Below are 54,354 nucleotides of genomic sequence, written 5' to 3' on the forward strand. Positions count from 1 at the left end.
ATCCGCACCGGCGGTGAGCAGCGCATTTCCAATTTCCTGATCTGGCAGATGGCGTACGCGGAGTTCTACTTCACGGACCGCTACTGGCCGGATTTCGGCGCCAATGAACTCATGGCCGCCTTTGATTGGTACCGCACGCGCGAGCGCCGTTTCGGCCGCACCAGCGCACAAGTCAGCGAAGCGGCTGCAAAGTAAGCTGAACGCGACGCGCGCGTCTTTCCAGGCTGCACAAGAGGAGACCGTCACATGCTGGGCCAGCGTATCGTTACCGCCGTCGTTTTGTTGGCCATTCTGGCCGCCGCCATGGCGAGCGCCAATCCCTGGTGGTTCGTCGCGCTGCTGGCCCTTGCGGCCGCGTGCGCCAACTGGGAGTGGCTGCGCCTGACGCTGCCGCAACCTCCTTCCCCCCTGATCTCCATCGGTGTCGCCGTCCTGCTGTTCGCTGGCATGCTGGTGCTGACGTCCGCCTGGCTGGCGGGTGACCGGACCGGCGCGGGCGATCCCGGCTGGGTGCTGCGCTACCTGGTGCCGGCCGTGTCGGCCGTCTGGCTGTTTGCCGGCGTGGCCGCCGTGGTGCGCGGGCGCGCCGACGCGCCGCCGGCCAGTCTGGCGTGGTCGGTCTTCTCCGTCCCGGCCGCGTTTGCCGCCTGGGCGGTGCTGGCGCAGATGTACGTGGCGCGCGGCGCCGTGTTCGTCGTGTCGCTGCTGGCCCTCGTCTGGGTGGCCGATATTGCCGCTTACTTTGCCGGCCGGGCCTTCGGCAAGCGTAAACTGGCTCCGCGAGTGAGTCCGGGCAAGACCATCGAAGGCGCCATTGCCGGCGTCCTGGGCGCGGTGGTGTGGATCGGGCTGTCCAGCTTGTGGGACGGCACCTTCGGTCACGCCCTGGTGGAACGCTGGACTTTCTGGATCGCCCTGCCGATCGCCGCGGTGCTGGGCGTGCTGTCCATTGTGGGAGACCTGTTCGAGTCGCTGCTCAAGCGCCGCGCGGGCCGCAAGGATTCCAGCACACTCTTGCCTGGCCATGGCGGCGTCTATGACCGGATCGATGCGATTCTTCCCGTCGCGCCGTTCGCGCTACTTTTGTCTGGAGTCTTGTTTTGACGGCTTTTCAACGTGTCGTCGTGCTGGGATCGACCGGTTCGATTGGTGAAAGCACGCTGGACGTGATTGCCCGCCACCCGCAGCGGATGGCAGTTTACGCGCTTTCGGCCCACAGCCGGATGCAACGGCTGGCCGAGCAGGCGCTGGCCAGCCGCGCCGCGGTCGTCGTGGTGCCCGACGCCGCTGCCCGCCAGAAATTCATCGATGCCTGGACGGGCGGGCAAACCATGCCCGAAATCCGCGTGGGCGCACAGGCGCTGGCCGACACCGCCGCAGACTCGCAGTGCGACACCGTGATGGCTGCCATCGTGGGTGCCGCGGGCCTGCCTTCGGCGCTTGCCGCCGCGCGCGCCGGCAAGCGCGTGCTGCTCGCCAACAAAGAGGCGCTGGTCGCCGCCGGCACGCTTTTCATGCAGGCCATCCGCGACAACGGCGCCGAATTGCTGCCCATCGACAGCGAACACAACGCCATCTTCCAATGTCTGCCGCACCAAGGCCGTGCCGATGCGCCGCAGCAGCCGGCCAAGGGCGTGCGCCGTTTGCTGCTGACTGCGTCGGGTGGGCCTTTCCGCGGCCGCGACCTGGAAGACCTGCACGACATCACCCCCGAGCAGGCCTGCGCCCACCCCAACTGGACCATGGGCCGCAAGATCTCCGTCGATTCGGCCACGATGCTGAACAAGGGGCTTGAGGTCATCGAAGCGCACTGGTTGTTCGCGATGCCGGCCGATCGGATCGACGTGGTCGTGCACCCGCAGAGCGTCGTGCATTCGATGGTCGAGTACGACGACGGTTCTGTGCTCGCGCAGCTGGGTCAGCCCGACATGCGCACGCCCATCGCGTACGGCCTTGGCTTTCCCGACCGCATCGAGAGCGGCGTAAGCCCGCTGGATTTGACCCGGCATGGCCGCTTGGACTTCGAAAAGCCGGATCTGACCCGCTTTCCGTGCCTGGCGCATTCCTTTGCCGCGATGCGGGCGGGGCAGGGCGCCTGCGTGGTGCTCAATGCGGCCAACGAGGTGGCGGTTGACGCATTTCTGGACGGGCGGCTGGCCTACACCTGGATTCCGCGGGTCATCGAGGCTGCGCTCGAGTGGCAGGCGCGGCAAGCATCTGTTACGCTCAGCAGTCTTGACGACGTACTTGCGCTTGACGCCGAGGCGCGCGCCTTTGCGGGCAACCTCGGACTGGCCTGATGGCGGGCCGCGATTGCCTCTGCGTTTGCCTCTGATTTCCTAGATTCCGACCCCATGCTTTTCACCTTGCTGGCCTTTGCGGTAGCGCTCGGCTCACTGATCATTTTCCATGAGCTCGGGCACTATTGGGTCGCCCGCCTTTGCGGTGTGAAGGTCCTGCGTTTCTCGGTGGGCTTTGGCAAGGTCATCCTGCGCCGCACCGACCGGCACGGCACCGAATGGGCGGTATCCGCGCTGCCGCTGGGCGGCTACGTCAAGATGCTGGACGATGCGCCGCCAGGGGCCTCGCCGGCCGTGGCGGCTTCCGCATTCAACACCAAGCCCGTGGGCCAGCGCATCGCCATCGTGGCCGCTGGCCCCATCTTCAATCTGATCCTCGCGGTGTTCCTGTATGCGTGCCTGAACATGGCCGGCACCGAGGAACCCGTCGCCATCATCGCGCCTCCCGCGGCCGAGACCCCCGCAGCGCGGGCTGGCCTGTTGGCCGGCGACCGGATCCTGGCCATCGATGGCCAGGAAGTTGCCTCGTGGTCCGACGCCCGTTGGCGCCTGATGGACGTCATGTCCACCGGCGGGCGGGCCAGCATCGAGGTCAGCACGCCGTCCGGCGCCGTCCAGCGGCGCGAACTCGATCTTCCCCCCAACACGATGGACCCGGCCGAAGGCGACCCGCTTGCCGCGGCCGGCGTGCGTCTGGCCCAGCCCAAGCCCGCGGTACGCGCGGTGATCGACGGCGGAGAAGGTCAGGCCGCCGGCCTGCGCGCGGGCGACCTGGTCGTGGCCGTCAATGGCCAGCCGGCGCCCGACACCGGCGCGCTCGTCAAGCAGATCCAGGAAAGCGCCGGCAAGCCGCTCGCCCTGACCGTGGTCCGCGATGGCGCCAACGTCACCCTGAACGTCACGCCGCGCCCTGAAGTCGTCAACGGCCAGGAAATCGGCCGATTGGGCGTGCAACTGGGCGGCAACGTGCCGATGGTGACCGTGCGCTATGGCGTCTTCGACAGCCTCTGGCGCGGCGCCGTCCGCACCTGGGATACCGCCTGGTTTTCGCTGCGCATGATGGGCCGCATGGTGACGGGCGACGTGTCGTGGCGCAATGTGAGCGGTCCGGTCACCATTGCGGACTACGCCGGCCAGACCGCCCGAATCGGGATTGTTGCGTATATCGCCTATATCGCATTGATCAGTATCAGCCTGGGCGTTTTAAATTTGCTGCCTATTCCTATGCTGGATGGTGGCCATCTGCTGTACTATCTCGTCGAAATTGTGCGGGGCAGCCCCCCGCCCGCAAGATGGATCGACATCGGACAACGCGCCGGCATAGGCATATTGGCAAGCCTGATGGGGCTTGCGCTGTTCAACGATTTCACGCGTTTGTTCACTTGAACGCCATTTAGCATAAAATCCCCCGCCATTTGCACGACCGAGGATACTCAAGGATGTCTTTTCGCCGGATGTTTCAACACAAAAAGGGTGTACTGCCGGGTCTCGTAGCCGCGCTGATGTTGCCGGCCTTGGCCCACGCCTTCGAACCCTTTGTCGTGCGGGATATCCGCGTAGAGGGTATTCAACGAACCGACGCCGGCACCGTCTTTGGTTATCTTCCTGTCAAGGTCGGCGAGAAATTCACCGAAGAAGAAGCCACCGAAGCCATCCGCCGTTTGTATGGCACGGGCTTTTTCACCGACGTTCAGATCCAGACGGACAATAATGTCGTCGTCGTGGTCGTTCAAGAGCGTCCCACCATCGCGTCCGTTAATTTCAACGGCATGCGCGAATTCGATTCCAAGGCCATCACCACCTCGCTGGCGCAAGTCGGTTTTGCGGAAGGCCGCATTTTCGACCGCTCCATGCTCGAGCGCGCCGAATACGAATTGAAGCAGCAGTATCTGTCCAAGGGCAAATACGGCGTCGAAGTCACGTCCACCGTCACGCCGCTGCCGCGTAACCGCGTCGGCGTCAGCTTCGACGTGTTCGAAGGCTCGGTTGCCCGCATCCAGGAAATCCGTTTCGTCGGCAACAAGGCCTTTTCCGAAAGCGACCTGCTGGACGAATTCAAGCTGACCACCCCCGGCTGGCTGACCTGGTACACCGATACCGATAAATACTCGCGCGAAAAGCTCGAGGGCGACCTCGAACGCCTGCGCTCGTTCTACCTGGACAAGGGTTACCTTGAGTTCTCGGTCGAGCCGCCGCAGGTCACCATTTCGCCGGATCGCCAGGACATCCGCATCACGATCACCGTCCACGAAGGCGAGCCCTACAAGGTGCGCAGCGTCAAGCTGGCCGGCAACCTGCTGGGCCTGGACAAGGAAATCAACGACCTGGTGCAGATCAAGGCAGGCGAAACCTTCTCGGCCGCCAAGACCAACGATTCCGCCAAGGCGATCACCGACTACCTGGGTGAGCTGGGCTACGCGTTCGCCAACGTCAACCCGAACCCGCAACTGGACCGCGCCAAACACGAAGCCGATCTGACGTTCTACGTTGATCCGAGCCGCCGCGTTTACGTGCGCCGCATCCAGATCGGCGGCAACACCCGTACCCGCGACGAAGTCGTGCGCCGCGAAATGCGCCAGCAGGAAGCCGCCTGGTACGACGCCGCCGACATCAAGACCTCCCGCGATCGCGTGGACCGTCTGGGCTATTTCAGCGACGTCAATGTCAAGACCGATCCGGTCCCGGGCTCCCCTGACCAGGTCGACGTCAACGTCGACGTGAAGGAAAAGCCCACCGGCATGATCAACCTGGGCGTGGGCTACGGCTCGTCCGAAAAGGCGATTCTGTCGGCCGGTATCAGCGAAGACAACGTCTTCGGCAGCGGCACCAACCTGACGCTGCAACTGAACACCAGCAAGACGAACCGCGCGGTGGTGCTGTCGCATACCGATCCGTACTGGACCAAGGACGGCATCAGCCGCACCACGTCGGCGTACTACCGCGTGACCGAGCCCTGGAACAACAACGACGGTGACTACCGCGTCAAGGCCCTGGGCCTGGGCATGAACTTCGGTATCCCGATTTCGGAGTACGACCGCATCTTCCTGGGCGGCAACTTCGAACGCAACCAGATCGACCTGTACAACAACTCGCCGGCGGCCTACGAGAATTTCGTCGATCAATATGGCGATTCGACGAACTCGGTGATCCTGAGCGCCGGCTGGTCCAAGGATACGCGCGACAGCGCGCTGGCGCCGACCAAGGGTTCGTACACGCGCCTGAAGGCCGACGTGTCGACCATCGATCTGCAATACACGATGCTGACGGCGCAACAGCAGTATTACGTGCCGCTGGGCGGCTCGTACACCCTGGCGCTGAACGGCATGGTCGATTGGGGCCAGAGCTACGGCAGCAAGGATTACCCGGTCATCAAGAACGTCTATGCCGGCGGTATCGGCACCGTCCGCGGCTACGAAGGCTCGTCGCTGGGTCCGCGCGACGTCAAGACGGGCGATTACCTGGGCGGCACGCGCCGCATCGTGGCCAACGCCCAGCTGTACCTGCCGTTCCCGGGCGCCTCGAAGGATCGCACCCTGCGCTGGTTCATCTTCAGCGACGCCGGTCAGGTGTCGGCGGGCAGCGGCCTGTCCTGCACCCGCGGCCGCGACAACACCGAGGTCGAGGATCCGTGCGGCTGGCGTTTCTCGGCCGGTATCGGCCTGTCTTGGCAATCGCCGATGGGCCCGCTGCAGCTGTCGTATGCGCGGCCGCTCAATTCCAAGCCGGGCGACGACAAGCAAAGCTTCCAGTTCCAGATCGGGACGGGATTCTAAGCGAGGCGTTACTCTTGAAAACAAGGGCGCGGCCCCCTGGTCCAGCGTCCTTGCTGTTTAGTGGCACAATACACACTTTGGCTTTGCCTTACTGGAAGGTGAGATTTTCATGATGTCTGATTTCGCACTTAAATCATCGAAGACGCTGGGCGCCAAGCGCCGTGGCAAGCTGGGCGGCTCCATTGCCCTGGTGGGTGCGCTCATTCTCGGTTCGGCTGCCGCGATCCCCGCGCAAGCGCAAGGCACCAAGATCGGTTTCGTCAATACCGAACGCATCCTGCGCGAATCGGGTCCGGCCAAGACTGCCCAAAGCAAGATCGAAGCCGAATTCAAGAAGCGCGACGACGAACTCCAGCGCCTGAACAACAGCCTGCGCTCGCAAGCCGAGAAGTTCGACAAGGACGCCCCTGTCCTGTCGGAATCCGACCGCGTCAAGCGCCAGCGCGAACTGGCCAACCTGGACACCGACCTGCAGCGCAAGCGCCGCGAGTTCCAGGAAGACTTCAACCGCCGCCGCAACGAAGAATTCTCGGGCATCGTGTCCAAGGCCAATGACGCCATCAAGCGCATTGCCGAACAGGAAAACTACGACCTGATCATCCAGGACGCGGTGACGGTCAACCCGCGCATCGACATCACCGACAAGGTGATCCAGAGCCTGGGCAAGTAAAGCGATACCCGTCTAGTCATGCCGGTTTTACTGGATCTTGCCCGCGCGCCGACACTCGAAGCACTGTTGAGCGCCGCCAATACCCAGGGTATGGACTGGCGTATCAGTGCGGTTCCCGGCGCAGACCCCATGCGGGTCTGCGGCATCGGGACCCTGTCTTCGGCCGGCCCCCAGGAAATCACTTTCCTGTCCAATCCCCGTTACCAAAGCCAGCTTGGCGCAACCGGAGCGGGGGCGGTCATCGTCTCCACCGACGTCGCCGAGGCGCTCGAAGCCCAGGGCAGCGACCGCCCGCCATTCGCGCTGGTCGTCTGCAAGCATCCCTATCTGCTCTACGCGCGCGTCGCGCAGTGGTTCGACACTGCCCGCAGACCCGCCTTGCCCGCTGAAACCCATCCCTCCGCCGTGGTTGCGCCCGACGCGATCATCGAAGACGGCGTGCGTATCGGCCCGAACTGCGTCGTCGAACCCGGCGCGCGCATCGGACGGGGCACGGTGCTGGGTCCGGGTTGCGTCATCGGCGCCGGATCGTCCATCGGGCCCGACGGCCGGCTGCATGCCAACGTCACGCTGTATGAAGGCGTCAAGATCGGCGCCCGGGTCATCCTGCACAGCGGTTCAGTGCTGGGGGCCGATGGTTTCGGCTTCGCGCCGGATCCTTCGCTGGGCAAGGGCGCCTGGGGCAAGATCCCGCAGTTCGGCGGCGTTTCGCTGGGCGATGACGTCGAAATCGGCGCCAACACCACCGTCGACCGCGGCGCCCTTGAAGACACCGTCCTGGCGGACGGCGTGAAGCTCGACAACCAGATCATGATCGGCCACAACTGCCGCATCGGCGCACATACCGCGATGGCGGCCTGCGTGGGTGTGGCGGGCTCGACCACCATCGGCGAGCGCTGCACCATCGGCGGCGCCGCGATGCTCTCGGGGCATCTGGTGCTGGGCGACGACGTGCATATCTCGGGCGGCACGGCAGTGACGTCCAATATTTCCAAGCCTGGCCGCTACACCGGGGTCTTCCCGTACGCGGAGCATGGCGAATGGCAGCGCAACGCCGCCGTGATACAACAGTTGGCGCAATTGCGCCGCCGCGTGCGCACGCTGGAAAAGGACTAGGGCGCGTTCGCCGCCCTGGCGCGCCCGCGCCGCCACATTATTTAATTTCGCAGGAACGCATAGAAAAATGGAACTCGACATCAAGGGGATCATGGAGAGGCTGCCGCATCGCTACCCGATGCTGCTGATTGACCGTGTCGTGGAAATGGTGCCTGGCAAGTCCATCGTCGCCATCAAGAACGTCTCGATCAACGAGCCGTTTTTCAACGGTCACTTTCCTCACCATCCGGTGATGCCGGGCGTGCTCATCGTCGAAGCCATGGCCCAGGCCTCGGCGCTGTTCTCGTTCACGGACGAGAACGGCGGCCTCAAGTGCGAAGGCGCCAAGACCGCCTATTACCTGGTCGGCATCGACGGCGCGCGCTTTCGCCGCCCCGTCGTCCCGGGTGACCAACTGCGCATCGAGGTCGAAGCGGAACGCCTGAGCCGCAGCATCTGTAAGTATCAAGCACGCGCGACGGTCGACGGCCAGGAAGTGGCTTCCGCCAAGCTGATGTGCGCGATTCGCAGCCTGGAAGAGTAAATGGCAGGAAACATCCATCCCACCGCTGTTGTCGATCCGGCGGCAAAAATCGACCCGACCGTCGTCATCGGCCCGTTCGCAGTGGTGGGGCCTGATGTGACCATCGGTGCGGGGACCGAAATCGGCCCGTACTGCATGATCGACGGTGTGACCACCATCGGTCGCGACAACCGCTTCTATCGCTATTGCTCCATCGGCGGCATGCCGCAGGACAAGAAGTACGCGGGCGAGCCGACGCGCCTGACGATCGGCGACCGCAACACGGTGCGCGAATTCGTCACGCTCAATACCGGCACGACGCAGGATGGCGGTGAAACAACGTTGGGCAACGACAACTGGATCATGGCCTACGTTCACGTGGCCCATGACTGCCATATCGGCAGCAACACGATCCTGGCCAATTCGGTGCAGCTTGGCGGCCACGTGCACGTGGGCGACTGGGCGATCATCGGCGGCCTGACCGGGGTGCACCAGTTCTCGCGCGTGGGTGCGCACACCATGACGGGCGGCAACAGCTCCCTCATGCAGGACACCCCGCCTTTTGTGCTGGCGGCCGGCAACCCGTGCCGTCCGGTGGGCATCAACGTCGAAGGCCTGAAACGCCGCGGTTTTTCCGCGGCCTCGATTTCGGCCCTGCGCGAAGCCTACAAGATCATCTACCGCCGGGGCCTGCCCCTGGACGCGGCGCGCGCCGAACTGCGTGAACGCCAGCAGTCTATCCCTGAAGCCGCGGAGCATCTGCAGACGCTGCTGGACTTCCTGGACGTCGCCTCCCGCGGCATCATCCGCCCATGAGCACTCGGATCGGCATGGTGGCCGGCGAGCCTTCGGGCGACCTGCTGGCCGGACGCATCATTGCCGGTCTGCAAGCGCGCGACAGCGGCGTGCGCTGCGAGGGCATCGGCGGACCGCAGATGCAGGCGCGAGACTTCGACGCCTGGCATCCGATGCACGCGCTGACCGTGTTTGGCTACGTGGACGCGCTCAAGCGCCTGCCCAGCCTGCTGGCCACCTACCGCGACGTCAAGCGCCGCTGGCTTGCCGAGCCGCCGTCCGTCTTCGTGGGCATCGACGCACCCGACTTCAATCTGCGGCTGGAGCACCAGCTTCGCCAGGCGGGCACGCCGACGGTGCATTTCGTCGGCCCCTCGATCTGGGCCTGGCGCTACGAGCGCATTCACAAGATCCGCGAATCGGTCTCGCACATGCTGGTGCTGTTTCCGTTCGAGGAAGAGATCTACCGCAAGGAACGCATACCGGTGACGTACGTGGGCCATCCGCTGGCAGGTGCGGTGCCGATGCAGCCGGACCGCTCGGCGGCCCGCGCGCGCCTGGGCATCGATCAAGACGCCCGTGTGCTGGCCATCCTGCCCGGCAGCCGGTCCTCCGAGATCCGTCTGCTCGCGCCGCGCTTTCTGCAGGCGGCCCAGCAACTGCTGAAGAAGGATCCGGCCCTGCAGTGCATCGTGCCCATGGTCAATGACCAGCGGCGGGCCGAGTTCCTGGAAATCCTGGCCCAGTATCCGGTGCCCGGTCTGCGCTGCGTCACCGCACACGATCTGCACGGCGAGGGCGGGGACCGCAAGGCGCCGGTGGCCTGGTCCGTCATGGAAGCCGCCACGGCCGTCCTGGTCGCAAGTGGCACCGCCACGCTGGAGACGGCGCTGTTCAAACGGCCCATGGTCATCTCCTACGTCCTGTCGCCCTGGATGCGGCGGATCATGGCGTGGAAGTCTGGTCAGCAGCGCCCGTACCTGCCCTGGGTGGGCCTGCCCAACGTGTTGCTTCGCGACTTCGTCGTTCCCGAGCTTTTGCAGGACGACGCGACGCCCGATAAACTGGCCGAAGCGACCTGGCAGGCGTTGACCGACGACGCCCTGATCGCCCGCGTGGAGGCCCGTTTTACCGCCATGCACCAAGACCTGTTGCGCGATACGCCGGCGCTGGCCGCGCAGGCGATCCTGGAGGTGGCCGATGGAGCAGCCTGAGCTTTTCGTGGCGCCGGAGCAGCCCGCGCTGCTGACCGCCGGCGTCGACGAGGCGGGCCGTGGCCCGCTTGCCGGCGAGGTCTACGCGGCGGCGGTCATTCTGGATCCGTCACGCTTCATTGACGGCCTGGCCGACTCCAAGGTCCTCACCGCCGTGCGCCGCGAGGAACTGGCGCTGCAGATCAAGGAACAGGCGCTTGCCTGGTGCATCGCCAGCGCCACGGTAGCGGAAATCGACAGCCTGAACATCCTGCGCGCCACCATGCTGGCGATGCAGCGCGCGGTGCAGGGCCTGGCCACCGTGCCGCAACTGGCGCTGGTCGACGGCAATCAGGCGCCCAAACTGCGCTGCACCGTGCAGACCGTCATCAAGGGCGATGCGCTGGTGCCGGCAATCTCGGCCGCCTCCATCCTTGCCAAGACTGCGCGCGACGCCGACCTGCTTCGCCTGCACGCCCTGTATCCGCAATACGCGTTCGACCAGCACAAGGGTTACGGCACGGCGCTGCATCTGCAACGGCTGCGCGAGCACGGTCCGTGCGCCGAACACCGGCGCAGCTTCGCGCCCATCAAGGCCTTCGGCCTGGTTTCATGAAGCACATCAGTTCCCGGGACAACCCGGCGGTCAAGGCGCTGGTCAAGTTGGCCGGCACCGCGGGCAAGCGTGGCGCCCCGGTGCTGCTGGATGGCGTGCACCTTTGCCAGGCATGGTTGCAGCACCACGGCGCGCCGGATCGGGCGATTTTCGACGTGGACCGCCTTTCCCAGCCGGACATCGCGGCGCTTGCCGCGGCCGTGCCGGACAACGTCAGCCTCGCGCTGGACGCGCGCCTGATGCACGCCGTGGCCGCCGTCGAAAGCGGGCAGGGCGTCGCCTTCCTGGTCACGCCGCCGGTGCCCGCGCTGCCTGAACAGGTGGATGAAACCTGCGTGCTGTTCGACCGCATCCAGGACCCTGGCAATGTGGGCACTTTGCTGCGCACGTGCGCCGCGGCCGGCATCAAGCGGGTGTTTCTTGCCACGGGCTCGGCGGCAGCCTGGTCTCCCAAAGTGCTTCGCAGCGGCCAGGGCGCGCATTTTGCCCTGCATATCCACGAGCATGTCGATCTCCAGGCCTTGCTGCCGCGCTTGCGTGTGCCACTGGTGGCGACGGCGCTGGACGGCTCGCGCGACCTTTACGCGGACCGCCTGCCTGAGCGGTGCGCGTGGGTGTTCGGGCATGAGGGCCAGGGTGTGGCGCCCGCGCTGCTGGCCGCTGCCAGCCTGAAAGTGCGCATAGATCACGACGCCGCCGCCGTCGAGTCGCTGAATGTCGGCGCCGCCGCAGCGATCTGCCTGTTCGAGCAACGCCGCCAGGCGACCCAGCGCCATCCCGCCTGAGCCGGCGCGGGATCCCCCCGTTTTTCCACCGATTGATCGGCGAATCTGCCCCCTATACTGCCGCGCTTGTGCAACGTGGGCGGCGCACTGACGCGGCCCGCATTTCGAGCCCGGGGAGGGGACACGTGAAACACTGGATCAAACTGAGCCTGGCCGCGCTGGGTGCCGCAACCGTGCTGGCGGGCTGCGCAGGCCCCCGGTATGGCGACGTGGCGGCCAAGATCTCCGCACTGGAGCCGGGCGAAGGGCGGATCTATTTCTACCAGCCCAAGACGTCAAATGGCGACAAGGTGCCGCATCCGGCCATCCTGGTCGACAACGCCCGCGTCGGCAAATCCAAGGCAGGCCACTTCTTTTTCGTGGACCGGTCGGCCGGGACGCTCGAAGTGATCACGGCAACGGACCGCAAGGAACGCAAGGACCCGCTGGTCGTGCCGCTAGCAGCAGGGCAGACCCAATACGTCCGGGTGGACGTCGCGGGGGGCAAGCAAGTGCTGCGCCTGGAGCAGTCGCCCGACGCCGCGCAGCAAGCGCTGGCCGACTTGCGATATTGGGGCGCGGGCCGACGCGAGCGCGAAGTGCTGCGCTATTGAGCGCGGATACGTTTTGTAGATTTCTGACGCACCCCTATACTTACGCACTTCATTCGTTGCCGGGGTATCCATGGTGTCGTCGGAAGTTTCAAAAATCGCGGGCGCGGCCCGCCTGAGCAAGTTTGCCGTGTTGGCCGTCGCAGGCATGCTTTCCTTGAGCGCGTGCATGTCCGTGTCGACACAGCGGGCGAACCTGGTGCCCGTGGCGCCGGCGGACCCGGTCAACGTGATCCAGCTGTCGCGCTTGGTCACCGCCCAGCTTCCCAATGACAGCATCGCGAATCTGCCGGCGGCGTCGCAATGGCAGCGCGTGGGCGCCTTGCCGCAAGGCGACGTCTACCGGTCGCTTGGCGGCCTGTTCACGGTTCAGACGCGGCGCCAGGGAGAGGCCTATCTCGTGGCGTCCTCGGGAAAGCTCGTTGGCTTTTACCTGCCTGGTGAAATGGCCTATCTGCCATTGAACCGTCCTGTCACCCTGCCTGTGGAAATGCGTCAATGAAGATCTGGCTGAAATTGGCGGCGACGGCCGCGACCGTGGTTGCGCTGGCCGGGTGCGCTGGTCCGCAGTACCAATCCTTGCAGGGGCGCATCCCGCCAATCGCGCAAGGCGATGGGCGCATCTACTTCTACCAGCCGCAGGCGCAGGCGTCGGCCGCCGCAGTGGCGCAGCAAAAGCTGCGCGTGAACGGCGATGTCGTAGGGCGCAACAAGCCGGGCAGCTTCTTTTTCGTGGACCGCCCGGCAGGCAGTTATGTCGTGACCAACCTGTATTGGACGGGTGACGGCGTGAGTTTCAAGCTTGATCCCGGTCAGACGCGCTATGTGCGCATCAAGGCCGAATCGCTGGGCAGCACGGGCACGGTGGGCAAGCTGTCCATGGAAATGGTCGATCCGCCCGAACTCGCTGAAACCGAGCTCCTGAAGATGCGCTATTGGGGCGCGGCTTCGCCCGAGCAGGTTCCTGGCTTGCGTTAGACCCGAACCTGAAGAGAAATCCATGCAGAGCAGTTTGAAGTTGATGGCCGCCGCCGCGCTGGGCGCCGCCTTGTTGGCCGGTTGTGGCGGTCCCCGCTACAAGGACGTGGCGGGCACCATTCCCGTCATGGTCCCGGATACGGGCCGCATCTATTTCTACCAGCCGCCGGCGCCGATTGGCGTGGTGTCGAATCAACCGTATCTGCGCGTCAATGGCGTGAAGGTCGGCCGGTCCAAGCCGGGCAGCTTCTTCTACGTTAACCGTCCGGCGGGCAAGTACGAGATCGATACGCTGCGCGATGGCGAGACCCTGACGTTCGACCTGGCGCCCGGCCAGACGCGGTACGTGCGCCTGAGCATCGAGGGCGCAACCGGAAATGCCGCCAGCGTGGGGCGGCAGGACATGCGCCTGGAGGAATCCGAAAAGATTGCCCAACAGGAGATGTCGCCGCTGAAGTACTGGGGCGCGGGATCGCGAGAGCGCGTCAAGCTGCGTCCCTGAATATAAGCAGTGAACATTCGCCGGCTGACATCGCCGGCCAATCAAGGGCGCGCCTGAACGCGCCCTTTTTCTTTATCCGCGATCCAGGCCGACTTCCTGCAAGACGGTGGTCGCGATCTCTTCGATCGATTTCGTCGTGCTGGACAGCCAAGAAATGCCTTCGCGGCGCATCATGCGTTCGGCTTCCGCGACTTCGTAGCGGCATTGCTCAAGTTGCGCGTAGCGGCTGTTGGGGCGGCGCTCGTTGCGCACTTCGGCCAGGCGCTCGGGCTGGATCGACAGGCCGAACAGCTTGCCCCGGTGCGGCGCGATGGTCGAGGGCAGGGTGCCGCGTTCGAAATCGTCGGGCGTGAGCGGGAAATTCGCGGCCTTGATGGCGTATTGCATGGCCAGGTACAGGCTGGTGGGCGTCTTGCCGCAGCGCGAGACCCCGACGAGGATCACGTCGGCCTGATCGAGCTGGTTCACGAACTGGCCGTCGTCATGCGCCAGGCTGAAGTTGATGGCGTCGATCCGGTTGCGGTACTTTTCCGAGTTGGCCTGCATGTGCGAGCGGCCGATGGAGTGGCTGGATTTCAGGCCCAGCGCCTGTTCGATGTGGCTGACGAACGTGCCGAACAGATCCAGGAAGATGCCGTTCGCCTGGCGAACGCGGGCCAGGATTTCGGGGTTGACCAGGGTACTGAAAACGATGGGCGGCACGCCCGCGTCCTGGGCGCTGCGATCGATCCGCATGGCGACTTCCGCGGCCTTTTCAAGCGTGTCCACGAAGGGCAGGCGGATGGGCTTGAAATTGACCTCCTCGAACTGCGAAAGTACTGACTGGCTGAAGGTTTCCGCAGTGATGCCGGTACTGTCGGAAACGATGTATACCGTGCGTACGATAGGGGTAGATGTCATGTGTAAAAAATTCCAACCAGGCAGATGGCCGGACGTACTCCACCGAGTACAATCAGGCCCCTATAAGTCACCCCAAGGGCGGTCCAAGGCCAGTTTGGTCAGCGTCTGAAAGCGTGTCTGCACAAGCCGGAAAAAGCGTTTCTCCGGCACCCAGAACAGCGCATTTCATCCATTGACCAAACTCGCTTTCATTCCATTGTAAAAGGTGACTTCAATGTCGTATGTTGTTTTGTTCGAGCAGCTCCGCATGACGGACGTGGACTCGGTAGGAGGCAAGAACGCATCTCTTGGCGAAATGATCAGCCAGCTGTCTGGCGCGGGTGTCCGCGTGCCGGGCGGCTTTGCCACGACCGCGGATGCCTTCCGCGATTTCCTGAAGGCTTCGGGCCTGGACAAGCGGATCGCTGAACGCCTGACCACGCTGAACCCCGAAGACGTGCGCGAACTGGCCACCGCCGGTGCGCAGATCCGCCAATGGATCGTCGAGGCGCCGTTCTCGCCGGAATTCGAATCGCAGATCCGCGAAGCCTTCGCCAAGCTCGACGCCGATGGCAAGGGCTCGTTCGCCGTGCGCTCGTCCGCCACGGCCGAAGACCTTCCCGACGCCTCGTTCGCCGGCCAGCAGGAAACCTTCCTGAACGTGGTGGGCATCGACGACGTGCTGGACAAGATCCGCCACGTGTTCGCGTCGCTGTACAACGACCGCGCCATTTCCTATCGCGTGCACAAGGGCTACGCCCATGCCGACGTCGCCTTGTCGGCCGGCATCCAGCGCATGGTGCGTTCCGACAAGGGCAGCGCCGGCGTCATGTTCACCATCGACACCGAATCGGGCTTCCAGGATGTGGTGTTCATCACCTCGTCCTACGGCCTGGGCGAAACCGTCGTGCAGGGCGCCGTCAACCCTGACGAGTTCTACGTCTTCAAGCCCACGCTGGAGCAAGGCCACTATCCCATCGTCGGCCGCCGCATCGGCTCCAAGCTCATCAAGATGGAGTTCGATCCCGAGCGCCCCGAAGGCCGTGCCGTGCGTACGGTGGACGTGCCCGTGTCCGAGCGCAACCGCTACTCGCTGACCGACGACGAGGTCAACGAACTGGCCCGCTACGCCGTCATCATCGAAAAGCACTACCAGCGTCCGATGGACATCGAGTGGGGCCGCGACGGCGTGGACGGCAAGATCTACATCCTGCAGGCGCGCCCCGAAACGGTGAAGTCGCAGCAGGGCGCCAACGACGTGCAGCAGCGCTACCGCCTGAAGGCGACCGGCCAGGTGCTGATTACCGGCCGTGCCATTGGCCAGAAGATCGGTTCGGGTCCGGTGCGCGTTGTGGGCGACATCTCCGACATGGACAAGGTCCAGCCGGGCGACGTGCTGGTCACCGACATGACGGATCCCAACTGGGAACCCGTGATGAAGCGCGCCTCGGCCATCGTGACGAACCGCGGCGGCCGTACGTGCCACGCCGCGATCATCGCGCGTGAACTGGGCATTCCGGCAGTGGTGGGCTGCGGCAACGCGACCGACGTGCTCAAGGAAGGCCAGGCCGTGACCGTGTCCTGCGCCGAAGGCGACGAAGGCCGCATCTATGACGGCCTGATCGAGACCGAAGTCGAGGAAGTGCGCCGTGGCGACATGCCCGCCATCGATCTGAAGATCATGATGAACGTGGGCAACCCGCAACTGGCGTTCGACTTTGCCCAGATCCCGAACGGCGGCGTCGGCCTGGCTCGCCTGGAATTCATCATCAACAACAACATCGGCATCCACCCGAAGGCAGTCCTGGACTACCCGAACGTGGACGGCGAACTGAAGAAGGCTGTGGAATCGGCCGCTCGCGGCCATGCCAGCCCGCGCGCCTTCTTCGTCGAGAAGATGGCCGAAGGCGTGGCGACGATTGCCGCCGCCTTCTACCCCAAGCCGGTCATCGTGCGCATGTCGGACTTCAAGTCCAACGAGTACCGCAAGCTGGTGGGCGGCTCGCGCTACGAGCCCGAGGAAGAGAACCCCATGCTGGGCTTCCGCGGCGCGTCGCGCTACATCGCCGAAGACTTCGCCGAGTGCTTCCGCATGGAATGCGAAGCCCTCAAGAAGGTGCGCGATGAAATGGGCCTGACGAACGTCGAGATCATGGTGCCGTTCGTGCGCACGCTGGGTCAGGCCGAGAAGGTCGTGAACCTGCTCGCCAAGCACGGCCTGGCCCGCGGCGAAAACGGCCTGAAGCTGATCATGATGTGCGAAGTGCCGTCCAACGCCATCCTGGCCGACGAGTTCCTGCAGTACTTCGACGGCTTCTCCATCGGCTCGAACGACATGACCCAGCTCACGCTGGGCCTGGACCGCGATTCGGGCATGGAGCTTTTGGCCGCCGACTTCGACGAGCGCGACGAAGCCGTCAAGTTCATGCTGCGCCGTGCGATCAAGGCTTGCCTGGCTGCCAACAAGTACGTCGGCATCTGCGGCCAAGGCCCCAGCGATCACCCGGACTTCGCGCAGTGGCTGAAGGACGAAGGCATCCTGTCGATGTCGCTGAATCCGGACACCGTTGTCGATACGTGGCAGCGCCTGGCCAAGAACTGATTGGCCGGTGGAAACGAAAAACCCCGCGTCTTTTGGGACGCGGGGTTTTTTAATTTGCTCGTTTCTTTTGACCCCTGCCGCTCAGGCAGCCTTGGCTTCCCGGGCGATGAGTTCGCGCTTGCGGTCGATGCCCCAACGGTAGCCGGCCAGCGAGCCGTCGGTGCGCACCACGCGATGGCAGGGAATGGCCAGCGCGATGTTGTTGGTGGCGCAGGCGCGGGCGACGGCGCGCACGGCGGTGGGCGCGCCGATGCGCTCGGCCACTTGCGCGTAGGTGGCGGTTTCGCCCAACGGGATCTCGCAAAGCGCCTCCCAGACCTTGCGCTGGAACGCCGTGCCGCGCACGTCCAGCGGCAGGTCCAGGCCGCGCGCCGGATCTTCGACAAAGCCGACCACGTCCGCAACCCAGCTTTCGAACTGGGGATCGGCGCCGATCAGCCTGGCGGCGCGGAAGCGGTCCTGCAGGTTCTTGACCAAGCGGTCCGGGTCCTTGTCCAGCGCGATTTCGCAGATGCCGGTGCTGCTTGCCGCCACCAGCAGCGCGCCCAACGCGCACTGCGCGACCGCGAACCGGATATCCACGCCTTCGCCGTTCTTGCGGAACGCGGTAGGCGTCATGCCCAGGATGGCGGGGGCGGCCTCGTAGAAGCGTCCGCTGGAATTGAAGCCGGCGTCGTACATGGCGTCGGTGACGCTGGCGCTTTCTTCCAGGCGCTGGCGCGCGCGGCTGGCCCGCAGCGCGTTGGCGTAGGCCTTGGGCGTGATGCCCGTGGCGGCCTTGAAAACGCGGTGGAAATGGAAGCGGCTCATGCCGGCCTGTTCGGCCAGTGTTGACAGATCGGGCGGCTGCTCGGCTTCCAGGGCGCGGCAGGCGCGCTCGACGGCGGCGGCGTGCTGTTTGCTCAGGGGGACGGCGGCGGGGCTCATAGGGGACTCCTGACTGGCGCGTGTTGGCGTGATGCTTGACGCTATCGTCTCAAGACTGGCCGGCGCCGGCACTCCGCTTGTTGCGGCGCAGCCTTGGCCTTTGGCGTCCCCCGTGGCGTCCCGGCAAGGCCGGCCGGACGCCTGCAGAGGTCAGGCGCCGGGCGCGTAGGTCTCCAGGAAGCGCCGCAACAGGCCTGCCGCCACGGGCGTCGCGCGCACGTTGGCCGACAGATCGGGCATGTCGAGGTTTTCGGCGGCGTAGCGGCGGCCATAACGCTCGAGATGAGCCAGGATGAAATCCGGCCCGAACTCGGGGTGAAACTGGGTGGAAAAGACGTTGCGGCCGATGCGGATCATCTGGTGGTCGTCCAGATCCGAACGCGCCAGCACCGCCGCGCCCGGGGGCGGTTGCAGCACGGTCTGTGCATGCAGCATCTGCGCAGGGAAGGTGGACGGCACGCCGGCCATTAGCTGGTCGCCGGAGGCGGTCGGCAGCAATTCCACGGTCTGGGTGCCCACTTCCCGGCCCGACGGGTTGTAGCCGACCTTGCCGCCCAGCGCGTGTGCCAGCAGCTGGTGCCCGTAGCAGACGCCGAACATCGGCAGGCCCGCGTCGACGGCCTCGCGCAGCCAGGCGGCGGTGTCTTCGCTCCAGGGTTCCTTGTCGGACACCATGGCGGGCGAACCGGTGATCAGGGCGGCGCGGTAGCAGGAGGGCGCCTGCGGGCGCTGGCCCTCGTATACCGCGACGATCTCGACGTTGCTGGCGGCCAGGCCGGCCGCCGTCATGATTTGTTCGGCATAGCCGCCGAACTGGCTTTTGAGCGTATCGTCCGGATCGCCGGTGTGCAGGATCAGGACGGGAAGAGCAGAAGGAGTTGCGGCGGTCATAAAAGCGTGTAGGTGAACGAGGAAGGCGCGTTGGTCCCGCGACCCGGCGCGCCAGCGCACATAATAATCCAGCGAAAATGTTCACGCTGGCGCACTGCGGCTCCCGCTCCGTACCGGAAATACGTACAATCCGCTCAGATACTCATCCTTACAGACGATTCTCAATACTATGTGGATTTGGCTGGGATTGGCCGCGCTGGCGCTCATCGGAGAGCTGGCGACAGGAACCTTCTATTTGCTGCTGGTCGCTTTGGGTCTGGCCGCTGGCGGCATTGCGGCCTGGCTGAACGCCGGCCTGCAATGGGAGCTGGTGGCTTGCGGCGTCGTGTTGCTGCTGGGGCTATTGGTGCTGCGCAAGACCCGGGTGCTGAAAAAGCGTGAGGTCAATTCCGCCCGCAACGCCGACGTCAACCTGGACATCGGCCAGACCGTCGTCGTAGAGGCGTGGTCCGACAGCGGGGCGGCGCGCGTCTGGTACCGGGGCGCGCATTGGCAGGCCGAGCTGGCCAAGGGACACGCCGCCCATCCCGGCGAACACATCATTACCGAATTGCGCGGCTCGATCCTCGTGCTGACTCCCAAGCGCGGCCGATCGGCATAGCAGAACGCACCCGCGCAGCGCCGCGGGCAATCGCCGGAACCCCGGCCAGCATGGCGGGGCAGGCCGGCGCATCCATCAGAAAAGAGGCTTCACACCATGATCGATACTTCAACCGTCGTGCTGCTTGTCATCGTTGCGCTGGCGATCCTTATCGTCGTCAAGGCGATCGCCATCGTGCCGCAGCAGCACGCCTGGGTGGTCGAGCGGCTGGGCAAGTTCGACCGCGTCCTGTCGCCGGGCGCCGGGTTCGTGATTCCGTTCATCGAACGGGTGGCCTACAAGCATTCCCTGAAGGAAATCCCCCTGGATGTGCCCAGCCAGGTCTGCATCACGCGCGACAACACCCAGCTGCAGGTCGACGGCGTGCTGTATTTCCAGGTCACGGACCCGATGCGCGCCTCGTACGGTTCGTCCAACTACATTTCGGCGATCACGCAGCTTGCCCAGACCACCTTGCGTTCGGTCATCGGCAAGATGGAACTGGACCGCACCTTTGAAGAGCGCGATTCCATCAACAGCAACATCGTGTCGTCGCTGGACGAGGCGGCGCTGAACTGGGGCGTAAAGGTGCTGCGCTATGAAATCAAGGATCTGACGCCGCCCAACGAGATCCTGCGTTCGATGCAGGCCCAGATCACGGCGGAACGCGAGAAGCGCGCGCTGATCGCCGCCTCCGAGGGCCGCCGCCAGGAGCAGATCAATATCGCCACCGGCGAACGCGAAGCCGCGATCGCGCGATCCGAAGGCGAGAAGCAGGCGCAGATCAACCAGGCGCAAGGCGAGGCGGCCGCGGTGCTGGCGATTGCCGAAGCCACCGCCAAGGCCATCACGCAGGTTGCCGATGCGGTTCGCCAGCCGGGCGGCATGGAAGCGGTCAACTTGAAGGTTGCCGAGCGCTACGTCGAGGCGTTCGGCAACGTGGCCAAGGAAGGCAACACGCTGATCCTGCCAGCCAATCTGTCCGACGTGGGCGGGATGATCGCCTCCGCCATGACCATCGTGAAGTCCACGCGCAACACCTGATACTGCGCCTCGCGGCGCGCCGCCCATGATCGCTCCCGTTAATTTGCTTCTGATAGCAGCGCTGGCGGGAGTGCTTTCGCTGTGCGTGCTGGGATCCCTGGCGCGCAGCGGCATGGCCGGCATCCGCGAGACCATACGCGCCAACCTGCTCACGCTGTTGGCGTTTTCTACATTTGCGCTGCAGAACACCGAGGCGCCGCTCTGGGCGTCCATCCTGGTGCCGAACGCGGCGATCGCGCTGGCCCTTTGCGCGTATTACGCGGGCGTGCGCCGGTTGCTCGGTCTTGCGGTGCCCCGGCATCTCATGACCCTGGGCTGCCTGGCGGCGCTGTCGGTCGTGGCCACCTACACCTACGTGGACTGGCAAGTGAGTCCGCGCATCGTCGCGATGTCGCTGCTGCAAATGGGCTTCATGCTGGCCGTGGCCATCGTCGTCCAGCGCAACATGCCCAAGCATCGCTCGCGCTACGCCTACCGTTTCGTGTGGGCGGTGACGCTGATTTCCGCCGTGGTCTGCGCGCTTCGCGCCGGGATCTACCTGGTGGGGCTGGACACGGTGGCCGCCTTTCTTGAGCCCACGGTGTGGGGCGTTGCGTTCCTGACTTTGGGCGTGTTGATCATGCCGTGCCTGACGCTGGGGACCATCATGATCATTCACGACCGCATGCTGGCCGACCGCGAACAAGAGGCCAACACCGACTTCCTGACGGGTCTGATGTCTCGCAAGGCGTGGTGGCTGCAGGCCGAACGGTATTGCGCTCAGGCCCTGCGCATGCGCCGTCCGCTGACCTTGCTGCTGTTGGACATCGACCATTTCAAGCGCATCAACGACACGCATGGCCATGCGGCCGGCGATGCAGTGCTGCGCCATTTCGGCTTGCTGGCGACCGCGACACTACGAACCGGCGATCACGTGGGACGGGTGGGGGGCGAGGAATTCTGCGTGCTGTTTGCGGACATGCGCAGCGACGCGGTGCTGGAGGTGGCCGAGCGCCTGCTGGATTCGGTGCGGCGCACGCCTTGCGCGCACGGGGGCAGCACGATTTCGTATACGTTCAGCGCGGGCGTCGAGGACTGGATCCCGGGCGAAAACCTGCAGGTGCTGTTCGAACGGGCCGACCGAAAACTCTATGCGGCCAAATCGGCGGGGCGCAACCGCGTGGTGGGCCCCGGCCACGAGGCCGAGCGCCCGGCGCTGCCGGTGGCCGCCTGAATCAATCGTCCTTGCTGCGGCGCGGGGCGCGGGTGTCGTGCTTCATGATGCGTTCTTTTTCGCGCGCCCAGTCCTTCTCGCGCGCGGTGTCGCGCTTGTCGAACAGCTTCTTGCCGCGGCCCAGCGCGAAATCCAGCTTGATGCGGCCGTTCTTGTAGTGCAGGTTCAGCGGCACGAGCGTATAGCCGCGCTGCTCGACCTTGCCGATGAGCTTGCTGATTTCCTCGGCCTTGAGCAGCAGCTTGCGCGTGCGCATGGCGTCTGGGTGGATGTGCGTGGAGGCCGTGGGCAGGGGGCTGACGTGCATGCCAAGCAGGAACAGTTCGCCATCGCGCACGATGACGTAGCTTTCCTTGAGCTGCACGCGGCCGTCGCGGATCGCCTTGACTTCCCAGCCTTGCAGGACAAGGCCGGCTTCAAAGCGGTCTTCGATGAAATAGTCGTGCGTGGCCTTGCGATTGTCGATGATGCTCATAAAGCCTTCTTGCTGGGGGATTCTGCGAATCCGGCGGATTGCGGGTTGTTGCGGGCGGCGATTGCTCGGTATCCTGACGGCTGTCTTTTGCCGCTGCTTTGTTCACTGCTTTGGCCGCAGTTTCGGCCCATCCAAGCCCACAAAGCGCTGTGCCGGTAAAATCTTGCCATTCTAGCCATTTGCGATAGTCGATGCACAAAGTACAACGATCCGTCCTGGTGCCTTACAGCGCCGCCCAGATGTTCGACCTGGTTGCCGACGTGGAGAAGTACCCCGAGTTCATGCCGTGGTGTGGCGGCGCCGAGGTGCAGACCCGCGACGAACACGGCATGCAGGCCTCCATCCTGATTTCCTTCGCGGGGATGAAGCAGCGCTTCACCACCCGCAATACCCACGTCTACCCCGAGCGGATCGACCTGGAGCTGGTGGATGGTCCGTTCTCCAGCCTGGTGGGTCACTGGGTTTTCCAGCCGCTGGCCGAAGACGCGTGCAAGGTCCTGTTCACCATGGAGTACGCGTTCTCGAACCGGCCGCTCGAAATGGTCGTGGGCCCGGTCTTCAACCGCATTGCGACCAGCTTCATCGATTCCTTCACCAAGCGCGCGCAGGCCAAGTATGGCGAGTGAAGGGTCCGCGGGCGGGCAGATCGGCGTCATCGTCTGCTACGCCTTGCCCGGCCACGCCTGGCAGCGCGACGTGCGCTTGCCGGACGGCGCGACCGTCGAGGACGCGTTGGCGGCCAGCGGTTTTGCGCAGGCATTTCCTGTCGTCAAGCCGTGGGAAGCGGGCGTGGGCATCTTCGGCCGCGCCACCGAACCCAAGGCGCGCCTGGCCGACGGAGACCGCGTGGAAATCTATCGCGGCCTGACCTTCGACCCGAAGGAGTCGCGCCGCCGCCGCGCCGAGCATCGCCGGGCCAAGACGGCCCGCAACGGGCGCATCCGGCCGGCAGGGCTGCTGTAACGGCGAACTGACGGCCCCCAGGCCCAGCGTCCCGCACGCCACCGTCGACATCCGCCGGTGGCTTTTTGCTTTCGGCCCGTCCCCGCACATTGTCATCAATAAGACAAAGCGCCCGGCCGCTTCGGGCGTAACATTGAGCCGGATTCCCGCTTACGTTTACGTCAACGTCATGTCAAAATCGACGGGCTGGCGTTCACGAGACGGCAGCAACGCCACGAGACAATACCGACTACAACAGGAGACAGGCTGTGGACTTGGAACTGACCGACGAGCAGCGCGCGTTCGCGCAGGCCGCGCGCGACTACGCTGAGGGCGAACTGGCTCCCCACGCCGCGCGCTGGGACGCCGAGGGCATTTTCCCGCGTGAAGCCTTTGCCCGGGCGGGAGAGATGGGTTTCTGCGCGATCTACGCCAGCGAGGACATCGGCGGCCTGGGCCTGCCGCGCCTGGACGCCACGCTGGTGTTCGAGGAAATGGCGGCGGTGGATCCGTCCACCACGGCGTTCCTGACCATCCACAACATGGCGACCTGGATGGTCGGCAAGTGGGGCCAGCCGGCGTTGCGCGAAGCCTGGGGACCCTTGCTTGCCAGCGGTGAAAAGCTGGCCTCTTATTGCCTGACCGAGCCCGGCGCGGGCTCCGACGCGGCGTCGCTGTCCACGCGCGCGCAGCGCGATGGCGACAGCTACATCGTCAACGGCGCCAAAGCCTTCATCTCCGGGGGCGGCGACACCGACCTGCTGGTCGTGATGGCCCGTACCGGCGGCGAGGGCGCCGCGGGCATCAGCGCCTTTGCGATCCCCGCAGACAGCGAAGGCATCGGCTATGGCCGCAAGGAAGAGAAGATGGGCTGGAACAGCCAGTCCACGCGTCCCATCACCTTTGAGAACGTCCGTGTGCCGGCCGCCAACATGCTGGGCGTGGAGGGCGAGGGCTTCAAGATCGCCATGAAGGGCCTGGATGGCGGCCGGATCAACATCGGCACGTGCTCGGTGGGCGCGGCGCAGGGCGCGCTGGACGCCGCCCGCCGCTACATGGACGAGCGCCGCCAGTTCAACCGCAGGCTGGCGGAATTCCAGGCCCTGCAGTTCAAGCTGGCCGACATGGCCACGCACCTCGTGGCGGCGCGCCAGATGGTTCGGCTGGCCGCCTGCAAGCTGGACGCCGGCGCGCCCGATGCGTCCACCTACTGCGCGATGGCCAAGCGTTTCGCCACCGACATGGGCTTCCAGATATGCCTGGACGCGCAACAGATTCATGGTGGTTATGGTTACCTGAAAGACTATCCCTTGGAGCGTTTGGTGCGCGATACTCGCGTTCATCAGATTCTGGAGGGCACCAACGAGATCATGCGCGTGATCATTGCCCGCCAATTGTTGGAAAAAGGAGCCGACATAAGATGAATGCACCGGTGTTGTTCGAAGAAAGATCCGCCGCCAATGGAATGCGTTTCGGCATTGCGACGCTGAATGCGCCGCAAACGCTGAACGGCCTGTCGCTCGAGATGGTTGACCTGCTGGCCGACCGCCTGGACGCCTGGGCGCGTGATCCCGGTGTTGCGCTGGTGGTGCTGCAGGGCGCGGGCGACAAGGCGTTCTGCGCCGGCGGCGACCTGCATGGCCTGTATCGCAGCATGACCGAGAACGCGGGCAAGCCCAGCTGGAGCAACACCTACGCGCGCACCTTCTTCGAACGCGAGTACCGGCTGGACTATCGCATCCACACGTATCCGAAGCCCGTTCTGTGCTGGGGCCATGGCATTGTCATGGGCGGTGGCATCGGCCTGATGATGGGCGCAAGCCACCGCGTCGTCAGCGAGACCTCGCGCCTGGCCATGCCGGAAGTGTCGATCGGCCTGTTCCCGGACGTGGGCGGCAGCTGGCTGCTGAACCGCATGCCGGGCCGCAGCGGCGTCTTTTTGGCGCTGACGGGCGCGCAACTGAACACGTCCGACGCCTTCTTTGCTGGGCTGGCGGATTTCCGCCTGAATAGCGCGGATTGGCCGGCGCTGCTGGCGTCGCTGGAGCAGCAGCCGTGGGCCGGCCAGGCCGCGGATGCGGCCGAGGACGCGATTCCCCCGCGCTCGATCAACGACGGCCTGCTGCGCCGCGCGCTGACCGCGCTGGAACCGCCCACGCCGCTCGAACCCGGGCCCCTGCGCCAGCACTCGTTCGTCGTCAACAACCTGTGCAACGGCAACCGGCTGGACGACATCTACGAAGAGCTGTCCTTCCTGAAGGACCACGAAGACCCCTGGCTCTCGCGCGCGGCCAAGACGATGCTGGCGGGCTCGCCGGGATCGGTGCGCCTGGCGTTTGCCTTGCAGCAGCGCACGCGCCTGCGGTCGCTGGACGATGTGTTTCGCGTCGAGTACATCGCCGCGCTGGCGTGCACGGCGCATGGCGACTTTGCCGAAGGCATCCGCGCGCTGCTGGTCGACAAGGACAAGAACCCGCGCTGGAATCCCGCCGTTATCGACATGGCGACCGACGCCTGGGTGCAGAAATTCTTTGAAGAACCCTGGCCCGAGGGCGAGCCGCACCCGCTTGCCGACCTGGGCCAGGAAGGGCGCTGATCCGCCGGCCGGCCCGCCAGCCGGCCGATCCGCCACGCAGGTCACGATGAATCCATACCTACAGCAATAGCAACAGGAGACAAGACATCATGAGCAGCATCGCGTTTATCGGTTTGGGCAACATGGGCGCGCCCATGGCATTGAATCTGGTCAAGGCTGGCCACAGCCTGAAGGTGTTCGATCTGGTGCCGGCGGCCATCAAGCTGCTGACCGATGCCGGGGCGACGGCGGCCGCGTCCGCGTCGGAGGCGGTCCAGGGCGCGGAGGTCGTGATCTCGATGCTGCCGGCCAGCAAGCACGTCGAGGGCCTGTACCTTGACCAGGACCTGCTGGGCAAGATTTCCTCGAGCGCGCTGGTCATCGAATGCAGCACCATTGCGCCGGATTCGGCGCGCAAGGTGGCGCAGGCGGCCGAGGCGCGCGGCATCGCCATGATCGATGCGCCGGTGTCGGGCGGCACGGGTGGCGCGGCCGCGGGCACGCTGACCTTCATCGTGGGCGGCGCGGCCGCCTCGCTGGAGCGCGCGCGGCCCGTGCTGGAAAAGATGGGCAAGAACATCTTTCACGCGGGCCCGGCCGGGGCGGGACAGGTCGCCAAGATCTGCAACAACATGCTGCTGGGCATCCTGATGGCCGGCACGTCCGAGGCGCTGGCGCTGGGCGTGGCGAATGGCCTGGATCCGAAGGTGCTGTCGGACATCATCGCCAAGAGCTCGGGGCGCAACTGGGCGACCGAACTCTACAACCCGTGGCCGGGCGTGATGGAGCATGCGCCGGCCTCGAAGGGCTATGCCGGCGGGTTCGGCGTGGACCTGATGCTCAAGGACCTGGGACTGGCCGCCGAGGCCGCCCTGTCGGCGCGCGCGTCCATTCCGTTGGGCGAACTGGCGCGCAACCTGTATTCGCTGCACAGCGCGGGCGGTTCGGGCAAGCTGGACTTTTCCAGCATCGTCAATCTGGTCAAGCGCGAGCAGGACTGACGTGCCGCACGTCAACGCCTCGGAAGACCCGGCCGCGCGGGTCCAGGCCAGCTTCGATCAGCAGAGCATCATGGCGCTGCTGGGCGCGCGGCTGCATAGCGTCGAGCCGGGCAGGGTGGACATCGTCCTGCCGTACCGGCAGGACCTCTGCCAGCAGAACGGCTTTCTGCACGCGGGCATTTCCACCACCATTGCGGACAGTGCGGGCGGCTATGCGGCCTACACGCTGTTCGGACCGGGCGAGGATGTACTGACGTCCGAATTCAAGATGAACTTCCTGGCGCCCGCCAAAGGCGACCGGTTCGTCGCGACCGGCCGCGTGGTCAAGCCGGGCAAGCGTCTTTCGGTCTGCCAGGTGGAGATGTTTGCGCACGACGGAGAACAAGCCACTCTGTGCGTGATAGGCTTGCTCACCGCGGTGCGCGTGACGCCGCGATGAACGCTGCCGGGGCATGCCGGGGCCATCGCCTCGCATGCCCGGCGCCCGTCACGCGTTGCATGGGTTTTCCGGCAATGCCAGCAAAAGAACACCACAGAATTTTCCGCAGCAACTGGCTGCGCGCCGCAGTGCTGGGCGCCAACGACGGTATCGTCTCCACGGCCAGCCTCATCACCGGCGTCGCGGCTGCCCAAGCCTCGCACGGCGCCATTCTCACTTCCGGACTGGCCGGCCTGGTGGCCGGCGCGCTGTCGATGGCAGCGGGCGAGTACGTGTCCGTGCGCACCCAGGCCGACACCGAGGCCGCGGACCTGCGGCTTGAACAGCGCTCGCTCAAGCGCAACTCCGGCGAAGAACTGGCGGAATTGGTCGACATTTACGTCGAGCGCGGGCTGACCCGCGACTTGGCCGAGCAGGTGGCGCGCCAGCTCACCAGCCATGATGCGCTGGATGCGCACGCCCGCGACGAGCTGGGCATTTCGCTGCACAACCGCGCGCGGCCGGTCCAGGCGGCGTTGGCGTCGGCGGCGTCGTTTGCCGGCGGGGCCGCCGTGCCGCTCGCCGTGGCGGCGGTATCGCCCGGACCGCCCCTGATCGGGTGGGTGATCGGCGCATCGGTCTGTTGTCTGGCGGCGCTGGGCACCATGGCCGCAAAGGCGGGGGGCGCGCCCAAGCTGCCCGCCGCGCTGCGCGTCACGGTGCTGGGCGCGGCGGCCATGGCGGTGACGGCGGGCGTGGGTGCGCTGTTCGGCGTGGCGGTCTGAAGACGAACGCCAGATTCGTGCGCGCCGGAATTGGCGCGCACGGGCGCGGCAGGGTCAGGGATTGATGGCGTAGGGCAGCGGGGCGGGCGCGATGCGCGGACCGTCGGCGCTGGCCAGACGCAGATCACCCTCGGGCAGTGCGGCCAGGGTGGTTTCGAACAGCACCGACACCACGCCGGCATCGCTGGCGGCCTGCACCACGCGGCCAATGGCCTCGCCCGGTTGCGTGGCATCGAACACGTCCACCCCCGTCAGCGACGCGCCCTGCAGGCTAGCGTCGGCAACGGTGCCGAAGGCCATGCGCCGCTTGACGGTGCCCCGGTAGTGGCTGCGTGCCACCACTTCCTGCCCGGGGTAACAGCCCTTGGTGAAGCTGACGCCCTGGATCAGGTCCAGGTTAACCGTCTGCGGAATGAAGACGTCCTGCGTGGCCGCGGCAATCCAGGGGATGCCCGCCGCCAGGTCAGCCGCCTGCCATTGCTGCGCCGAGGCCAGTCCCAGGGCCTGGGTCAGCGCGGCGGACTGTTCCAGCTGGTCGTCAGAGGCAATCCACCACCAGCGCAGGCGGTCGTCGGCCGACGGCGCGACGATCCAGGTGCCGGACGGCAGGGCGGCGCGCTGCCACGTGGCGCGCGGCAGGGCGCCCGTCACGGCTTCCAGCGCGGCAGCCTGTTCCGGGGTGGCCTGCACGCCGGCCACGTGCAGCGGCGCGGCGGCCAGCTTGGCTTTGGCCCGCAGGACGAACATGGACAGGCGCTTGATCAGTGCTTGGGACAGGTCCTGGCGGACCAGGCCGTAGAACTGGGGGGAGTCATCGGCATCGCCGGTGCCGCGCCACATGACCATCGTGGCCAGCAGACGGCCCTTGGCGGTGCAATAGCCGGCCAATCGCGCGGCGTCTTGGGGCAGGCCCGTGACGTCCTGCGTGAGCTGGCCGTGCAGGAAGGACAGGGCGTCGGCGCCCGAAGCGGTGAAGACCGCCAGATCTTCCAGCGGAGCGCATTGCGCGCAACCTTCGGCGCGGACAGGAATCGAAGCGTAATAGGCGTGCATGGCGGCGGGAGTTATCGCGTCATCAAAGTGCTGATGATAGCCGTGTTCCCGGGCCGGCCCGGGCATGTCCCCGATGCGCAAAGGGGCGCGCCGCGCGATCCGGCCCCGTTGTGTCACGGCTGCGGCCCGCGATCCATTAAACTTCCGACACTTATGAAGATGCGACTCCGAAATTTCGTCCTGTGGTTCCTGTTGCTCATCGTCCTGGCCGTGGGCGGCGCGGTGGGCGCCGCCTATACCTGGATGCATCGCCCGATGGCGCTGTCGTCCGACAAGATCGACTTTGTGGTGGATCCGGGCAGCAGCCCGCGCACCGTCGCGCGCGCGCTCAATGCCGCCGGCGTGCCGATGTGGGAGCCGGGTTTCGTGTGGATGGCGCGCCTGTCCGAGCGCGACAAGCTGATGAAGGCGGGCGGCTACCAGGCGCTCAATGGCGACACGCCCTGGCTGCTGCTCGAACGCCTGGCCCGCGGCGACATGACGCAGCGCCAGATCACCTTTCTTGAAGGCTGGACCTATCGCCAGATCCGCCAGGCGCTGCGCGAGAACCCCGACGTCAAGCAGACGCTGGGCGATGTCAGCGACGAAGAACTGATGGAGCGGCTGGGATCGACCATCAAACACCCGGAAGGCCTGTTCTTTCCGGATACCTACGTCTTCACGCCCGGCAGCACGGATTTCGACCTGCTGCGCCGCGCCTACCAGGAAGGGCAGCGCATCCTGAACGACACCTGGGACAAGCGTCAATCGGACGTGGCGGTGTCCACGCCCTATGAAGCACTGGTGCTCGCCTCCATCATCGAAAAGGAAACCGGGCATGGCCCGGAGCGCCGGCGCGTATCGGGCGTGTTCACCAACCGGCTGAAGATCGGCATGCTGCTGCAGACCGATCCGACCGTGATCTACGGCATGGGCGAGGCCTACCAGGGCCGCATCCGCAAGCGCGACCTGCAGACCGACACGCCCTGGAACACCTACACGCGTCCGGGCCTGCCGCTCACGCCGATTGCCGCACCCGGCCGGGCGGCCTTGCTGGCCGCCGTGCAGCCCGAGCAGCACAAGTTTCTTTATTTCGTGTCCCGGGGCAATGGCACCAGCGAGTTCTCGGCCAACCTGTCCGAACACAACCGCAACGTGGCCCGCTACATTCTTGGTCAGCGGTCCAATCCCACGCCCGCGCCTGCGCCCACGCCCGCGCCGGCGGCCTCGGCAGCGCCCGAACCCGAATCAGCACAAGGACAAGATCAATGACCTCACGCGGACGTTTCATTACGCTGGAGGGCGTGGACGGCGCGGGCAAGAGCACGCACACCGTCTGGATCGCGGATTTCCTGCGCGCGCAGGGTCTTGAGGTCGTGTCCACCCGCGAGCCCGGCGGCACGCCGCTGGGCGAGAAGCTGCGCGCGTTGGTCCTGAACGATCCCATGGGGCTGGATACGGAAACCCTGCTGATGTTCGCTGCGCGATGCGAGCATTCGCGCCAGGTGATCGAGCCTGCGCTGGCGCGCGGCGCGTGGGTCGTCTGCGACCGCTATACCGACGCCAGCTACGCCTACCAAGGCGGCGGCCGCGGCCTGGGCGCCGAACGCGTGGCGGTTCTGGAAGCCTGGATGCATGCCGGCAGGCCGGACCGCACCTGGCTCTTTGACGTGCCGCTGGAAGTCGCGCGGGCGCGGCTGGCCGATGCGCGCGAACCCGATCGCTTCGAGCGCGAGGGTGCGGCATTCTTCGAGCGCACCCGCGAGGCCTACCATGCCCGCGCAAAGGCCGATCCGGACCGTATCCGCGTCGTCGATTCGACGCGCGCCATCCCCGAGATCCGCGCCGACCTGGAAGCCGGCCTGCGCGAGCTGTTGGCCGTTCCCGCATGAGCGCGCCCCAGTTTCACCCCTGGCAGATGGACACGGCCCGCGCCTGGCTGGGCAATCGCGACCGCTTTGCGCATGCCTGGCTGGTGCATGGGCTGGCTGGCATCGGCAAGCTCGATTTCGCCATCGCGGCGGCGGCCAGCCTGTTGTGCGAAACGCCTGAAAACGGGCTGGCCTGCGGCCACTGCGCCGCCTGCGCGTGGTTCGCCAGCGGCAACCATCCCGACCTGCGCCGCATCCGCCCCGAGGCAGTGGCCGTGGAAGAGGGCGCGGATGCCGCCGAACAGGCCGAAGACGCCGAGCCGGCGGCAGGCGCTGCCAAGCGCGCGCCGTCCAAGGAAATCCGCATCGACCAGATCCGTTCGCTGGAGTCCTGGTTCAACACCGCCACGCACCGCGGCGGCTGGCGCGTGGCGTTGCTGTACCCGGCCCATGCGCTCAATGTCGTGTCGTCCAACGCCTTGCTCAAGGTGCTGGAAGAACCGCCTCCCCATACGGTATTCCTGCTGGTCGCGGACGCGCCGGACCGCTTGCTGCCCACGCTCGTGTCGCGCTGCCGCCGCTTGCCGCTGCCCGCGCCCGATGCGGACACGGCGTTGCAGTGGCTGCGGGACCAGAACGTCGAGCCGGCGCGCGAATGGCTGGCCGCGGCGGGGGGCGCGCCGCTGGCGGCGCTGCGCCTGGCGCAATCCGGCGAATCTGCCTGTCCGGCGTGGCTGGGCCAACTGGTCAACCCGCTGGCCAAGGGTCAGACGCCCGACGTGGGCACGCTGGCCGAAGCGCTGGAGAAAGTAGCCGCGCCAGAATGGATCGATGCCCTGCAACGGCTGTACACGGATCTGATGCTTGCCAGCGCTGGCGCGCCGGTGCGCTATTTTCCGTCGCTGGCTGCTGGCGTGGCGCAGGTGGCCGCCCGCATGCATCCTGCCCGCGTGGCCGAGGCCGCCCGCTGGCTGACGCGCCAGCGCGCGCTGGCCACCCACCCCTTGAACGCCAAGCTGTTCGCCCACGCCACCCTGCAGCGCGTGGTGCTATCCTGCCAGGCGTAAGTCCTTGATCCGGCGGCGCTTTGCTTCGCTTGGCGACGCGCCCCGGTTCGCAACACCAGACTCACCATGTACGTCGATTCCCACTGTCATCTGAATTTCCCCGAGCTTGCCAACGATCTGCCGGCCATTCTTGACCGCATGACGGCCAATCAGGTCACGCACGCGCTCGTCGTCAGCGTCAACATGCCGGAATGGCCCGGCCTGATGTCGCTGGTCGAGCCGCAGCCCCGCCTGTGGGCCTCGGTGGGCGTGCACCCCGACTACGAGGACACGCCGGACCCGACGCCCGAGGAATTGGTGCGGCTGGCCGAGCATCCCAAGGTCGTGGCCATCGGCGAAACCGGGCTGGACTACTACCGTCTGTCCGAACCACTGGACTGGCAGCGCGAACGTTTTCGCCGCCACATCCGCGCCGCGCGCGACGCCGGCCTGCCGCTCATCGTGCACACGCGATCGTCCGCCGAGGACACCGTGCGCATGCTGCGCGAGGAAAAGGCGGCTGAGGCGGGCGGCGTGATGCACTGCTTCACCGAAACCTGGGAAGTGGCGCAGGCCGCGCTGGACCAGAACTTCTACATTTCGCTGTCGGGCATCGTGACGTTCAAGAATGCGCAGATCGTGCATGAAGTGGCCGCCAAGGTCCCGCTGGACCGGCTGCTGATCGAAACCGATTCGCCCTACCTGGCCCCGGTGCCGTTTCGCGGCAAGCTCAACGATCCGTCCAAGGTGATCCACGTGGCCGAAAAGATCGCGGACCTGCGCGGCATCACGGCAGCCGAGGTCGCCCGCGCTTCCACCGACAATTTCTTCAAGCTTTTCAGCAAGGTGAAGAAATAGGTCGGACCGTTTTTTTGAATCTGCATCCTAGGATAGCCATGGCCATCCGCATCGCCTCCGCCCATAAAGCCCTTTTGACGTGCAGCCGCGCCGGCCTGCTTGCGCTGGCCATCGGTCTGGCCGCGCCGACCGCGCAGGCGGCCAATCCGGGCGACTGGTGGGTCTACGTCGCCAACGATTACCCCGACGACATCCGCGACCTGCTGGCGCAGGGGTCGGATCCCAATGTGCGCTACAAGAACGGCCAGCCGGCCATCATGCGCGCGGTCGTGGACAACGCCTGGAAGGTGTTTGACGTGCTCGCCGCGGACAAGCGCACCGACGTCAACGCCGAGAACCCGGCGGGCGAAACGCCGCTGATGTACCTGGCCATCGCCGGCCAGACCGAGCGCGCCAAGAAGCTGATCGCGCGTGGCGCGCAGGTCAACCGCCTGGGGTGGACGCCGCTGCATTACGCGGCCTCCAAGGGGCAGATGGAAATGGCGCGACTGCTGCTCGCGAACAAGGCGATGGTCAACGCGCCGGCGCCCAATGGCGAGACGCCGCTCATGATGGCGGCGCTGTCTGGCCGCAAACCCATGGTCGAATTGCTGATCCGGGCCGGGGCCGACGTCACCACGCAGGACGCGAAGGGGCAGGATGCGGCCGCGTGGGCGGCCACGGGCAAGTCGGAGTCGCTGGCCGCCGAGCTGACGGCCATGGCCCAGAAGGAAGCGGACGCCAAGCGCAAACGCCGCGCGTCGGCGCAAGGGGCGCCGCAGGAGGCGGGCGCCGCTGGCACGGGCGCGGGGCAACCCGCCGAGGCGCCAGCGCCGGTCCCGGCACCCGCGCCGGCCGCCGCCGCGCCGGCAACTGGCGGCGGTGTGAAAGGTGTCTCCGGCGTCGGGCTGTCGGATTACGAGAAGCCGCCTGCGCCCTGATCCTCGGTCTCGTCCGTGATCTGCCCCGCGGTCTGACCCAACCGCCGCAGACGCCGCCAATGCACCAAACCCGCCTCCCGGCGGGTTTTTTTGCGTCCGGATTTCGGGGTTTTCCCTTGTGATTCTCATTGGGTGGGAAAAAATAGAAGCGAAACCGCCACAAATTGATAATCTCGCGTCCATATTTCTGGGAGTTGAGTCGTTATGTCGGAAACATCTGTCGGGGCGGGCGCGGATCGCGTCCTGTATGTGCTGGCCACCTTGGCCCGGCACGACGGCCCGCTCAGCATTGCCGCGCTGGCCGACAAGACGGGCCTGGCGCAAAGCACGCTGTACCGGCAGATTGCGCTCCTCAAGCGCTGGGGTTTTGTCGCCGAACACGACGGCGAGTACGGACCCGGGCCGCTGTGCGTGCAGCTTGCGTGGGGCTTTGACCAATCGTCTTTCCTGATTCATGAGGCGCAGCCCGACATGGCTGCGCTTGCCGCATCGTCCGGCGAAACCATCGGACTGCTCGTCGCCGTGAAGGACCAGGCTGTGTGCCTGGACATGGTGGAAAGCCAGCATCCGCTGCGCTGCTCGTTCACCAAGGGCCGCGGACTGCCGCTGGCGCGGGGCGCGTCGGCCAAGTCGCTGCTGGCGTTCATGCCGCAGGCCCGGCTGCAGGCGGCGCTTGCCTACCTGGCCAACGAGGCCGCCGTGGATGCCGACCGGCTGGCGAGCGAGCTGGAGGCCATTCGCGACCAGGGCTATGCCGTGACCGACAGCGAAGTCGATGCCGGCGTCTGGGGCGTCAGCGTGCCGATCTTCCAGCGGCCGAATCAGGCCGTGGCCTCGATCACGCTGATGGCGCCGTCCACCCGCGCCGCGCAGCATCCCGACGCGCTGATCGACATGACCTTGGCAGCCGCCCGCCGCATCTCCGAACGCCTGAAGGCCGCCTGACGCCGCATTGCACACCCTCTTACCTCCCGTCGTACCCACTTCCATAGGACTCACCATGATGAATCGCCGCACTCTGCTGTCCGCCGCTCTGTCCCTGAGCCTCGCCTGCGCCGCTGGCGCCGCGCACGCCCAGGAAACGATCCGCGCCGTCACCGACGCCACCTTCCCGCCGATGGAGTTCGTCAAGGACGGCAAGCGCACCGGCTTTGACATCGAACTGGTCGAGGCGCTGGCCGGCGCGATGGGCAAGAAGGTCGAGTGGATCGACATCGACTTCAAGGGCCTGATTCCCGCGCTGCAAGCCGGCCGCGCCGACATCGCGGTGTCCGCCATCTACATCACGCCCGAGCGCAGCAAGGTCGTCGACTTCACCGACCCGTACTACGCGGGCGGTCTGGTGGTTCTGACCAAGGCCGACGGTCCCATCAAGACGCTCAAGGACCTGGAAGGCCGCAAGGTGTCGGTGCAGGTCGGCACGAAGTCGGTGAACTACCTGAAGGAGCATTTCCCCAAGGTCCAGCGCGTGGAAGTCGAAAAGAACCAGGAGATGTTCAACCTGGTGCAGATCGGCCGCGCCGATGCCGCGGTGACGGGCAAGCCCGCCGCCAAGCTGTTCGCGCAAAGCACCAATGGCCTGACCGTGCTGAACGAGCAGATCACGACCGAGGACTACGGCATCGCCGTGCCCAAGAACAAGCCTGAGCTCACGCGCGATCTGAACGCCGCGCTGCAGAAGTTGAAGGCTGATGGCAGCTACCAGGCCATCGTCAACAAGTGGTTCGAGGCGCCCGCGAAATGAACCTGGATTTTTCTCCCGTCTTCGCCGACTTTGACGCGCTCTTGCGGGGCGCGGTGGTCACCATCGAGGTGACCGCCGGCGCCTTGCTGCTGGGCTGCGTGATGGGACTGCTGGTCGGTATCGGCAGGCTCAACCCGCAGCGCCGCGTCATTTATCACCTGTGCAGCACTTATCTGCTGTTCTTTCGGGGCACGCCGCTGCTGGTGCAGCTTTTCATCTGGTTCTTCGGCCTGCCTCAGTTCGGCGTGACGCTGCCGGCGTTCGCCTGCGGCGTGCTGGGCCTGGGCATGTATTCCGGGGCCTACGTGTCGGAAATCGTGCGGGGCGCGATCCAGTCGGTGGATCGCGGCCAGACGGAGGCGGCGCGTTCGCTGGGCATGTCGTCCGGCCAGGCCATGCGCATCATCATCCTGCCGCAGGCGGTGGTGCGCATGATCCCGCCGCTGGGCAACGAGTTCATCGCACTGATCAAGAACTCCGCGCTGGTGTCGCTGTTGACCATTCACGATCTGATGCACGAAGGGCAGAAGATCATCAGCGTGTCTTACCGCTCGCTGGAAACCTACCTGGTGGTGGCATTGATCTATCTGGCCCTGACCACGATCGCCATGGTGATTTTGCGCAAGATCGAACATCACCTGCGCGCTGGAGGAATGGTGCAATGAGCCTCGTCATCGAAGGGCAGGAAATGATCCGCATCCGCGGCCTGCATAAATCCTACGGCGATCACGCCGTCCTGCGCGGCATCGATTTCGATGTGCTGAAGTCGCAAGTGGTCGTGGTCATCGGGCCCAGCGGGTCGGGCAAGAGCACCTTGCTGCGTTGCTGCAATGGTCTTGAAGTGGCGCAGCGCGGCACCGTGGACATCTGCGGCCAGACACTGCAGGACAACGGCGCGCTGTTGCCGGAGGCCGAGCTGAACGCGTTGCGCACGCAGGTGGGCATGGTGTTCCAGGGCTTCAATCTGTTCCCGCACCTGTCGGTGCTGGACAACGTGACGGTCGGCCCGCGCACGCTGCTCGGCATGGGCCGCGAAGAGGCCAATGGGCTGGCCGCGGACCTTCTCAACAAGGTGGGCCTGTCGCAGAAAATGGCGGCCATGCCCGCCAGCCTGTCGGGCGGCCAGAAGCAGCGCGTGGCCATCGCACGCGCGCTCGCCATGCAGCCGCAGGTCATGCTGTTTGACGAGCCGACCTCGGCGCTGGACCCGGAATTGGTGGGCGAAGTGCTGCAGGTCATGAAGCTCTTGGCCCGCGAAGGCATGACCATGATGGTCGTGACCCACGAAATGGGCTTTGCCCGCGACGTGGCCGATGTGGTGGCGGTGATGGAGGGCGGCGTGATCCTGGAGTCCGGTCCGCCGGACGTAATCTTCACCCAACCGCGCGAGGCCCGCACCCGCGAGTTCCTGCAGGCGGTGCTGAGCGCGAGTCCGGGGGCGGCAGCATGAACGCATCGCAACTGGACAAGAGCGTGTGGAAGGCGCGCGACGACAGCGCCGAGCAGGGCGACACCCGCCGGCTGGCGCATATCGTCGAGCCCGAAGCGGGGCAGGGCGAAATAGGCGAAGCCGTGCTGCTGGGCTTTGCTTGCGATGCGGGCGTGGCGCGCAACCAGGGGCGCGTGGGCGCCGCCGCGGGGCCGGCCGGTATCCGCAAGTACCTGGCGGGCCTGCCGGCGCACGGTCTGACGCGCCTGCTGGATGCCGGCGACGTCGAATGCCACGGCGACAAGCTGGAGGACGCACAGGAGCGCCTGGGCTTGCGTCTGGCCGAACTGATGGGCCGGGGCGCCCGGCCTGTCGTGCTGGGCGGCGGACATGAAATTGCCTGGGGCAGTTTCCAGGGGTTGGCCCGCTGGCTGGATGCGCGCGGCGACGCCGGCGCCGTGCTGGTGCTGAATCTGGACGCGCACTTCGATCTGCGTACGGGCCGTCCCGGCAGCTCGGGTACGCCGTTCGACCAGATTGCGGCAGACAGCGAGGCGCGCGGGCGCGAACTGCAATACGCCTGCCTGGGCGTCTCGCGGTTGGCTAATACGCCCGCACTGTACGCCCGCGCCGCGGAAATCGGCGCCGTGTGGGTCGAGGACCGGGACATGCAGGAGCGTCATCTTGAGGCGCGGCTGGCCGACGTGGATGGGTTGCTGGCCAAGGCCCAGCACGTGTATCTGACGATCGACCTGGACGTGCTGCCCGCGGGCGTGATGCCGGGGGTGTCCGCGCCGGCGCCTTACGGGGTGCCGATGGCGGTGGTCGAGGAGATCGTTTTGCGTGTCAAAGCCAGCGGCAAGCTGCGGCTGGCCGACCTGGCGGAATTCAACCCCAAGTTCGACGTCGACGGCCGCGGCGCGCGCGCGGCGGCGCGTTTGGCTTGGCAGTTGTTGTCGGCGTGATTCGACGCTGATGCGGTGTCTGACACCCTTGTTGCGATGGTGCAGGCTGTAGACCGTCTCGCCAGGGTGTCAGACACCGGGGCAGATGCAGGGCGGATCCTCTTTGCGAGGGCCGCCCTTTTTTTATCGGCCGTGGCGTCCCGCGCAGGCTGGACGCGCCCGGTTTCGCGGCTTAGGATAAGTGCAGCTTCCGGCCCCGCCTGCGACCCGTTCGGTATCCGCAACATCTATATGTCCCTATTTAAAAAATTTAGACTTTAAATAGGGACGGTATTAGATTCATGGATAAAATGGCGCAACTTTGTCAGGAGAGCATGCTCATGTCTCAAACTCCCACCCATGCCTTGCCGTCTTATCTGAATGCCGAGGACCTCGGCCCTTGGGGTAATTACCTGCAACAAGTCGACCGGGTCACGCCGTACCTCGGTTCCCTGAGCCGGTGGGTCGAGACGCTGAAGCGTCCGAAGCGCTCGCTGATCGTCGATGTGCCGATCGAACTGGATAACGGCACCATCGCCCACTTCGAGGGCTACCGCGTGCAGCACAACGTGTCTCGCGGTCCGGGCAAGGGTGGGGTGCGTTTCCACCAGGATGTCACGCTGTCCGAAGTGATGGCGCTGGCGGCCTGGATGTCGGTCAAGAACGCCGCGGTCAACCTGCCGTACGGCGGCGCCAAGGGCGGCATCCGTGTCGATCCGCGCAAGCTCTCCGCGTCGGAACTCGAACGCATGACCCGCCGCTACACCAGCGAGATCGGCGTCATCATCGGACCGTCCAAGGACATTCCCGCGCCTGACGTGAATACCAACGCCCAGACGATGGCCTGGATGATGGACACGTATTCCATGAACGAAGGCGCCACCGCCACGGGCGTAGTCACGGGCAAGCCGATCGCGCTGGGCGGCAGCCTGGGCCGCGTCGAAGCCACGGGCCGCGGCGTTTTCGTCGTGGCGTGCGAAGCCGCGCGCGACAGGAACATCGATGTGGACGGCGCACGCGTTGTCGTGCAAGGCTTTGGCAACGTGGGCGGCACCGCCGCCCGCCTGTTCCACGAGGCCGGCGCCAAGGTCATGGCCGCGCAGGACCACACCGGCACCGTGCACAACCCGGCCGGCCTGGACGTGCACAAGCTGCTGTCGCATGTGTCGCAAACCGGCGGCGTGGGCGGCTTCTCGGGTGGCCAGGCGCTGGACAAGAACGAGTTCTGGACGCTGGAAACCGAGTTCCTGATCCCGGCAGCCCTGGAAAGCCAGATCACGGTCGACAACGCCGCCAAGGTGCGCGCCAAGATCGTCGTGGAAGGCGCCAACGGCCCGACCACGCCGGAAGCGGACGACATCCTTGCCGAGAACGGCGTGTACGTGGTGCCCGACGTGCTGGCCAACGCCGGTGGCGTGACGGTCAGCTACTTCGAGTGGGTGCAGGACTTCTCCAGCTTCTTCTGGAGCGAGGAAGAGATCAACCAGCGCCTCGAGCGCCTGATGCGCGAAGCCTATGCGTCGGTGGCGCAGGTGTCGCGCGAGCACAAGGTGACGCTGCGTACCGCCGCGTTCATCGTGGCGTGCACGCGCATCCTGCAGGCCCGCCAGGTGCGCGGCCTGTACCCGTAAAGACTGAATCGGCATGGCGCCTTCGCGGGCGCGATGCCGGAATCGCTCCGCAAGGGGCGATTCCTATTTGTGGTGATGAAAAATGCCGGGCAGATGCCCGGCATTTTTACGTCAAGACCCGGGATGGCCGAGGCTTCACGATGCCGGCAGCAGTTCCGGCTTCAGGATGCCGCGCAGATCCTGGTACGAAATCGTCAGCTCCGGCTCGCCGTGCGAATACGGCGCGATCGAGTAGGCGTCGTACTTGACCACAATGCCATCGCGCGTGATCGCGAAGTTGTCGCTTTCCTGGAAGGGCCACATCTTGTTGTAGGCCGCCGGGTCGCGCTTGGCATCGGGGTTGCCCGTCAGCCATTTCGCGTGCGCGCGCTGCAACGCGGCGACGTATTCGGCGCGGCGTCCCGGGATCAGTGCTTCGTCCAGGCTCATGACGCGGCCGCGGCTGCGTTCCCAGTTCAGGTACTGGGTGGCTGGGATGCCGTGCGCGGCGCCGGTCAGGTACTGTTCCGTGTGCAGTTCGACGGCGACGATGTCGCCCACCGTGTCCTTCACGCTGGCCTTGAAGTAGGTCGCGTCGCGCGGGCGCGCCGTGGACCAGAAATACTGCGTGTATTCCGACAGCGTCTCGTAGGGGCCGCGGCGATTGGCGTCGGTGCCGGTCATGTAGGCAAGCACGTGGTCCACCAGCGCGGTCAGTTTCGGGATACCCGGAAACGCCACGCTGTCGATTTCGATGCGCGGGCAGTCGCCTTCGCAGCCCGGCTTGCTGGCCGCCCATTTGATGCGTTCGGTGGACAGGTCGCCCAACTTTTCCGGCGTGGCCGATGACGAGGCATCGGGCGTTGCAAGGGTGATGTTCGAGGGGGGCGTGCTGCCGCAGCCGGCCAGGGCCAGCAGGGCGGCGCCCAGGATCAGACCGCGTATCGCGCCAGCCGGCGTGAAGCTGCGATTCATGCAATTACCTCCAGAAAACGCAAGGCGCCGTCAGGGCACGACGCCTGTCCAGTCGGCGCGGGAGAATTTTTCGTCCGCCTGCGCCTGCGCGCGCGCCAACGTTTCCGTGCCCACGCTACCCGGGGTCAGACGATGCAGCCCGGCAAAAGTTTCCACCATGCGGTCGATGATGACCTCGCGTGCCAGCCCGGTCTGCGTGCGCAGCGGATCGACGCGCTTCTTGGCGCTGGTGGTGCCCTTGTCGGAAAGCTTCTCGCGCCCGATGCGCAGGACTTCGACCATCTTGTCGGCGTCGATATCGTAGGACATGGTGACGTGATGCAGCACGGCGCCGGCGCGGCGAGCCTGCGCCGCGCCGCCGATCTTGCCGATGTCGGAGGCGATGTCGTTGAGCGGCTGATACCAGGCCTTGATGCCCAGGCCCTGCAGCGCGGTCAGCACCCAGGCGTCCAGGAAGGCATACGACTCCTGGAAGCTCATGCCGTGGACCAGCGCCTGCGGCGCGCTCAGCGAATACGTAATGGAGTTGCCCGGCTCGATGAACATCGCGCCGCCGCCGCTCACGCGGCGCACCACTTCGATGCCGTGGCGCTTGGCGCCGTCCGGATCGACTTCGTTCTTCAGGGATTGAAAGCGGCCGATCACGACGGCCGGCGCGGACCATTCCCAGATGCGCAGGGTGGGCGGGCGCTGGCCGGCGCCGACTTCGTCGGTGATGACGGCGTCCAGCGCCATGTGCAGCGCGGGCGGCTGCGGGCCTTCGTGGATCAGCTGCCAGTCGTAATCGTTCCAGTCGGTGCGGCTCATGCCAGCGCCCTCCGCAGCACCACGGCAATGGCTTCGGCGGAGAATCCGAACATTTCGGCGTCGGCCGGCAGGGCCGATTGCACGGCAACCGCCAGCTCCAGTTCGCCGGCGTCCGCGGGCATGCCGTTCAGGCCGCGGTTGATGGCTTCCAGCGCCTCGGGCGGTTCAAGGAAAAAGTCGCCGCTGATGCGCACGTCGGCCAGGCGGCCATCGCGCACTTCCAGATCCGCGACGACCAGCTTGCCGCCGGGGACTTTGTATTCGCCATGCAAAGGCATTGGGCGCTCCTTTCAAATCAGAATCAGACGTTACAGGCTGAGCTTCATGCCGTCATGGCTGGCCTTGAAACCCAGGCTTTCATAGAACCGGCGCGCATCGGGGCGCGCGCGGTCGGTGGTGAGCTGGACCAGTTCGCAGCCCTGGATCCGGCATTGTTCGATGGCCCATTCGAACATGGCGTGGCCCAGTCCCGCGCCGCGAAACGCCGAGGCGATGCGCACGCTTTCGATCTGGCCCCGCCACATCCCCCGCCGCGACAGGCCGGGTATGAACGATAACTGCAAACAGCCCGCCAGTTGTGAATCCTGCTCAACCACGGCGAGGAATTGGTTGGAATCCTGCTCGATGGCCTCGAAGGCGGCAAGGTAGCGCGGGTTCAGCGGGACCGAGGCGTCCTCGCGGCCTGCACCCAGGTCGTCATCGGCCAGCATGGCCACGATGGCGGGCAGATCGGCCGCGCGTGCGCGGCGAAAAACGCGTTGCGGGGCAGTCATGGCGTGCTCCTTCCTGGTCAGCGTGCGACGTTCTGGGCGGTCTGGCCGAACAGGATGCGGCGTGAGGCTTCGTCGTTGACCGACGGGGTGGTGTTGATGGTGTCGGCCAGCGCGTAGGCGCGTTGCGTCGCCGGACGCGCGCCGATGGCTTCGAACCAGCGCTTGAGGTGCGGAAATTCGTTCAGGTCCTGGCTTTGCTTGGCGTGCGGCACGATCCACGGGTAGGCCGCCATGTCGGCGATGGAATAGTCGCCCGCGACAAACTCGCGGTCGGCCAGACGCTTGTTCAGCACGCCGTACAGGCGATTGGTTTCCTTGACGTAGCGCTCGATCGCGTAGGTGATGCGTTCCTGCGCGTAGCCGGAAAAGTGGTGGTTCTGGCCGGCCATGGGGCCCAGGCCGCCCATCTGCCAGAAGAGCCATTGCGACACTTCGGCGCGCCCGCGCACGTCGGCGGGCAGGAACTTGCCGGTCTTCTCGGCCAGGTATTGCAGGATGGCGCCGGATTCAAACAACGAGATCGGCGCGCCGCCGTCCGCGGGCGCGTGGTCCACGATGGCGGGGATGCGGTTGTTGGGCGCGATAGCCAGGAATTCGGGCTTGAATTGGTCGCCGCGGCCGATGTTGACCGGGTGGATCTTGTAGGGCAGGCCAGTTTCTTCGAGGAACAGCGTGATCTTGTGGCCGTTGGGGGTCGTCCAGTAATAGAGATCGATCATGAGGGTGTGTCCTGTGTGTCATGGCGCCGCGGGCAAGCGCCCGCGGATGGAAGGGCCATGATAGCGGCGCACACCGGACGGATGCCTGAATAACCGGGGGGAGGATGCGGGTTTCCGCGCAGGGCCCCCCGGCGCCCTGGGGTCAGACCGCGCCCGGACGCGGGCTGCGCGGCAGCCGCCACGTCCAGTTCAGGCTGACCGCGGCGGCGGCCAGGAAGATCAGCGCCACGCCCGCGATCTGCGAGGCGTCCATGCGGTGGCCGTAGACCACGAAGTCGAGCAGGATGGCGACGGCGGGATAGATGAAGCTGAGCGCGGCGGTGGAGGTGGTGGGCAGCTTCTGGATGGCCGAGTACATCAGGATGTACATGAGGCACGTGTGGATGAGACCCAGCGCCACCAGGTATCCCCATTGCACAGGCTGGGCGGGCAGGGCATTGAAGCCGGCCATCGGCAGCAGCATCACCGCGCCCAGCGTCACCTGCACCAGCGCCAGCACCTGCGGGGGGATGCCCTTCAGGCGCTTTACGATGATGGCGGTGATGCCGTACAACGCGGCTGCGCCCAGGCCTAGCATCAGACCCGTCAGATAGGCGCCGCCGCCCGCCGCGCCGCCATCGCCCAGACGCAGCACCAGCAGCAGCCCGGCGAACGCGACGAGGGACCATGCCACCTTGCCGCGCGAGGGGCGCTCGCCCAGGAACAGCACGCCCAGCCCGATCAGGAAGAACGGCTGCACGTTGTAGACCGCAGTGGCCAGCGAAATGGACGCCAGCCGATAGGCCGAGAACAGCAGCACCCAGTTCAGCACCAGCGCGGCGCCGGCGGCCAGCGCCAGGGCCAGCGTTTTCGCGGTAAAAAGTCCCGGCTTGAGCAGGCCGCGCGCCCAGCAGTACAGAAAGAGCGACAGGGCGCCGAACACGCAGCGAAAGAATACGACGTTCCAGGCGCTTTGCCCGGACTCCAGAACGAAGACGCCGAGCGTGCCCGACAGGGTCATGGCGGCCGCCATCTGCGCGAGGCCCGTGCGTTCGGTCGAGGGGATCATGGTGGTTCTCCAAAGGCCATCTGGCCAGGAATTCGATGGAGAAATTATCCCAGGCGGTTTCATCCGCTTATATGATGTTGCCGTGGCACTTTCGCGATTCAACCTTGCTTTGGGTGGAATTTATGCAGAACGACCTAAAAAATGAAAGTCCGGTTTTGGATGGGATCGACCGCCGTCTCGTGGAGATGCTGTCTGCCAATGCGCGCACCACCACGGCCGACCTGGCGCGGCAGGTGGGCATGTCGGCGCCCAGCGTCGCCGATCGCATGCGGCGGCTCGAGGAATCCGGCGTAATTCGCGCATACACGCTGGACGTGGATCCGGTGGCGCTGGGGTATTCGCTGGAGGCCGTTGTTCGCATCCGGCCGTTGCCCGGGCAGTTGCGCCATGTCGAGGGCCTGATCCAAGAGATTCCGGAATTCGTGGAGTGCGACAAGGTAACGGGCGATGATTGCTTCATCGCCCGCATGGTGCTCCGGTCCATCACGCACCTGGACGGCATTCTGGAGCGAGTGACCGAATTTGCCGAAACCAACACCGCCATCGTCAAGTCGCACACGGTGCGCAGGCGGCTGCCGCCGCTGCGTTAGACGGGGGCGGACAGGGCCCCGGTGATGTCGTCGCGCAGGCTGGCCGGCGTGTCGGTGGGCGCGTAGCGCTTGATCACGCGGCCGTCGCGCCCGACCAGGAACTTGGTGAAGTTCCACTTGATGCCTTCGGTGCCGAAGACGCCCGGCTTTTCGCCCTTGAGCCATTGGTACAGCGGGTGGGCGTTCGGGCCGTTGACATCGATCTTGGCAAAGAGCGGAAAGGTGATGTCGTATTGGGTGCTGCAGAAATTGCGGATCTCGGCCTCGTCGCCGGGCTCCTGGTGGCCGAACTGGTCGCACGGAAAACCGAGCACGGTCAGGCCGTCGTCGTGGAACGCGCGGTAGAGCTCTTCCAGACCGGCATACTGCGGCGTGAACCCGCATTTGGAGGCAACGTTCACCACCAGCAGCACGCGGCCGCGGTACATCTCTAGGGACTGCTGCGTGCCGTCGATGGCGCGGACGGAGAAATCATGGATTGTGCTCATGCGGGCTCCTGGAATCGGGCGTCGTCCGCGCATCGGCGCGGGCGTTGGGGCAGACTTGGGAGTGTAGCGCCGCAGACGCGCGTGGGGGCTTTGCGGCATCGCGGCAGGGCCCGGCCTATGATGCGGGTTTACCGAAGACGCTGGAAAGGAGCCGCGGCATGGAAGGAATGATCGAGCGACTGGAGGCGATGCTGGCCAAGGGCACCGACAATCTGCTGCTGCGGTTTTCGCTTGGCAAGGCCTACGCGGAACAGGAACGCTTTGCCGAGGCCTGCACCCATCTGCGCGCGGCGCTGGCTTTCGATCCCACGTATTCGGTTGCCTGGAAATGGCTGGGCAAGGCCTGCCTCGGGCTGAATGACAAGCCCGGGGCCCGCGCCGCCTGGGAGTCCGGGCTGGCGGCGGCCCAGGCGCGGGGAGATCAGCAGGTCGTCAAGGAATTGCAGGTGTTCATCAAGCGCCTGGACAAGGAAGCGGCCGCGGGCGCCTGAGACTTTCGGGGTTCCCTGGCAGTGCCGCGGCCGGAGCCGGTGCGCTGGCCACGCGGAAGACCTCGATGGCGTGACGCAGGCGGGCGCCATCCGTGCGCAGGTCGGCGACCGCCTTGGCGGCCTGTTCGACGCGCGCGGCGTTGCCCTGCGCGGCGCTGTCGGTTTCCGAGATGCTGCGGCTGACCGTGTCGATGCCCGCATGCTGGTCCGTCGACGTGGCGGCGATCTCGTTGATGATGCGCGTGACCTTTTGAACGGATTCCACGATATCGCGCATGCTGGCGCCGGCCCGCTCGACGTGCCGCACGCCATCGCCGACGCGCGCGTCCGAGCTTTCGATCAGCGCCTTGATCTCGCGGGCGGCGGTGGCGCTTTTCTGGGCAAGGCTGCGTACTTCGCTGGCCACCACCGCGAATCCCTTGCCGGCCTCGCCGGCGCGCGCGGCTTCGACGGCTGCATTGAGCGCAAGGATGTTGGTCTGAAAGGCAATGCCGTCGATGATGCCCACGACCTCGGCAATGCGCGATGAGCTTTGGACAATGCCTTGCATGGCGTGCGCGGCCTCGTCAACCACATTGCCACCGCGCCGGGCGAGGTCGCTGGCCTGGTTTGCCATGGCGTCGGCATCCTGCGCGTTGGCGGCATTTTGCTTCACGGTGACGGCCAATTGCGCCATGCTGGCGGCCGCCTGTTCCAGCGACGCCGCCTGGCGCCCGGTGTGGGCCGAGAGGTCCGCGTTGCCTTGCGCGATGTCGGCGGCGGACTGCAGGGCGTTCTCGATGCCGCCGTGCACGTCTCGCGTGATGCTGACCAGGCTTTTGCGCATGACTTCCAGGGAAAACTTCAGCTCGCCGATCTCGTCCCCAGTCAGGGCGCCGGGCAGCGGTGTGCTCAAGTTGCCCGCGGCGATCTGGCGCGTGAAGTCGGTGGCCGCGCCCAGCAGCCCGGCGATGGCGCGCGCAAAGCCCCAGCCCGACGCGAAGATCAGCGCGACGCCGCCCGTAGTCAGCGCCATGGCCGCGGCCAGCGCGCTGCTGCTCAGGCGGTCGTGCATGCCGTAGATGGCTGCGCCGGCGGCGCCGATGAACAGCGAGGCGGACAGCACCGCCCACGCCAGGAGGCGCGAACGCACGCCGGTCAGGCGCCAGAGTTTGAGCCGCGCCAGGACGCCGCGCACCCCGGCCGGTTTGACCCGGCCGCCGCACAGCCGGATGCCGCGCGCCGTGCCCAGACGCAGGCTGGCATAAACGGCTTCGGCTGTTTCGATCTGCTGGCGGGTGGGCTTGACCCGCACCGAGGCATAACAGACGGTGGTGCCGCGTTCCACGATGGGCGTGACGTTGGCCAGCACCCAGTAGAAGCCGCCGTCCTTGCGGCGGTTCTTGACCATGCCTGTCCACGACTCACCACGCTGGATGGTGTGCCAGAGGTCTTCGAAGGCGGCTGGCGGCATGTCGGGATGGCGCACGATGTTGTGCGGCGCGCCGACCAGTTCCTCGCGTGAAAAGCCGCTTGCGTGAACAAACGCCGGATTGGCGTAGATGATCCGGCCGCGCGAGTCCGTGCGGGAGATCAGGTATTGCTCGTCGCGGAGTACGTATTCCGTGTCGTTGACCGGCTGGTTGTTGCGCATGCGTCGCTCGTCCTGTGATGGGCGAGGGCATCATCGGGGACGGGCGCGGTGGCGGCGTTGATGTACGTCAACGCCGCCACAGGTCGACGCGCTTACGCGGCGGGCAGGTTGCCAAAGGCTTCAAGCGCCCGCAGCCGGCTTTGCGCCAGATCCACGATCGGTTCCGGATAGTCCGCGGCGGCCCGCTCCATGGGATTGGGATCGTGGATGGCCTTGTCGTCAAGATGCGCCAGTTCAGGCAGCCATTCGCGCAAAAACACGCCCCGCGGGTCGAATTTGCGGGACTGCGACAGCGGATTGAAGACGCGGAAGTAGGGCACCGCGTCGGCGCCCGTGGAGGCGCTCCATTGCCAGCCGCCGTTGTTGGCGGCCAGGTCGCCGTCCACAAGCTGCGACATGAACCAGGCCTCGCCCAGACGCCAGTCGATGAGCAGGTTCTTGGACAGGAACATCGCCGTCACCATGCGCAGCCGGTTGTGCATCCAGCCCAGCGCCAGCAACTGGCGCATGGCGGCGTCCACGATGGGGATGCCGGTCTTGCCCTGCTGCCAGGCCGCCAGGTCGTCGGGCGCGTCGCGCCAGGGCACGGCGGCGGTCTCCGGCTTCATGGGCTGGTGCATGGACAGGGCGGGGTAGGCCGCCAGCAGGTGCAGGTAGAACTCGCGCCACAGCAGTTCGTTGATCCACGTGGCGGCGCCGGCCTTGCCGCTGTCGATCTCGCCCTGGTTGGCCGCCAGCGCGGCGCGCAGCGCCTGGCCGGGAGACAGGACGCCCGCGGCAAAGTAAGGCGACAGGCAACTGGTGGCGGGCAGCGAGGGGAAATCGCGCTCGTCCTTGTAGGCGAAGATCGCCTCGTCGGCAAAGGCGGCCAGCCGGTCGCTGGCGGCAGCTTCACCGGCGGGCCAGAGCGCCCGGACGGCGTCGCTGGGCGCGTCGAACCCGTCGAACGAGTCCGGCAGCGGATCGGACTTCCAGCGCGGCGGCGTCTGGGCGCGGGGCGCGGGAATGGGCCGCACCGGCGCGCTGCGCAGGCGCTCGCGGCAGGTGCGGGCATAGGGCGTGTAGACGCGATAGCAATCGCCTTTGCCGGTCAGCACGGTGCCGGGGCGCAGCAGCGTCGCGCCGTGGTGCACCGTCCACTCGATGCCGATGTCGGCCAGCGCGGCCGCGACGGCGTCGTCCCGGCGGCGTTCGTTGACGCCCCACTCGGCGTTGACGTGGACCGCTTCGATGGCGTGTTCCTGGCAGAACGCGGCCACGGCCCGCGGGGCGTCGCGCCAGTCGTCAACGGTTAGCAGCTTGAGCGGAATGCCGGCCTGTCCCAGGTCCTGGGACAGCTCGCGCAGGTTGCGCAGCCAGAAATCCACCTTGGCCGGGGCGTCGCCATGCTGGCGCCATTGTCCGGGCGCGGCCAGGAAAAGCGCGGTGACCGTGCCGGCCTCGGCCGCCGCGGCCAGCGCGGCGTTGTCGTGCATGCGCAGGTCGGTGCGCAGCCAGAGCAGCGTGTTCATGGGGAGGCTCCAGGGACAGGGGGGCCGGGCGGCGCGCCGGCGAGGCTGCGATTCTATCCCGAGCACGCGCGCGGCCCGGAGCGAAAGCGCCTGGAAGACGATGTAAAAACTACGAGGAGATGTGACCGGTGTTGCACTGCAACCCGTTGCGGCGGCTGGTTGGCAGGGGCAGGGGCCAGATGGCGCCCGAACGCCAAAACGCCCCGCATTGCCCGTCAAACCATGAAACACGCTGGCGCGTGGCGTGTATTGACGCACGTGTGGACGCCGCCATGTAATGCAAGTCAACGACTAAAGCAGGCAAACGCTATGGGAAATCTGATGGACTTCCGCCCGTCCTTTCTGAAGGGACGTACACCCGCCGGCAAGACGTCCCGCGATGTCTTGCAGAAGCTCTGGCGTTCGGTCGATTTACCGGACGCGTCGCTTGAGCACGTCGTGCTGACCGGCGCAGACCCTGTCGTCCCTTCCTCATTTGCCGTCGGCACGGCGGCGCAGACCAGCATGGCTGCCGCAGCTCTGGCTGCTGCGGAGGTCTGGCACCTGCGTGGCGGCGCCCGGCAGCAGGTCAGCGTGGACATGCTGCATGCGGCACAGGAGTGCCGCAGCCACTACACCATCAATGGCGTCACGCCCAATCCGTGGGATCCCATCACCGGCGTCTATCGCTGCGGCGATGGCGGCTGGGTGCGCATTCACGCCAACTTCGCGCATCACCGTGACGGGGCGCTGGCCTTGCTGGGCTGCCCGACCGGCGACGGCGCCACGCGGGAAGCCGTGGAACGCGCGCTGAGCCGCTGGAAAGCGCTGGATTTCGAGCAGGTGGCGGCCGATGCCGGCATGGTCGTGTCGGCAATGCGCTCGTTCGAGGAATGGGACCGCCATCCGCAGGGGCAGGCTGTCGCCGCGCAACCGCTGCTGACCATCGAACGCATCGGTGAAGCTGATCCTCGCCCGCTCCCGAAGTACGCGCAGAATGCGCGGCCGCTGCAGGACATCCGCGTGCTGGACCTGACGCGCATCATCGCCGGGCCGGTGTGCGGGCGCGCGCTGGCCGCCTATGGCGCCGACGTGATGCTGGTCAACAGCCCGCAACTGCCCAATATCGACAACATCATCGACACCAGCCGCGGCAAGCTGTCCGTGCTGGCGGACCTGGACACGGCAGATGGCCGCATCGCGCTTGGCAACCTGCTGCGCAGCGCGCATATCTTCGTGCAGGGCTATCGCCCCGGCGGCATGTCCGCACTGGGATTCGGCCCGCAGGACGCGGCACGCATCCGTCCGGGCATTGTGTATGTGTCTTTGTCCGCGTACGGCACGACGGGGCCGTGGGCGAACCGGCGCGGGTTCGACTCCCTGGTGCAGACGGCCACGGGCTTTAACCACGCGGAAGCGCTGGCTGCCGGTCAGGAGGCGCCCAAGGCGCTGCCGATGCAGATCCTGGATCACGCGTCGGGTTACCTGATGGCGTTTGGCGCGCAGGTGGCGTTGGCGCGCCAGGCAACCGAAGGCGGCAGCTGGCACGTGCGCGTGTCGCTCGCTCAGACCGCGCACTGGCTGCGCGGGTTGGGGCGGGTGGACGGCGGGCTGGACTGTCCCATGCCGGGCTTTGACGGGCTGATGGAGACGTCGCCATCAGGTTTTGGCGAGCTGGTCGCGGTGCGCCATGCGGCGCGCTTCTCGGAGACCCCGGCGCGCTGGATCCGGCCGTCCAGTCCGCCCGGCACGCACCCGACGGTCTGGCCGTTCAACTGATCTTCGGCAGGCGCGGTACGTAAAGCAGTACGTTTACGCAGTACGTTTACGACCGCGCCTTATTGTGGACGCTGGTATCTCACCAGGGCGTTACTGCCTGGCCTTCCATTCCCGCAGCGCGCGCATCGTGTTTGTCACGTGCGACTCGGGGCTCATGTTCGTGTATTCGTACAGGATCTTGCCTTCGGGCGAGATCACGTAGGACACGCGCTGCGCATATTCCGGCCGCTTGTCGTGCACGGCGTCGTACGCCTTCATGACTTTGCCGTCACCGTCGGCCGCGACGGCGAATTTGTTGCGGCACTCGCTGACGGAAAACTTCTTGAGCGTGTCGATGTTGTCGGTCGAGACGCCGATGACCGTGGCGCCCAGCGATTTGTATTCGTCCGTGGCCTCGGCGAAATTGTGGGCTTCGATGGTGCATCCCTGCGTGAATGCCGCCGGGAAGAAATACAGCACCACCGGACCTTGCTTGAGCGCTTCCTTCAGCTTGAAGGTGTATTCGTTGCCGCCCAGCGAGGCTGGCACGCTGAAGTCCGGCGCGGCGGCGCCCACCGGCAGCGCGGCGAGGGCCGGCGTGCCGGCCATCAGGCCGCATACGAGGAACCAGGGGGCAAGGCGCTTCATGGGTGTCTCCCGTTGGAGCCGCGGAAACGCCGCGGCAAGCTGTCTACTGTAGCGGCGGGGCGCGCCCGGGTCCAGTTCAACCGCCGTCAGGCCCGCCGCGGCCATTGTTGCCGCGCGGCTGGTCGCGTTGCTGCTGCTGGCGTGACTGCTGCTGTTCCCGCTGCTGCTGTTGTTGCTGTTGCTGCTGCTGTTGTTGGCGGGCCTGCTGCTGATCGCGCTGTTGCCGTTGCTGTTGTTGTTGCTGCTGACGGACCTGCTGCGCCTGCTGATCGCGTTGCTGTTGTTGGCGGTTCTGGCGCGCCTGTTGTTCGTGCTCCTGACGGTCACGCGCCATTTGGCGTGCCTGGTCGTCGCGTTCCCGCTGCTGGCGCGCTTGTTGATCCTGTTGCCGGCGTTCGCGCAGGTCCTGCTGGTTCTGCTGATCGCGTTGCTGCTGCTGGCGCGCCTGCTGGTCACGCATCTGCTGCTGGCGCAATTGCTGCTGGGCCTGCGCGTCGTTCTGCTGCCGGTCGCGCACCTGCTGGTCACGGCTTTGCTGTTCGCGAGCCTGCTGCTGGCGCTGCTGATCGTTTCTCAACTGATCGCGCGCCTGCTGGTCGCGGACCTGCTGCTGGCGATCCTGCGGCAGGCGGTCCTGCGGCAGGCGATCCTGCGGCAGGCGATCCTGCGGCAGGCGTTCCTGCGGCGCGGACGGGTTGTTGCCCTGCGGGCGGGCGTCCCGGCCGGGCCTGCCGTTGTTCGGGTGATCCACATACGCCTGGGGCGGCTTGCCTTTGTTGTGGTCATAGAACTGGGCGCGGTTGCCGCCCGCATCGCGCACGTAGGCGCGCTGCGCGTCGGTGGGGCCGGCGTGGCGGTCATTGCGCGCGGCCAGCTCGCGCGGGTCGGCATTGCGGCGCACGCCTTGCGGCCCGCCGTGGTAGCTGACCCGGCGGTTGTCCACGTTGTTGACGACGATGTTCCGGTTGTAGACGTTCGTCACGCGGGTGATGTTCACGTTCGTGACGGACCGGTTGTAGTAGAAGCGGTCGCGTTTCCAGTAACCGCCCACATAACCCAGGCCCGTATAGCCGAAGCCGTAGTTGATGCCGCCGTAGAAACCCACGTGCGGCCCCCAGTAGCCCGGGTTCCAGAGGTAAACGCCATTGGAAAAGCCCCAGTACCCCGGGGTCCAGAGAGCGCCCTGATATGGCGCCAGCACCCAGGCGCCGGGCACCCAGAAAAAGCCGTAACGGTTGAGGCTCCAGTAGCCGGGTACCCACAGATAGCCGTCCGCGGGGGCGGGCGGCTGCACGTAGACCGGCAGGGGCGGTGGCGGCTCGGGACTGCGGTCAACGAGCGCCAGATTCGCGTTGGCCGGATCGCCCTCGTCGTATGCGGGTTGTTGATACGCAGACGGAACCGGCACCTGCTGCGTGGAGTAGACGTTCTGCGCGGCGGCCAGCGCGGGGGCGGTGGCGGTAACTGCCAGCAGGGCCGCGGTGGCCAGCGGCCGCAAGCGGGCAAACTGGAAGGAAGGGCTCATGAGAATGTCCTTGGCGCAGCAGATCCGATTTTCAATAGCCGCGATAGTAATAATGCGGGGCGGGGTACGCCGGGTAGTAGTAATAATGCGGCGTGGCGTAGACCGGCGCGGGCCGGTAGTAAGCCGGCCGCGCTGGGACGACCACACAGCCGCTCAAGGCGCTTGTCATCGCCACCATCAACAACAAAGTCTTTCTCATCATCCGGCTCCCGCCTGGCGCAAGGCGCGAAATACGCCCTCACTGCGCGCATGCAAATTAGGCCATGCCGGCGGGACCAAGTTCGGGGACTGTAATGGTTCCGAAACAGCTTTCGCGTGACGGATGTTTGCGCCTGCGTGACGGTCGATGACGTTCGTATCAATGTCTGCGTAATCGCGTCATAGTCGTCGCAAAAAGAAAGGGACCGCGAATGCGCGGTCCCTTGTGATGTTGCCTTGCATGTCCGCCGCGTGGCGCGGCGGACTGGGCAGCCGGTCAGTTCCAGCGGCCGCCGGTGCCAGCCAGGCTGAAACGGCCAGCGCCCATGAACGCGATCGCCAGGCCGGTGAACAGGTACATGCCTTGCAGTTCCAGTGCCCAGCCGCCGTTGTTGGTCATGCTGGCAATACTGCCGCTGTGGGCGAGCAGGATGGCGACGACCATGTTGATGGCGATGATCAGACCGGCCAGACGGGTGTAGACGCCGATGATCAGCAGGACGGGAGCGACGATTTCGCCAATGTACACGCCGTAGGCCAGGAAGCCGGGCAGGCCATGCGAGGACAGCATGCCGCTGATGCCGCCGACGCCGCCGCCGGTCAGCTTGAACAGGCCGTGGAGCAGAATCAGGATACCGAGGGTCAGGCGCAGGATCAGCTTGCCGGTGTCATCGGACTTGATCATGGTGAGTTTCTCTTGTGATGGTTAAGGGGGACAGTGGGCAGGTTGGAGCTCACTGCTTGCCTTTGGTTCCGCGCCCGCCGCGCCTTTCGAAAAAACCAGCATACCGGCGTGCGGGCGGCGCCATTATGGCAAAGCCCGTGTGAAACCCACAAGCTTTTGCCGCGCGTGAATGCCTTCCGCCGTGCCGGATCAGAATTCTTCCAGGAAGCGCATCCGGAACCGGCGGCCCTTGATGTTGCTGTTGGAGATCCGGGAGAACGCCTGCTTGGCGATCTGGCGGTCCAGCGCCACATACGACGTGAATTCGGTGATGTTGATCTTGCCGACCTGCTCGAACGTCAGGCCGCCGTCGCCGGTCAGCGCGCCCAGCAGGTCGCCAGGGCGCAGCTTGTCCTTCTTGCCGCCCTGGATGCTCAGCGTGATCATGGGCGCGCGCAACGGGCGGTCCGCCTTGGGGCGCAGCGATTTGAGGTCGCCCCATTTCAGCGGCGAGCCCTGGTATTGCTCGATCAGGGTGGCCCAGCGCATTTCCTCGGGCGAACACAGGCTGAGCGCCAGCCCCTTCTGGTCGCCCCGGCCGCTGCGGCCGATGCGGTGAACGTGGACCTCGGTGTCCTTGGTGACGTCCACGTTGATGACGGCGCCCAGGTTCTGGATGTCCAGCCCGCGCGCGGCCACATCGGTGGCCACCAGCACGGCGCAGCTCTGGTTGGCAAACTGGATCAGGATTTCGTCGCGCTCGCGCTGCTCCAGGTCGCCATTGAGCGCCTGGGCGCTGATGCCCTCGGCTTGCAGGCGTTCCACCAGGTCATGGCTGCGGATCTTGGTGTTGCAGAAAGCCAGCGTGGAGGCGGGACGGAAATGCGCCAGCAGCTTGGCCACCGCGTCCAGGCGTTCGCCTTCGTCGATCTCGTAGAAGA

Annotated in this window: 60 protein-coding genes (2 of these 60 cut by a window edge); 41 read left to right on the top strand and 19 right to left on the bottom strand. The window is 66.0% G+C overall.

Going from position 1 to position 54,354, the window contains the following annotated elements:
* The 16 genes from uppS to LN047_RS11525 form a co-directional block, all read left to right on the top strand.
* A protein-coding gene (gene uppS, locus LN047_RS11450) for a polyprenyl diphosphate synthase (RefSeq protein WP_373981794.1) crosses the window boundary here: on the top strand, positions 1-195 show its end. Its footprint begins 570 nt before the window's first position; only the last 195 of its 765 coding nucleotides appear in the window; the start codon falls outside the window, past its left edge; the stop codon is at positions 193-195.
* A gap of 51 nt (positions 196-246) precedes the next feature.
* The gene (locus LN047_RS11455; protein WP_373981795.1) at positions 247-1,104 is read left to right on the top strand and encodes a phosphatidate cytidylyltransferase; all 858 of its coding nucleotides are present in this window, start codon (positions 247-249) and stop codon (positions 1,102-1,104) included.
* Positions 1,101-2,300 carry a 1-deoxy-D-xylulose-5-phosphate reductoisomerase gene (locus LN047_RS11460; RefSeq protein ID WP_373981796.1) on the top strand — a complete coding sequence of 400 codons (1,200 nt, stop codon included), beginning with the start codon at positions 1,101-1,103 and terminating at the stop codon, positions 2,298-2,300. The genes LN047_RS11455 and LN047_RS11460 overlap by 4 nt, the downstream gene beginning before the upstream one ends.
* Positions 2,301-2,354: 54 nt before the next feature.
* On the top strand, positions 2,355-3,686 hold the full coding sequence (rseP, locus tag LN047_RS11465) for an RIP metalloprotease RseP (protein ID WP_142055686.1): 1,332 nt from the start codon (positions 2,355-2,357) through the stop codon (positions 3,684-3,686).
* A 53-nt stretch (positions 3,687-3,739) separates the two neighbouring features.
* Positions 3,740-6,073 (top strand): outer membrane protein assembly factor BamA, encoded by a 2,334-nt coding sequence (gene bamA / locus LN047_RS11470; protein WP_373981797.1) that lies wholly within the window; start codon positions 3,740-3,742, stop codon positions 6,071-6,073.
* Between the two features lie 109 nt (positions 6,074-6,182).
* Positions 6,183-6,743 carry an OmpH family outer membrane protein gene (locus LN047_RS11475; RefSeq protein WP_056316777.1) on the top strand — a complete coding sequence of 187 codons (561 nt, stop codon included), beginning with the start codon at positions 6,183-6,185 and terminating at the stop codon, positions 6,741-6,743.
* A gap of 18 nt (positions 6,744-6,761) precedes the next feature.
* Positions 6,762-7,859, top strand: a complete 1,098-nt coding sequence (gene lpxD, locus LN047_RS11480; protein WP_373981798.1) for a UDP-3-O-(3-hydroxymyristoyl)glucosamine N-acyltransferase — start codon at positions 6,762-6,764, stop codon at positions 7,857-7,859.
* Positions 7,860-7,926: 67 nt separating this feature from the next.
* Positions 7,927-8,382: a 3-hydroxyacyl-ACP dehydratase FabZ gene (fabZ, locus tag LN047_RS11485; RefSeq protein ID WP_006385190.1), complete on the top strand. Its 456-nt coding sequence runs from the start codon at positions 7,927-7,929 to the stop codon at positions 8,380-8,382.
* A complete protein-coding gene (lpxA, locus tag LN047_RS11490; RefSeq protein WP_152384193.1) occupies positions 8,383-9,177 on the top strand; it encodes an acyl-ACP--UDP-N-acetylglucosamine O-acyltransferase in 795 nt (264 codons plus the stop codon).
* Positions 9,174-10,370, top strand: coding sequence for a lipid-A-disaccharide synthase (gene lpxB / locus LN047_RS11495; protein ID WP_373981799.1), 1,197 nt, complete (start codon positions 9,174-9,176; stop codon positions 10,368-10,370). The genes lpxA and lpxB overlap by 4 nt, the downstream gene beginning before the upstream one ends.
* A complete protein-coding gene (gene rnhB / locus LN047_RS11500; protein ID WP_152384195.1) occupies positions 10,357-10,965 on the top strand; it encodes a ribonuclease HII in 609 nt (202 codons plus the stop codon). Before lpxB ends, rnhB begins: the two co-directional genes overlap by 14 nt.
* Positions 10,962-11,750 carry a TrmH family RNA methyltransferase gene (locus LN047_RS11505; protein ID WP_373981800.1) on the top strand — a complete coding sequence of 263 codons (789 nt, stop codon included), beginning with the start codon at positions 10,962-10,964 and terminating at the stop codon, positions 11,748-11,750. The genes rnhB and LN047_RS11505 overlap by 4 nt, the downstream gene beginning before the upstream one ends.
* Positions 11,751-11,875: 125 nt before the next feature.
* Positions 11,876-12,343, top strand: a complete 468-nt coding sequence (locus LN047_RS11510) for a DUF2846 domain-containing protein (protein WP_373981801.1) — start codon at positions 11,876-11,878, stop codon at positions 12,341-12,343.
* A gap of 166 nt (positions 12,344-12,509) precedes the next feature.
* Positions 12,510-12,842: a hypothetical protein gene (locus LN047_RS11515; RefSeq protein ID WP_226849033.1), complete on the top strand. Its 333-nt coding sequence runs from the start codon at positions 12,510-12,512 to the stop codon at positions 12,840-12,842.
* Positions 12,839-13,318, top strand: coding sequence for a DUF2846 domain-containing protein (locus LN047_RS11520; protein WP_373981802.1), 480 nt, complete (start codon positions 12,839-12,841; stop codon positions 13,316-13,318). The genes LN047_RS11515 and LN047_RS11520 overlap by 4 nt, the downstream gene beginning before the upstream one ends.
* 22 nt (positions 13,319-13,340) lie before the next feature.
* Complete coding sequence (locus LN047_RS11525) at positions 13,341-13,820, top strand: DUF2846 domain-containing protein (RefSeq protein WP_373981803.1); 480 nt, start codon at positions 13,341-13,343, stop codon at positions 13,818-13,820.
* Between the two features lie 72 nt (positions 13,821-13,892).
* Here LN047_RS11525 and LN047_RS11530 read toward each other — a convergent pair whose 3' ends face one another.
* On the bottom strand, positions 13,893-14,720 hold the full coding sequence (locus LN047_RS11530) for a pyruvate, water dikinase regulatory protein (protein WP_056316802.1): 828 nt from the start codon (positions 14,718-14,720) through the stop codon (positions 13,893-13,895).
* A gap of 214 nt (positions 14,721-14,934) precedes the next feature.
* On the opposite strand from LN047_RS11530, the gene ppsA reads away from it, so the two are divergent.
* Positions 14,935-17,301: a phosphoenolpyruvate synthase gene (gene ppsA / locus LN047_RS11535; protein WP_056316805.1), complete on the top strand. Its 2,367-nt coding sequence runs from the start codon at positions 14,935-14,937 to the stop codon at positions 17,299-17,301.
* Between the two features lie 81 nt (positions 17,302-17,382).
* On the opposite strand, the gene LN047_RS11540 is transcribed toward ppsA, so the two are convergent.
* Both LN047_RS11540 and LN047_RS11545 read right to left on the bottom strand, forming a co-directional pair.
* Positions 17,383-18,228: a bifunctional transcriptional activator/DNA repair enzyme AdaA gene (locus LN047_RS11540; RefSeq protein ID WP_373981804.1), complete on the bottom strand. Its 846-nt coding sequence runs from the start codon at positions 18,226-18,228 to the stop codon at positions 17,383-17,385.
* Positions 18,229-18,378: 150 nt separating this feature from the next.
* Entirely contained in the window at positions 18,379-19,119 is a 741-nt protein-coding gene (locus LN047_RS11545) for a glutamine amidotransferase (protein ID WP_128828169.1), read from the bottom strand.
* 169 nt (positions 19,120-19,288) lie between these two features.
* Between LN047_RS11545 and LN047_RS11550 the strand changes: the two genes are divergently transcribed.
* From LN047_RS11550 to LN047_RS11560, 3 genes are all read left to right on the top strand, one after another.
* Entirely contained in the window at positions 19,289-19,720 is a 432-nt protein-coding gene (locus LN047_RS11550) for an NfeD family protein (RefSeq protein WP_152384201.1), read from the top strand.
* Positions 19,721-19,816: 96 nt separating this feature from the next.
* The gene (locus tag LN047_RS11555; RefSeq protein WP_056318680.1) at positions 19,817-20,743 is read left to right on the top strand and encodes an SPFH domain-containing protein; all 927 of its coding nucleotides are present in this window, start codon (positions 19,817-19,819) and stop codon (positions 20,741-20,743) included.
* A gap of 25 nt (positions 20,744-20,768) precedes the next feature.
* Entirely contained in the window at positions 20,769-21,956 is a 1,188-nt protein-coding gene (locus tag LN047_RS11560) for a GGDEF domain-containing protein (protein WP_373981805.1), read from the top strand.
* 1 nt (position 21,957) lies between these two features.
* Here LN047_RS11560 and smpB read toward each other — a convergent pair whose 3' ends face one another.
* Positions 21,958-22,431 carry an SsrA-binding protein SmpB gene (gene smpB, locus LN047_RS11565; RefSeq protein WP_056316820.1) on the bottom strand — a complete coding sequence of 158 codons (474 nt, stop codon included), beginning with the start codon at positions 22,429-22,431 and terminating at the stop codon, positions 21,958-21,960.
* A gap of 191 nt (positions 22,432-22,622) precedes the next feature.
* Between smpB and LN047_RS11570 the strand changes: the two genes are divergently transcribed.
* The 7 genes from LN047_RS11570 (at position 22,623) to LN047_RS11600 (ending at position 28,152) form a co-directional block, all read left to right on the top strand.
* Positions 22,623-23,057, top strand: coding sequence for a type II toxin-antitoxin system RatA family toxin (locus LN047_RS11570; protein ID WP_056316825.1), 435 nt, complete (start codon positions 22,623-22,625; stop codon positions 23,055-23,057).
* Positions 23,047-23,394 carry an RnfH family protein gene (locus LN047_RS11575; protein WP_056316828.1) on the top strand — a complete coding sequence of 116 codons (348 nt, stop codon included), beginning with the start codon at positions 23,047-23,049 and terminating at the stop codon, positions 23,392-23,394. Before LN047_RS11570 ends, LN047_RS11575 begins: the two co-directional genes overlap by 11 nt.
* Positions 23,395-23,642: 248 nt before the next feature.
* Positions 23,643-24,797: an acyl-CoA dehydrogenase family protein gene (locus LN047_RS11580; protein WP_175236447.1), complete on the top strand. Its 1,155-nt coding sequence runs from the start codon at positions 23,643-23,645 to the stop codon at positions 24,795-24,797.
* Positions 24,794-25,969 (top strand): enoyl-CoA hydratase/isomerase family protein, encoded by a 1,176-nt coding sequence (locus LN047_RS11585; RefSeq protein ID WP_062841364.1) that lies wholly within the window; start codon positions 24,794-24,796, stop codon positions 25,967-25,969. Before LN047_RS11580 ends, LN047_RS11585 begins: the two co-directional genes overlap by 4 nt.
* A gap of 89 nt (positions 25,970-26,058) precedes the next feature.
* On the top strand, positions 26,059-26,949 hold the full coding sequence (mmsB, locus tag LN047_RS11590; protein WP_056316836.1) for a 3-hydroxyisobutyrate dehydrogenase: 891 nt from the start codon (positions 26,059-26,061) through the stop codon (positions 26,947-26,949).
* Between the two features lie 70 nt (positions 26,950-27,019).
* Positions 27,020-27,388 carry a PaaI family thioesterase gene (locus LN047_RS11595; protein ID WP_081101074.1) on the top strand — a complete coding sequence of 123 codons (369 nt, stop codon included), beginning with the start codon at positions 27,020-27,022 and terminating at the stop codon, positions 27,386-27,388.
* A gap of 74 nt (positions 27,389-27,462) precedes the next feature.
* Positions 27,463-28,152, top strand: a complete 690-nt coding sequence (locus tag LN047_RS11600; protein WP_180099256.1) for a VIT family protein — start codon at positions 27,463-27,465, stop codon at positions 28,150-28,152.
* Positions 28,153-28,206: 54 nt separating this feature from the next.
* Here LN047_RS11600 and LN047_RS11605 read toward each other — a convergent pair whose 3' ends face one another.
* Positions 28,207-29,205: a folate-binding protein YgfZ gene (locus tag LN047_RS11605; RefSeq protein ID WP_373981806.1), complete on the bottom strand. Its 999-nt coding sequence runs from the start codon at positions 29,203-29,205 to the stop codon at positions 28,207-28,209.
* 159 nt (positions 29,206-29,364) lie between these two features.
* Between LN047_RS11605 and mltG the strand changes: the two genes are divergently transcribed.
* From mltG to LN047_RS11660, 11 genes are all read left to right on the top strand, one after another.
* The gene (gene mltG / locus LN047_RS11610; RefSeq protein ID WP_373981807.1) at positions 29,365-30,456 is read left to right on the top strand and encodes an endolytic transglycosylase MltG; all 1,092 of its coding nucleotides are present in this window, start codon (positions 29,365-29,367) and stop codon (positions 30,454-30,456) included.
* Complete coding sequence (gene tmk / locus LN047_RS11615) at positions 30,453-31,076, top strand: dTMP kinase (RefSeq protein ID WP_056316851.1); 624 nt, start codon at positions 30,453-30,455, stop codon at positions 31,074-31,076. Before mltG ends, tmk begins: the two co-directional genes overlap by 4 nt.
* Entirely contained in the window at positions 31,073-32,122 is a 1,050-nt protein-coding gene (gene holB / locus LN047_RS11620; RefSeq protein WP_062841360.1) for a DNA polymerase III subunit delta', read from the top strand. Before tmk ends, holB begins: the two co-directional genes overlap by 4 nt.
* Positions 32,123-32,188: 66 nt before the next feature.
* Positions 32,189-32,959, top strand: a complete 771-nt coding sequence (locus tag LN047_RS11625; RefSeq protein WP_056316856.1) for a TatD family hydrolase — start codon at positions 32,189-32,191, stop codon at positions 32,957-32,959.
* A 38-nt stretch (positions 32,960-32,997) separates the two neighbouring features.
* A complete protein-coding gene (locus LN047_RS11630; protein WP_373981808.1) occupies positions 32,998-33,879 on the top strand; it encodes an ankyrin repeat domain-containing protein in 882 nt (293 codons plus the stop codon).
* A 204-nt stretch (positions 33,880-34,083) separates the two neighbouring features.
* A complete protein-coding gene (locus LN047_RS11635; RefSeq protein ID WP_142055671.1) occupies positions 34,084-34,824 on the top strand; it encodes an IclR family transcriptional regulator in 741 nt (246 codons plus the stop codon).
* 55 nt (positions 34,825-34,879) lie between these two features.
* Positions 34,880-35,623, top strand: coding sequence for a transporter substrate-binding domain-containing protein (locus tag LN047_RS11640; protein WP_056316864.1), 744 nt, complete (start codon positions 34,880-34,882; stop codon positions 35,621-35,623).
* Positions 35,620-36,288 (top strand): amino acid ABC transporter permease, encoded by a 669-nt coding sequence (locus LN047_RS11645; RefSeq protein ID WP_056316867.1) that lies wholly within the window; start codon positions 35,620-35,622, stop codon positions 36,286-36,288. Before LN047_RS11640 ends, LN047_RS11645 begins: the two co-directional genes overlap by 4 nt.
* Entirely contained in the window at positions 36,285-37,073 is a 789-nt protein-coding gene (locus LN047_RS11650) for an amino acid ABC transporter ATP-binding protein (protein ID WP_373981809.1), read from the top strand. The genes LN047_RS11645 and LN047_RS11650 overlap by 4 nt, the downstream gene beginning before the upstream one ends.
* Positions 37,070-38,017: a formimidoylglutamase gene (gene hutG / locus LN047_RS11655; RefSeq protein WP_373981810.1), complete on the top strand. Its 948-nt coding sequence runs from the start codon at positions 37,070-37,072 to the stop codon at positions 38,015-38,017. The genes LN047_RS11650 and hutG overlap by 4 nt, the downstream gene beginning before the upstream one ends.
* A 320-nt stretch (positions 38,018-38,337) precedes the next feature.
* Complete coding sequence (locus LN047_RS11660; protein WP_373981811.1) at positions 38,338-39,627, top strand: Glu/Leu/Phe/Val dehydrogenase; 1,290 nt, start codon at positions 38,338-38,340, stop codon at positions 39,625-39,627.
* Between the two features lie 135 nt (positions 39,628-39,762).
* On the opposite strand, the gene LN047_RS11665 is transcribed toward LN047_RS11660, so the two are convergent.
* From LN047_RS11665 to LN047_RS11690, 6 genes are all read right to left on the bottom strand, one after another.
* The gene (locus tag LN047_RS11665; protein WP_142055665.1) at positions 39,763-40,581 is read right to left on the bottom strand and encodes an RsiV family protein; all 819 of its coding nucleotides are present in this window, start codon (positions 40,579-40,581) and stop codon (positions 39,763-39,765) included.
* Between the two features lie 30 nt (positions 40,582-40,611).
* The gene (locus LN047_RS11670; protein WP_142055663.1) at positions 40,612-41,388 is read right to left on the bottom strand and encodes a biotin/lipoate A/B protein ligase family protein; all 777 of its coding nucleotides are present in this window, start codon (positions 41,386-41,388) and stop codon (positions 40,612-40,614) included.
* On the bottom strand, positions 41,385-41,660 hold the full coding sequence (locus LN047_RS11675) for a lipoate protein ligase C-terminal domain-containing protein (protein ID WP_056318682.1): 276 nt from the start codon (positions 41,658-41,660) through the stop codon (positions 41,385-41,387). The genes LN047_RS11670 and LN047_RS11675 overlap by 4 nt, the downstream gene beginning before the upstream one ends.
* Positions 41,661-41,696: 36 nt before the next feature.
* On the bottom strand, positions 41,697-42,161 hold the full coding sequence (locus LN047_RS11680) for a GNAT family N-acetyltransferase (protein WP_056316881.1): 465 nt from the start codon (positions 42,159-42,161) through the stop codon (positions 41,697-41,699).
* Positions 42,162-42,178: 17 nt separating this feature from the next.
* Positions 42,179-42,880 (bottom strand): glutathione S-transferase N-terminal domain-containing protein, encoded by a 702-nt coding sequence (locus tag LN047_RS11685; protein ID WP_223575392.1) that lies wholly within the window; start codon positions 42,878-42,880, stop codon positions 42,179-42,181.
* A gap of 142 nt (positions 42,881-43,022) precedes the next feature.
* Positions 43,023-43,928 (bottom strand): DMT family transporter, encoded by a 906-nt coding sequence (locus LN047_RS11690; protein WP_373981812.1) that lies wholly within the window; start codon positions 43,926-43,928, stop codon positions 43,023-43,025.
* Between the two features lie 122 nt (positions 43,929-44,050).
* Between LN047_RS11690 and LN047_RS11695 the strand changes: the two genes are divergently transcribed.
* Positions 44,051-44,518: an Lrp/AsnC family transcriptional regulator gene (locus LN047_RS11695; RefSeq protein WP_062841400.1), complete on the top strand. Its 468-nt coding sequence runs from the start codon at positions 44,051-44,053 to the stop codon at positions 44,516-44,518.
* On the opposite strand, the gene LN047_RS11700 is transcribed toward LN047_RS11695, so the two are convergent.
* Entirely contained in the window at positions 44,515-45,006 is a 492-nt protein-coding gene (locus LN047_RS11700) for a glutathione peroxidase (RefSeq protein WP_373981813.1), read from the bottom strand. The two genes, LN047_RS11695 and LN047_RS11700, sit on opposite strands and share 4 nt — an antisense overlap.
* Before the next feature lie 158 nt (positions 45,007-45,164).
* Between LN047_RS11700 and LN047_RS11705 the strand changes: the two genes are divergently transcribed.
* A complete protein-coding gene (locus LN047_RS11705; RefSeq protein WP_128828181.1) occupies positions 45,165-45,497 on the top strand; it encodes a tetratricopeptide repeat protein in 333 nt (110 codons plus the stop codon).
* On the opposite strand, the gene LN047_RS11710 is transcribed toward LN047_RS11705, so the two are convergent.
* Both LN047_RS11710 and phrB read right to left on the bottom strand, forming a co-directional pair.
* Positions 45,460-47,130, bottom strand: coding sequence for a methyl-accepting chemotaxis protein (locus LN047_RS11710; protein WP_373981814.1), 1,671 nt, complete (start codon positions 47,128-47,130; stop codon positions 45,460-45,462). The two genes, LN047_RS11705 and LN047_RS11710, sit on opposite strands and share 38 nt — an antisense overlap.
* A 92-nt stretch (positions 47,131-47,222) precedes the next feature.
* Entirely contained in the window at positions 47,223-48,641 is a 1,419-nt protein-coding gene (gene phrB, locus LN047_RS11715; RefSeq protein ID WP_373981815.1) for a deoxyribodipyrimidine photo-lyase, read from the bottom strand.
* 309 nt (positions 48,642-48,950) lie between these two features.
* On the opposite strand from phrB, the gene LN047_RS11720 reads away from it, so the two are divergent.
* Positions 48,951-50,399, top strand: coding sequence for a CoA transferase (locus LN047_RS11720; protein ID WP_373981816.1), 1,449 nt, complete (start codon positions 48,951-48,953; stop codon positions 50,397-50,399).
* A 90-nt stretch (positions 50,400-50,489) separates the two neighbouring features.
* Here LN047_RS11720 and LN047_RS11725 read toward each other — a convergent pair whose 3' ends face one another.
* From LN047_RS11725 to dbpA, 5 genes are all read right to left on the bottom strand, one after another.
* Positions 50,490-51,026, bottom strand: a complete 537-nt coding sequence (locus LN047_RS11725) for a peroxiredoxin (protein ID WP_373981817.1) — start codon at positions 51,024-51,026, stop codon at positions 50,490-50,492.
* 76 nt (positions 51,027-51,102) lie between these two features.
* On the bottom strand, positions 51,103-52,551 hold the full coding sequence (locus tag LN047_RS11730; RefSeq protein WP_373981818.1) for an adenylate cyclase: 1,449 nt from the start codon (positions 52,549-52,551) through the stop codon (positions 51,103-51,105).
* Between the two features lie 31 nt (positions 52,552-52,582).
* A complete protein-coding gene (locus tag LN047_RS11735; protein WP_373982196.1) occupies positions 52,583-52,750 on the bottom strand; it encodes a hypothetical protein in 168 nt (55 codons plus the stop codon).
* Positions 52,751-53,026: 276 nt separating this feature from the next.
* On the bottom strand, positions 53,027-53,434 hold the full coding sequence (locus LN047_RS11740) for a DoxX family protein (RefSeq protein WP_056316902.1): 408 nt from the start codon (positions 53,432-53,434) through the stop codon (positions 53,027-53,029).
* A gap of 189 nt (positions 53,435-53,623) precedes the next feature.
* Positions 53,624-54,354, bottom strand: the 3' portion of a protein-coding gene (gene dbpA / locus LN047_RS11745; protein WP_056316905.1) for an ATP-dependent RNA helicase DbpA. 658 nt of this gene lie beyond the right edge of the window; 731 of the gene's 1,389 nt are visible here — the last part of the coding sequence; its start codon lies beyond the right edge, outside the window; the stop codon is at positions 53,624-53,626.

Origin of the sequence: Achromobacter sp. JD417 (assembly GCF_041879325.1) — a bacterium.
Lineage (GTDB): Bacteria > Pseudomonadota > Gammaproteobacteria > Burkholderiales > Burkholderiaceae_B > Achromobacter > Achromobacter mucicolens.

What these genes read in the sequence shown, in the direction of transcription:
- LN047_RS11455 (WP_373981795.1), top strand. Translation starts at nt 247, where the DNA reads ATGCTGGGCCAGCGTATCGTTACCGCCGTCGTTTTGTTGGCCATTCTG.
- rseP (WP_142055686.1), top strand. Translation starts at nt 2,355, where the DNA reads ATGCTTTTCACCTTGCTGGCCTTTGCGGTAGCGCTCGGCTCACTGATC.
- bamA (WP_373981797.1), top strand. Translation starts at nt 3,740, where the DNA reads ATGTCTTTTCGCCGGATGTTTCAACACAAAAAGGGTGTACTGCCGGGT.
- LN047_RS11475 (WP_056316777.1), top strand. Translation starts at nt 6,183, where the DNA reads ATGATGTCTGATTTCGCACTTAAATCATCGAAGACGCTGGGCGCCAAG.
- lpxD (WP_373981798.1), top strand. Translation starts at nt 6,762, where the DNA reads ATGCCGGTTTTACTGGATCTTGCCCGCGCGCCGACACTCGAAGCACTG.
- fabZ (WP_006385190.1), top strand. Translation starts at nt 7,927, where the DNA reads ATGGAACTCGACATCAAGGGGATCATGGAGAGGCTGCCGCATCGCTAC.
- lpxA (WP_152384193.1), top strand. Translation starts at nt 8,383, where the DNA reads ATGGCAGGAAACATCCATCCCACCGCTGTTGTCGATCCGGCGGCAAAA.
- lpxB (WP_373981799.1), top strand. Translation starts at nt 9,174, where the DNA reads ATGAGCACTCGGATCGGCATGGTGGCCGGCGAGCCTTCGGGCGACCTG.
- rnhB (WP_152384195.1), top strand. Translation starts at nt 10,357, where the DNA reads ATGGAGCAGCCTGAGCTTTTCGTGGCGCCGGAGCAGCCCGCGCTGCTG.
- LN047_RS11505 (WP_373981800.1), top strand. Translation starts at nt 10,962, where the DNA reads ATGAAGCACATCAGTTCCCGGGACAACCCGGCGGTCAAGGCGCTGGTC.
- LN047_RS11515 (WP_226849033.1), top strand. Translation starts at nt 12,510, where the DNA reads ATGTCCGTGTCGACACAGCGGGCGAACCTGGTGCCCGTGGCGCCGGCG.
- LN047_RS11520 (WP_373981802.1), top strand. Translation starts at nt 12,839, where the DNA reads ATGAAGATCTGGCTGAAATTGGCGGCGACGGCCGCGACCGTGGTTGCG.
- LN047_RS11525 (WP_373981803.1), top strand. Translation starts at nt 13,341, where the DNA reads ATGCAGAGCAGTTTGAAGTTGATGGCCGCCGCCGCGCTGGGCGCCGCC.
- LN047_RS11530 (WP_056316802.1), bottom strand. Translation starts at nt 14,720, where the DNA reads ATGACATCTACCCCTATCGTACGCACGGTATACATCGTTTCCGACAGT.
- ppsA (WP_056316805.1), top strand. Translation starts at nt 14,935, where the DNA reads ATGTCGTATGTTGTTTTGTTCGAGCAGCTCCGCATGACGGACGTGGAC.
- LN047_RS11540 (WP_373981804.1), bottom strand. Translation starts at nt 18,228, where the DNA reads ATGAGCCCCGCCGCCGTCCCCCTGAGCAAACAGCACGCCGCCGCCGTC.
- LN047_RS11545 (WP_128828169.1), bottom strand. Translation starts at nt 19,119, where the DNA reads ATGACCGCCGCAACTCCTTCTGCTCTTCCCGTCCTGATCCTGCACACC.
- LN047_RS11550 (WP_152384201.1), top strand. Translation starts at nt 19,289, where the DNA reads ATGTGGATTTGGCTGGGATTGGCCGCGCTGGCGCTCATCGGAGAGCTG.
- LN047_RS11555 (WP_056318680.1), top strand. Translation starts at nt 19,817, where the DNA reads ATGATCGATACTTCAACCGTCGTGCTGCTTGTCATCGTTGCGCTGGCG.
- LN047_RS11560 (WP_373981805.1), top strand. Translation starts at nt 20,769, where the DNA reads ATGATCGCTCCCGTTAATTTGCTTCTGATAGCAGCGCTGGCGGGAGTG.
- smpB (WP_056316820.1), bottom strand. Translation starts at nt 22,431, where the DNA reads ATGAGCATCATCGACAATCGCAAGGCCACGCACGACTATTTCATCGAA.
- LN047_RS11570 (WP_056316825.1), top strand. Translation starts at nt 22,623, where the DNA reads ATGCACAAAGTACAACGATCCGTCCTGGTGCCTTACAGCGCCGCCCAG.
- LN047_RS11575 (WP_056316828.1), top strand. Translation starts at nt 23,047, where the DNA reads ATGGCGAGTGAAGGGTCCGCGGGCGGGCAGATCGGCGTCATCGTCTGC.
- LN047_RS11585 (WP_062841364.1), top strand. Translation starts at nt 24,794, where the DNA reads ATGAATGCACCGGTGTTGTTCGAAGAAAGATCCGCCGCCAATGGAATG.
- mmsB (WP_056316836.1), top strand. Translation starts at nt 26,059, where the DNA reads ATGAGCAGCATCGCGTTTATCGGTTTGGGCAACATGGGCGCGCCCATG.
- LN047_RS11595 (WP_081101074.1), top strand. Translation starts at nt 27,020, where the DNA reads ATGGCGCTGCTGGGCGCGCGGCTGCATAGCGTCGAGCCGGGCAGGGTG.
- LN047_RS11600 (WP_180099256.1), top strand. Translation starts at nt 27,463, where the DNA reads ATGCCAGCAAAAGAACACCACAGAATTTTCCGCAGCAACTGGCTGCGC.
- LN047_RS11605 (WP_373981806.1), bottom strand. Translation starts at nt 29,205, where the DNA reads ATGCACGCCTATTACGCTTCGATTCCTGTCCGCGCCGAAGGTTGCGCG.
- mltG (WP_373981807.1), top strand. Translation starts at nt 29,365, where the DNA reads ATGCGACTCCGAAATTTCGTCCTGTGGTTCCTGTTGCTCATCGTCCTG.
- tmk (WP_056316851.1), top strand. Translation starts at nt 30,453, where the DNA reads ATGACCTCACGCGGACGTTTCATTACGCTGGAGGGCGTGGACGGCGCG.
- holB (WP_062841360.1), top strand. Translation starts at nt 31,073, where the DNA reads ATGAGCGCGCCCCAGTTTCACCCCTGGCAGATGGACACGGCCCGCGCC.
- LN047_RS11625 (WP_056316856.1), top strand. Translation starts at nt 32,189, where the DNA reads ATGTACGTCGATTCCCACTGTCATCTGAATTTCCCCGAGCTTGCCAAC.
- LN047_RS11630 (WP_373981808.1), top strand. Translation starts at nt 32,998, where the DNA reads ATGGCCATCCGCATCGCCTCCGCCCATAAAGCCCTTTTGACGTGCAGC.
- LN047_RS11635 (WP_142055671.1), top strand. Translation starts at nt 34,084, where the DNA reads ATGTCGGAAACATCTGTCGGGGCGGGCGCGGATCGCGTCCTGTATGTG.
- LN047_RS11640 (WP_056316864.1), top strand. Translation starts at nt 34,880, where the DNA reads ATGATGAATCGCCGCACTCTGCTGTCCGCCGCTCTGTCCCTGAGCCTC.
- LN047_RS11645 (WP_056316867.1), top strand. Translation starts at nt 35,620, where the DNA reads ATGAACCTGGATTTTTCTCCCGTCTTCGCCGACTTTGACGCGCTCTTG.
- LN047_RS11650 (WP_373981809.1), top strand. Translation starts at nt 36,285, where the DNA reads ATGAGCCTCGTCATCGAAGGGCAGGAAATGATCCGCATCCGCGGCCTG.
- hutG (WP_373981810.1), top strand. Translation starts at nt 37,070, where the DNA reads ATGAACGCATCGCAACTGGACAAGAGCGTGTGGAAGGCGCGCGACGAC.
- LN047_RS11660 (WP_373981811.1), top strand. Translation starts at nt 38,338, where the DNA reads ATGTCTCAAACTCCCACCCATGCCTTGCCGTCTTATCTGAATGCCGAG.
- LN047_RS11665 (WP_142055665.1), bottom strand. Translation starts at nt 40,581, where the DNA reads ATGAATCGCAGCTTCACGCCGGCTGGCGCGATACGCGGTCTGATCCTG.
- LN047_RS11670 (WP_142055663.1), bottom strand. Translation starts at nt 41,388, where the DNA reads ATGAGCCGCACCGACTGGAACGATTACGACTGGCAGCTGATCCACGAA.
- LN047_RS11680 (WP_056316881.1), bottom strand. Translation starts at nt 42,161, where the DNA reads ATGACTGCCCCGCAACGCGTTTTTCGCCGCGCACGCGCGGCCGATCTG.
- LN047_RS11685 (WP_223575392.1), bottom strand. Translation starts at nt 42,880, where the DNA reads ATGATCGATCTCTATTACTGGACGACCCCCAACGGCCACAAGATCACG.
- LN047_RS11690 (WP_373981812.1), bottom strand. Translation starts at nt 43,928, where the DNA reads ATGATCCCCTCGACCGAACGCACGGGCCTCGCGCAGATGGCGGCCGCC.
- LN047_RS11695 (WP_062841400.1), top strand. Translation starts at nt 44,051, where the DNA reads ATGCAGAACGACCTAAAAAATGAAAGTCCGGTTTTGGATGGGATCGAC.
- LN047_RS11700 (WP_373981813.1), bottom strand. Translation starts at nt 45,006, where the DNA reads ATGAGCACAATCCATGATTTCTCCGTCCGCGCCATCGACGGCACGCAG.
- LN047_RS11705 (WP_128828181.1), top strand. Translation starts at nt 45,165, where the DNA reads ATGGAAGGAATGATCGAGCGACTGGAGGCGATGCTGGCCAAGGGCACC.
- LN047_RS11710 (WP_373981814.1), bottom strand. Translation starts at nt 47,130, where the DNA reads ATGCGCAACAACCAGCCGGTCAACGACACGGAATACGTACTCCGCGAC.
- phrB (WP_373981815.1), bottom strand. Translation starts at nt 48,641, where the DNA reads ATGAACACGCTGCTCTGGCTGCGCACCGACCTGCGCATGCACGACAAC.
- LN047_RS11720 (WP_373981816.1), top strand. Translation starts at nt 48,951, where the DNA reads ATGGGAAATCTGATGGACTTCCGCCCGTCCTTTCTGAAGGGACGTACA.
- LN047_RS11725 (WP_373981817.1), bottom strand. Translation starts at nt 51,026, where the DNA reads ATGAAGCGCCTTGCCCCCTGGTTCCTCGTATGCGGCCTGATGGCCGGC.
- LN047_RS11730 (WP_373981818.1), bottom strand. Translation starts at nt 52,551, where the DNA reads ATGAGCCCTTCCTTCCAGTTTGCCCGCTTGCGGCCGCTGGCCACCGCG.
- LN047_RS11735 (WP_373982196.1), bottom strand. Translation starts at nt 52,750, where the DNA reads ATGAGAAAGACTTTGTTGTTGATGGTGGCGATGACAAGCGCCTTGAGC.
- LN047_RS11740 (WP_056316902.1), bottom strand. Translation starts at nt 53,434, where the DNA reads ATGATCAAGTCCGATGACACCGGCAAGCTGATCCTGCGCCTGACCCTC.